This window comes from Aeromicrobium sp. JJY06, from assembly GCF_044069275.1.
In the GTDB taxonomy this organism is placed as follows: Bacteria; Actinomycetota; Actinomycetes; order Propionibacteriales; family Nocardioidaceae; genus Aeromicrobium; species Aeromicrobium tamlense.
This window is the reverse complement of the sequence record NZ_JBIMRD010000002.1, coordinates 1-54,297: the sequence shown is the minus strand read 5'-3', so window position 1 is coordinate 54,297 and position 54,297 is coordinate 1. Positions and strand designations below refer to the sequence as shown.

Here is a 54,297-nt window from a genome sequence, read left to right as displayed (position 1 = left end):
GGACGAGGTGGATGACGCCGGAGACGGCGAACGGGACGGCGACGAGCGCCAGATCGGTGCGACGGGACATGGTGCCTCTCAGAGCAGGATCGAGGCGAACGTCTCGACCTGGCGGAAGCCGACACGCTCGTACGTGCGGCGGGCGGGGGTGTTGTGCTCGTTGACGTAGAGGGTGACCGCGGGCGCCACTGCGCGGCGCACCTGACGGATCACGGACGCGAGGGCCGGGGCGGCCACGCCCGTGCCGCGCAGCTCGGGGTGCACCCACACGCCCTGCAGCTGGCAGCCGGTGTCGGTCGAGGCGCCGACCTCGGTCTTGAACAGCACCGTGTCGTCCTCGATGATCGCGTACGACCAGCCCATCGACACCAGCTGCGTGACGCGGGCGCGGTACCCGCTGGGCGAGCCCACCGACTCGGGATGGACCCCGACCTCCTCGGTGAACATCGCGACGCACGCCGGGTAGAGCGTGTCGACCTGGTCGATCCGGACCGGGCGCACGCGCGGGTCGAGCGGCACGTCGCTGTCGTGCTTGAGGACCATGAACGGCTGCGACGGGCGCGGTGAGCGCGCCGGGCCCCACTCGTCCTTCACGCGGTCCCACAGCGGCAGCACCGTGGCGGCGGTCCCGACGAGCGAGCTCGGCTTGTGGCCGTGGGTCAGCAGTCGCTCGCTGAAGGCCTCGATGGCAGCGGGCGTGGCCTGGGCCGGGACGACATTGGCCCCCACGTGCAGCAGCGAGACCGCCTGGCCGTCCTCGAAGTAGCCCCACAGCTCGGCGCCGAACCAGCGGCGGTCGAGGCGCGTGGAGTCCACGCGGTGGCGGACGAACATGTCGACGAGCGGCTCGCGGTCGAGCACCTCGTGGATGAGCTCGAGGTCGGCGCGACCGAGCGGCCTCACGTAGGAGGACGTCGCGGCAGGCGGGTCGCACACCTCGGTCATGTGACCCAGACTACCCGCGGGACTTCGGCTGCAACTCGGTGTCAGGACACGGAGACCGAGGCCGAACCGCCCTCGACCGGCTCCATCGTCTCGGCGATGCGCATCGCCTCGTCGATGAGGGTCTCGACGATCTGGCTCTCGGGGACCGTCTTGATGACCTCGCCCTTGACGAAGATCTGACCCTTGCCGTTGCCCGACGCCACGCCGAGGTCGGCCTCGCGGGCCTCCCCCGGTCCGTTCACGACGCAGCCCATGACCGCGACGCGCAGCGGGACCTCGAGGCCGTCGAGGCCCGCGGTGACCTGCTCGGCGAGCGTGTAGACGTCGACCTGGGCGCGGCCGCAGGACGGGCACGAGACGATCTCGAGCTTGCGGGGGCGCAGGTTGAGCGACTGCAGGATCTGGATGCCGACCTTGACCTCCTCGACCGGCGGGGCCGAGAGGGAGACCCGGATCGTGTCGCCGATGCCCTTGCTGAGCAACGCGCCGAACGCCGTGGCGCTCTTGATCGTGCCCTGGAAGGCGGGGCCGGCCTCGGTGACGCCCAGGTGCAGCGGCCAGTCGCCGCGCTCGGCGAGCATCTCGTACGCGCGCACCATGACGACGGGGTCGTTGTGCTTGACCGAGATCTTGAAGTCGTGGAAGTCGTGCTCCTCGAACAGCGAGGCCTCCCAGACGGCGGACTCGACGAGCGCCTCGGGCGTGGCCTTGCCGTACTTCTCGAGCAGGCGCTTGTCGAGCGAGCCCGCGTTGACGCCGATGCGCAGCGAGACGCCCGCGTCCTTGGCCGCCTTGGCGATCGCGCCGACCTGGTCGTCGAACTTGCGGATGTTGCCCGGGTTCACGCGCACCGCGGCGCAGCCGGCGTCGATCGCGGCGAAGACGTACTTCGGCTGGAAGTGGATGTCGGCGATGACCGGGATCTGCGACTTGCGCGCGATGGCGGGCAGCGCGTCGGCGTCGTCCTGGCTGGGGCACGCGACGCGCACGATGTCGCAGCCGGCGGCGGTGAGCTCGGCGATCTGCTGGAGCGTGGAGTTCACGTCGGAGGTCAGCGTGGTGGTCATGGACTGCACCGAGATCGGGGCGTCGCCGCCGACGTCGACGGTGCCGACCTTGATCTTGCGCGTGGGCCGGCGAGGTGCGAGCACCGGCGGCGGCGCCTCGGGCATCCCGAGGTCGACCCCGCTCACGAGAGCCTCACCGGATTGACGATGTCCGCGTAGATCAAGACCACACCCATGACTATAAGGACGAGCCCAACCCCATAGGCGACCGGCAGCATCTTCGCGACGTCCACGAAACCGGGATCCGGCTTGCCCCGCAGGCGGGCGAACACGCGCCGCAGCTGCTCCCACAGCGCCCCCGCGATGTGCCCGCCGTCGAGCGGCAGCAGGGGGATGAGGTTGAACAGCCACAGGAAGAGGTTGAGGCTCGCCAGCAGCCCGATGATGCGCTGCGCGCGCTCGCCCCACGTGGGGTCGTTGTACGTGACGAGCTCGCCGGCCACGCGGCTGGCGCCGACGACGCTGACGGGACCCTCGGCATCGCGCTCGGCACCGAGGGCAGCCTTCGCGACGTCGACCATGCGGGCGGGCAGGTGGACCAGGGCGTTCGCAGTGGCGCCGATCATCTCCCCCATCTGGTCGATGACGAAGACGGGTCCCTGGCGCTCGTTGACGAAGGTGGGCGAGACGCCCAGGAAGCCGACGTTCTCGACCCGCTCCGGGTCGTCGACCGACGCGCGCGCCAGCACCGACGTGTTCACGGTGACCTCGCGCTCGGCGCCGTCGCGCTCGAAGCCGATCGTCGCCTCGCGGTCGCCGTTGCGGCGGATCAGCGTGGTGACCTCGGTCCAGTCGTCGAGCGGCTCGCCGTTGAACGTGGTGAGCACGTCGCCCGTCTCTAGGCCGGCCTGCCGCGCGGGGGTGACCGGGTCGGCGTCGGTGCACGCGCGGCCGACCTCGGCGTCGGTGATGGCGCAGTCCGAGACCTGACCGACGGTGGTGGTCGGGGTGGGCACGCCGAACGCCATGAACGAGATCGCGAACAGCACGGTGGCGATCAGCAGGTTCACGGTGGGGCCGCCGGCCATCACGATGACCTTCTGCCACCAGGGCTTGCGGTAGAACAGGCGGTCCTCGTCGGCGGGATCGACGTCCTCGTACTCGGCCGCGCGGGCGTCGGTGGCCATCTGGGTGAACAGGCCGGTGTTGGACGAGCGGACGACGAGGTGGCCGTCGTGGTCGCGCTCCTCGCGCTCGGGCGGAAGCATGCCGACGAGCTTGACGAAGCCGCCGAGCGGGATGGCCTTGAGGCCGTACTCGGTCTCGCCACGCTTGACCGACCACACGGTGCGGCCGAAGCCGACGAAGAACTGCGTGACCTTGACGCCGAACTTCTTCGCGGGCCACATGTGGCCGACCTCGTGCAGTGCGATCGAGACCGCGACGCCGATCAGGAAGACGATGACCCCGAGCGCGTACATCATCGGCGGGCCGTCCCTGCTCGGACGGCGACAACCTGGCGAGCGCGCTCACGGGCGCGCGCGTCGGCCTCGAGGACGCGCTCGACGGAGAGGTCACCCGTGGCCGCTTCCGGGTCGGCGAGGTGGTCGTCCACGATCTCGGCCACCGTGTCGACGATGCCGAGGAAGTCGAGGTCGCCGGCCATGAACGCGTCGACGCAGACCTCGTTCGCGGCGTTGAACACGGCGGGGGCGGTGCGTCCGAAGGCTCCGGCACGACGGGCGACGCGGATCGCGGGGAACGCCTCGTCGTCGAGCGGGAAGAACTCCCAGGCGGTGGGCGACGTCCAGTCGCAGGCGGGCACGGCGCCGGGGACGCGCCGCGGCCACGAGAGCCCGAGCGCGATCGGCAGGCGCATGTCGGGCGGCGAGGCCTGGGCCATCGTGGAGCCGTCGACGAACTCGACCATCGAGTGCACGACCGAGGTCGGGTGCACGACGACGTCGATGCGGTCGTACTCGATCCCGAACAGCAGATGCGCCTCGATGACCTCGAGGCCCTTGTTCACCAGTGTGGCGGAGTTGATCGTGATGACGGGGCCCATGTCCCACGTGGGGTGCGCGGACGCCTGTTCAGGGGTGACGTCGAGCAGCTCGTCGCGCGAGCGACCGCGGAACGGTCCGCCGCTCGCGGTGAGCACGAGTCGGCGCACGTCCTCGGGGTCCTCGCCGCGCAGCGCCTGCGCGAGCGCGGAGTGCTCGGAGTCGACGGGCACGAGCTGGCCCGGCTTGGCGGCGTCGAGCACGAGCTCGCCGCCGATGATGAGCGACTCCTTGTTGGCCAGCGCGAGCGTGGCACCGGTCTCCAGCGCGGCCAGGGTGGGCATCAGGCCGACAGCGCCGGTCATACCGTTCAGAACGGTGTCGGCGGGCACCCGCGCGGCCTCGACGGCCGCATCGGGACCGGCCACGAGCCGCGGCAGCCGGTACTCCCCCGCCGACCAGCCCCGCCGCTGCGCCTCGGCGTACAGCGCGAGCTGCACGTCCTGCGCGGCGGTGGCATTGGCCACGGCGACCAGCTCCACGCCGAACTCCAGCGCCTGGGATGCCAGGGTCGCCGGATCGGCGCCTCCGGCGGCCAGCGCCACCACGTCGAACCGGTCCGGATTGGCTCGCACGACGTCGAGCGCCTGCGTGCCGATCGACCCGGTCGAGCCCAGGACGACCACCCGCGAACTCATGGGGTCCATTGTGGCACCGGCCGGCGAACCCGGGGCCGAGCCCTGCGAGCCGGTCAGGTGAGGGTGCCGCCGTGCAGGAGCGTGGCGAGCACGTCGCCGTACGTGCGCTCCATGCGCTCGCCGTAGTCGCCGGCGTCATGCATCTCGGCGCGAGCGGGATCGACCCGTCCGGCGCGCAGCACGAGCTCGAGCTCGTACTTCTCGTCACCGGTGTGGATCGTGGCCGGGTCACCCTCGATCCGGAAGCCGGCCTCGCGGTCAGGCTCGGCGCCCAGACGCACGATCGCGAGCACGCTCACGACCCAGGTGTGGCGGTCGGGGACGGACAGCGCCACGGGCGCGCCGGCGCGCAGGCCGAGGTCGCGCAGGCCGCCGGCGAGCGAGGCGCTCTCGTGGAGCAGCTGGGCGTAGGACAGCGAGCCGGAGGGCGTGACGAGCGCGAGCTCGTCGGCGCGGCCCTCGACCACGTGGCGGTCGAGGGCGCGGAAGGCGATGCTCTGCACGCGTGCCATCAGTTTCCCCTGAAGATCGGGTCGCGCTTCTCGGTGCGGGCGAGGGCCGCCTCCTTGACGTCCTGGCTGGCCCAGACGTCGCGGAAGCTCTGCTCGATGCGCTCGTCGTCGCGGCTCGAGCCGTTGAGGACGAGCTTGTTGTGCGCCAGCGTGAGCGGCGCGAGCCGGGCGATCTCGTGGGCCCAGGCGATCGCGTCGTCGAGGGTGCCGGCCCGGTCGGCCAGCCCGCACGTGAGGGCCTCGTCGCGGTCGATCGTGTCGGCGGCGAGCATGACCCGGCGGGCCCGGCCGCTGCCGGCGAGGTCGGCCAGGGTGCGGATCGTCCACGCGTCGACGGCCATGCCGTTGCGCGCCGTGGGGACCGCGAACCGGGCACGCTCGTCGACCACGCGCAGGTCGCACGCGATCGCGAGCTGGGTGCCGGCGCCGATCGCGGGGCCGTTGACGGCCGCGATCACCGGCACGGGGACCTGCGCGAGGTGGTGCAGCATCCGGTACAGGGCTTCGATGAACTCGTCGCCGTAGACGCCGTCGAGGTCGGCACCGGCGCAGAACGCCGAGCCCTCCCCCGTCACGACGAGCACGCGGGCTCCCTGCTCGACGGCCTCGGTGGCGGCCTCGTGCAGCTCGCGGCACAGCGCGAGGTTGAGCGCGTTGCGCCGGTCGGGACGGCGGAGGGTGAGGACGACGACGTCGCCGTCGCGCGCGATGGTCAGCAGGTCGGGCATGCGACCCAACCTAGCGAGCGACCATCGCGCGGACGGCTCCGCGTCACTTGACTTCGGTGCGCTGGACCCGCAGGTAGCCCAGCACGCCGGGCACGACGACCCAGAGGCAGAACGTGAACGCGAAGCGCAGGTACTCCAGCGCCCCGACGTCGACCGAGTTGCCCATGACGTCCTCGCCTGCGATGAGAGGCGTGGCCGCGTAGTTGAAGTCCAGCCACGGCAGCAGATCGCGCGCCCAGCCGAACAGGGCCATCAGGATGGGGTACGCCACGAGCGGCAGGATCAGCGCGACGACGTAGAAGCTGGCCACAGCCGCCGGCGTGTTCAACAGCAGCATTGCGAACGCGAAGGCCATCCAGAAGAACGCCAGCTGCAGCACGACCGTCCAGAGCAGTTCCTTGCCCGTGAGGTTCCAGACGACGTCGTGGTCGGTCAGCATGCCGTAGAGGACGTTGCCGAGAGCACCGAAGACGGCCGCCAGGACGAGCGTACCGAGGGCGAGCAGCGTGACGGCGGCGAACTTCGCACCGATGACGCGGCCGCGGTGGGGCTGCAGGCTGAAGGTGGTCAGGTGCGTGCGCTGGCTCCACTCGCTGCTCACGGAGAGGATCGCGAACACCGGCAGCAGGATCGACAGCGGGATGGTCATGATCTGGGAGAAGCCCGACGCCGTGATCGTCACGTCGTCGTTCAGGGCCAGCACGAGCAGCGTGAGCACCATGGCCAGCAGCAGCAGCCCACCGGTGATGATGAACAGCCACAGACCTCCGCGGGTGTCGAACATCTTGCGCAGCTCGACCCTGACTTCGCGGGAGAAGGGGATGGCGGGACGCGACAGGTCGATCGTCGAACCGCTCGTGGTGGTCGTGCTCATGACTGGGCTCCTTCGGTGGCGAGGGCATCGCGCTGGTCGTCGGCGGTGAGCTGCAGGAACATGGCCTCGAGGCCCGCCCCGTCGGCCTCGCGCAGCTCGAGCAGGGCCACGCCCGCCTTCGCGGCGGCCAGGCCGACCTCCTCGGGCGACGCGGTCGAGGTGACGGCGTCGGAGGCGACCGACGCCTCGAGGCCGGCGGCCTCGAGCGCCCCGATCAGGGCGACCTGGTCGCGCGCCCGCACCCGCGTGCCGGCGGCGCGCAGCAGCTCGTCCTTGGTGCCGCTGGCGACGATGCGGCCGTGGCCGATGACGATGAGGTCGTCGGCGATGATCTGGATCTCGTGCAGCAGGTGCGACGAGAGCATGACGGTGCCGCCGCGGTTCGCGTACTCGCGCAGCAGCTGGCGCATCCAGTGGATGCCGGCCGGGTCGAGGCCGTTGGCGGGCTCGTCGAGGATGAGCACCTTCGGGTCGCCGAGCAGCGCGTGCGCGATGCCGAGGCGCTGGCGCATGCCGAGCGAGTAGTTGCGGACGCGGCGCTTGGCCTCCTTGGGCGTGAGACCCACGAGGGCGAGCATCTCGTCGACGCGCGACATCGGCAGGCCCATCGCGCGGGCGCCGATGACGAGCACCTCGCGACCGGTGCGGCCGCCGTGCTGGGCCGAGGCGTCGAGCAGGACGCCGACCTGCGTGCCGGGGTTGGGGATGTCGGCGTAGTTCGCGCCGCCGATGGTGGCGGTGCCGCCCGAGGGGCGGGTCAGGCCGGTGATCATCCGCATCGCCGTGGACTTGCCGGCGCCGTTGGGCCCGAGGAACCCGGTGACGCGTCCGGGCCGGCACACGAACGAGACGTCGTCGACGGCGCGGAAGTCGCCGTACGACTTGGACAGGTTCTGGACTTCGATCATGACTCCACCCTGCCGTGTGCCGAGGTCTCGCAACAGACGCCGACACGCTCGTTCTGGTAGCCGAAAGTAGGGGGCGCGCCATCCCCTCGCCCGAGGTGCCGCGCCGAGGGTCGCGCCTATCCTGAGGCGGTGACGCCCCCGCCCCCTCCCCTGTCCCTCTGGGGGCACGTGTGGCGCACCCTGGTCGCTGTCGCGATCTCCGCGGTGGCGTGGTCGGCGCTGTTCCCCTGGCAGTGGGAGAACGCGCGCTGGTGGTGGTGGCTCGACCTCCTCGTCGGACTCGCGTGCTTCATCCTGGTGTTCTGGCGCCGGCGCTTCCCGGTCACGGTGGCCCTCGTCACGAACGTCGCCAGCGCCTTCGCGTCCACGGCGGGCGGTCCGGCCACGCTGGCGCTGTTCTCGCTGTCCACCCGGCGCCAGTGGCGCGAGATCGTCCCGGTGAGCATCGCCACCCTCGTCTCGGCGTTCGTCTTCGTGGTCGTCGACCCCACCACCGACCGGGGCCTGTGGCTGCTCAACGTCGGCTTCGTCATCACGATCATCGGGTTCACGATCGGCTGGGGCCTCTACGTGGGTTCGCGCCGCGAGCTGATGGCCACGCTGCAGGAGCGCGCCGAGCGCGCCGAGGCCGAGCAGGCCGCCCGGGTGTCGCAGGCGCGCACGGCCGAGCGGGCTCGCATCGCGCGGGAGATGCACGACGTGCTGGCCCACCGGATCTCGATGGTCACGATGCACGCCGGGGCGCTCACCTTCCGTGAGGACCTCGGCGCCGAGGAGATCCGCCGCACCGCCGGCATCATCGAGCAGAGCTCGCGCCTGGCCCTCGTGGAGCTGCGCGAGGTGCTCGGCGTCCTGCGCGACGACGTGGGCGACGGCGCCCCCGAGCCGCCACAGCCCACGGCCGCTGGCATCGACGGCCTCGTCGAGCACTTCCGCGCCTCGGGGATGAACCTCGACTCCAACCTGTCGGTCGACCTCTCGACCGTGCCGGAGTCCATCGGTCGCACCGCCTTTCGTGCGGTCCAGGAGGGCCTGACCAACGCGTCCAAGCACGCCCCGCACGCGCGGGTCGCCCTCGCGATCACCGGCGGTCCGGACGACGGCCTGGTCATCGAGGTGTCGAACCCGCTGCCGGCCGGAGGGCGTGCTCCCGACCTGCCCGCCTCGGGCCTCGGGCTCGTGGGTCTGGCCGAGCGAGCCGAGCTCGCCGGCGGCCGCCTGCACCACGCCGTCGTGGCCGGCCATCACGTCCTGAGAGTGTGGTTGCCGTGGATCGCGTGACTCGAGTGCTGCTCACCGACGACGACCCGCTCGTGCGCGCGGGTCTGGGCCTCATCCTGGGCGGCGCCCCCGGCATCGAGGTCGTGGCCGAGGCGTCCGACGGGCGCGAGGCCGTGGCCACCGTGCGCGAGCGTCCCGTCGACCTCGTGCTGATGGACCTGCGGATGCCCGTGATGGACGGCATCGAGGCCACCCGCGTGATCACCACCGAGCCCTCTCCCCCGAAGGTCGTGGTCCTGACCACCTTCGACGCCGACGACCACATCGTGCGCGCCCTCGCCGCCGGTGCCGCCGGGTTCCTCCTGAAGGACACGCCTCCCCCGCGCATCGTCCAAGCGATCCAGGCAGTCATGGCGGGCGAGCCGATCCTGTCGCCGGCCGTCACCGCCAACCTCATCCGCCAGGTCACGGCGGACGGTGCCGACCAGCGGCGCACCGCCGCGGAGCGCCTCGTCGCCACCCTCACCGAGCGCGAGCTCGACGTCGCCCATGCCGTCGGCCAGGGCCGCTCGAACGCCGAGATCGCGGCCGAGCTCTTCATGAGCCTCGCCACCGTGAAGGCGCACATCTCGCGCATCTTCGCCAAGCTCGACGCCTCGAACCGCGTCCAGGTCGCCATCACGATGCACGACGCCGGCCGCCTCTGAGGCGCTCGAATCGAGACTCCCGCGACTTTTGGAACGGAATGCACCGTTCGAGCGCGGGAAAGCGTGCAAACCGTTCCAGAAGTGGACCAGGAAGGCGGTTACTCGGCGGCGGCGAGCTGGCCGCAGGCGCCGTCGATGTCGGAGCCGCGGGTGTCTCGGACCGTGGTGGGGATGCCCTTGGCCTCGAGGCGGCGGACGAACTCGCGCTCGTCCTCGCGGCGCGAGGCGGTCCACATCGAGCCGGGCGTCGGGTTCAGCGGGATGAGGTTGACGTGCACCCAGCCCCAGTCGCCGTACGAGTTGAGCACATCGCCCAGCAGGTCGGCGCGCCATGCCTGGTCGTTGATGTCGCGCATCATCGCGTACTCGATCGAGACGCGGCGCTTCGTGGTCTTCGCGTAGTTCCACGCGGCCTCGACCGTCTCGGCGACGCTGGAGCGGTTGTTGATCGGCACCAGCTCGTTGCGCAGCTCGTCGTCGGGCGCGTGCAGGCTGAGCGCGAGGGTGACCGGGATGCCCTCCTCGGCGAGCTGGCGCATGCGCGGGACGAGGCCGACGGTGGAGACCGTGATGTTGCGGGCGCTCATGCCGAGGCCGTCGGGCGCGGGCGCCACCATGCGACGGACGGCACCGATGACGGCCTTGTAGTTGGCCATCGGCTCGCCCATGCCCATGAACACGACGTTCGAGAGGCGGCCCGGGCCGCCGGGGATCGCGCCGGACTCCATCTGGTGCGCGGCGTCGACGACCTGGTCGATGATCTCCGCGGTGCTCATGTTGCGCTGCAGGCCGCCCTGGCCGGTGGCGCAGAACGGGCACGCCATGCCACAGCCGGCCTGGCTGGAGACGCAGATGGTGGCGCGGTCGGGGTAGCGCATCAGCACCGACTCGACGAGCGCGTTGTCGAACAGGCGCCACAGCGTCTTGCGAGTGGTGCCCTTGTCGGCCTCGAGCACGCGGACCTGCGACAGCAACTGCGGCAGCAGGGCGCCGACGATCGCGTCGCGCTCCTTCGCCGGGAGGTCGGTCATGTGCTCGGGATCGCGCTCGTGGCGGGCGAAGTAGTGGTGCGCCACCTGCTTGACCCGGAACGGCTTGAGGCCGAGCTCCTCGGCGGCGGCCTTGCGCTCGTCGCCCGAGAGGTCGGCGAGGTGCCGCGGGGGCTTGCCCCGTCCACGCGCCGGTGCCATCACGAGAGGCAACGGCTTGGGATTCACGTCCGCAACGTTCACCTCGTTCGCCATGTCCCCAGTGTCCCAGACGGCGCCCACCGGGAACGAATCCGCGCGAGGACGGCTCAGAGCGCGCGGAAGCGCGGCGACAGCGCGGCGACGAACTCGAGCTTGTCCAGCACGGGTCCGGCAATGACGAACGGGTAGAGCGGGTCCTTGCCCATCGAGCGGTTGATCTGGTTGAGCGCCACCGAGAGCGGGATCCAGACGCCCGTGACGAGGTCGCGGAACGAGCGGAACGCGCCCACGTCCACCGACGTCAGCCCGAACGACTGCGCCGTGTCGATCGTGTCGGCGATGTGCAGCACGTGCGCGAACGTCTCGGCGAAGTCCTCGAACGGGTGCATCGTGGCGTAGGCGCTGATGTAGCGATCGGTCCAGCCGGCCGGCGGGCCGTCGGCGTAGTGCCGGTCGAGGGCCTCCTGGTAGTCCGCGCGCTCGTCGCCGAAGAGATCGCGCGCGGCCTCGATGAGGTCGCCCTGAACCAGCTGGGACTCGTAGTAGTGGCCGGTCTCGTGCCGGAAGTGCCCCAGCAGCGTGCGGTAGGGCTCGTCGAGGTCACGGCGCAACCGCTCGCGGTGCACGCTGTCGCCCTCGGCGAGGTCGATCGTGACGATGCCGTTCTGGTGTCCCGTGGTCACCGGCTCGTTCGCGCTGGACAGCAGGTCGAAGGCGAGCCCGTTCTCGGGATCCTCCGCGCGCGTGACGATCGGAAGCTCCAGCGCGTCGAGCTCGACGATGAGCCGGCGCTTGGCCGACTCGGCCCCGGGGAACGCCCGCATGCCCTCGGGGTCATGGTCGTTCGGGCGGGTCCGCGTGAGCACACAGTTGAAGCACAGCGTGCCCTCGAAGCGTGTCAGCCACGTGCACGCGGCCAGCTCGCGGTTGGCGCAGCGCCACCACACGAGTCCTTCGGCATCGACGTAGCGGCCCTGCTCGTCGACGGGGACGATCGCCCGCTCCTCGCGGGAGAACCCGAGCTCGGCACCGCACGAGACGCACGCGGTGTTCTCGAAGTACAGGGGGTTGCCGCACCGACGACACTCGAACGCACGCACGGAACCACCCAACCCCGACAGCCGCGGGCGCGCCACTTCGAGCCCACAGGGCGTGGGTCACACGAGCGGTGCCACGTCCACCTGGACGTCGAGCGAGGACGAGCGCGCGTCGGTGTAGATGATGCCCTTCACCGGCGGCACGTCCTTGTAGTCGCGACCCCGCGCCACCGTGACGTAGCGGTCGTCGGCCCAGTGGTCGTTGGTGGGATCCAGCGCGAGCCAGCTGCCGTTGGGCAGCCAGACGGCGGCCCAGGCGTGCGAGGCGTCGGCCCCGACGACCCGCTCGCGCCCCGGCGGCGGCGTGGTGGCCAGGTAGCCGCTCACGTAGGCGACGGCGAGCCCGTGCGAGCGCAGGCACGAGAGCGTGAGGTGGGCGAAGTCCTGGCAGACGCCGGCGCGCTGCTCGAAGACGTCGTCGATCCTGCTGGTGACGGTGGTGGCGGTCTTGTCGTAGCGGAAGTCGGCATGGATGCGGTGCATCAGCTCGGTGACGGCCTCGCCCACCGGGCGTCCGGCCGTGAGCGACTCGGCCGCGTACGCGCGGGCCTGCTCGGTCTGGTCGACGAGGGTCGACGGGAGCGCGAAGTCCACCGCGCGCCACGCGTCGGGCACGTCGGGCCGCTCCCCCGGACGCGCCAGCTCCCACGGCGTCGCGAGGGCGTCGGCGTCGTACGTGGGCACCTGCACCTCGACCTCGCTCGTGGCGTCGACGACGAGCGTACGGTGCGGCTCGGTGACCTGGAAGTACGTCACCGCGTTGCCGTAGAAGTCGGTGTCTCGCGATGCGTCGCCCGGGGTCGGCTCGATCCGCACGTCGACGTCGTCCACCCGCTGCCACGACGTGGAGCGCGGGACGACGTGGGCGATGCCGTAGCTGTTCGAGACGTCCTCGTCGTACGTGTAGGTGGTGCGGTGCCAGACCCGGTACCTCATGCGCCACCTCCCGCCGACAGCGCCAACGCCCGCGGCGTGGGCGCGGCCGCGAAGTGCACCTCGGCTACCGCGTCGGACAGACGCATCAGTTGCTGCCCGGTGGCCTGCGCGAACCGCACGAAGTTCGGCCGGCTCTCACCCTCGATCGACATGAGCGCCGCGACATCGAGACGCTCGAGCTCCTCGAGCAGGTCGTCCACGAGCCGCTCAGGACGGCTCGCCCCGCTGGAGCCCGGCAGGGTCGCGAGCGAGGCGTCGATGGCGCGCAGGTTGAAGGCGAGCGACCGGGGATTCGTCTCGTCGAGGAGCAGCAGGTCGAGCACCGAGGCGCCACGGACCACCCCGCGGTGACGCCGTCGGTGCGTGATCGCGCTCTCGGCCGCCTGCAGCACCGCCAGGTGCACGTCGCGATCGACGTCGATCCCGCGCCGCACCGACAGGGTGGGACCGACGAGGTGGCACAGCTGGAGGCTGCGCTCGATGCCGCGCCCGATCTCCATGAGGTGCCAGCCCTCGTCGCGCACCATGTTGCCCGTGACGCCGTGCAGGGCGAGCACGTCGGTGAGCATGCGGCCCGCGCTCTCGCCGATCTGCCAGCCGTGCGGGTTGGCCGCCAGCGCGCCGCGGGCGCGGTCCATCGCGCCGAACACGCGGAAGAGGTCGGGCGAGACCTGGTCGCGGACGCTCTGGGCGATCTCCTTGAGGCGCGCCACGGTCTGGGCCACGGAGCCGGGGCGCCGGGTGTCGAGCAGCAGCGACCGCAGGTCGCCCTCGAAGTCCTGCGCGTCGAACGGCGACGGGCTGAGCGAGCGCAGGACCTGCGCGACGACGGACAGGGTGCGGCCGCCACTGGAGTGCGCGCGCCCCTGGAAGTCCTCGGCGAGCTCGTGCGTGACGATCGCGAGCCGCAGCAGGTCCTCGACGCGCTCGGCGTAGCGGCCCAGCCAGAACAGGTCGTCGAGGACGCGCGGCACCGGCGTGACGGGAGCCCGCACGTGGGCGACCTGCAGCGAGTCGAGCAGTCCCTGGTCGGGCTCGTCCGGCGACTCCTTGAGCACCCAGACGTCCTTGCTGACGCCGACCTCGTCGGACTCGGTGCCCACGGGTGCCGCCGTGGCGAGGCCGCCGATCATCGGGCGGTAGCTGGAGCCGTGCCGCAGCGTGAACGCGCGCAGGGTGAGCGCGTGCGGCTGCAGGCGGCCGCGGTCGAGCGTGGGCGAGACCGACACGGCCGCGCGCTCCTGGCCCACGTAGCGGTACGGCTCGGCGAGGATCGCGGTGACGAGCTGCTCGCGCGTCAGCGCCTCGGGCACGAAGGGCGGATCGATCCGGCGGACCACGAGCTCGTCGAGCCGGTCGAGCACCTGGTCGCGTCCCTCGGGGGTGCCGGCCCAGACCGTGGGCACGTTGGAGAGCCGCAGCGGCTCGTCCAGCAGGCGCTCGCACATCGCGGACATGAACGGCAGCAGGGCCGCGTTCTCCAGCACACCGGAGCCGAGCCCGTTGACGACCGTCACGGTTCCGCGCCGAACCGCCTCCGTGAGGCCCGTGACACCCAGCTGCGACTCGCCGCGCAGCTCGAGCGGGTCGCTCCACTCGGCGTCCACACGACGCAGGATCACGTCGACCTGCTCCAGCCGGCCGAGGACGCGCATCCAGATCGCGCCGTCGCGCGCGACGAGGTCGCTGCCCTCCACGAGCGGGAAGCCGAGCGTGGTGGCGAGGAACGCCTGGTCGTAGGCCGTCTCGGACGTGGGACCGGGCGAGAGCACCACGACCCGCGGGTGCTCTCGCCCGTCGGGCGCCACCTGCGTCAGCGCCACGCGCAGCGCCTGGAAGAAGGGGGCGAGCCGGTGCAGGCCGGCCTCGCGGTAGGCGACGGGCAGCACGCGCGACAGGACACGGCGGTTCTCCATCGCGAAGCCGATCCCGGACGGCGCCTGCGTGCGGTCGGCGATGACCTGCCACTCCCCCGACGGCGTGCGCCCGAGGTCGGTGCCCGTGACGACGAGCTGGCGGCGGTGGTCGGCGCTGGCCCGCGCCACCACGCGCAGGAAGCCGCTGTGACCGAACACGATGCTCGCGGGCAGCGTGCCGCTCGCGAGCAGCTCCTGCGGGCCGTAGAGGTCGCGCGAGATCGCGTTCAGCAGCTCGGCGCGCTGTGCCAGGCCCTTCTCCAGGACCGACCACTCCTCGGGCGCGATGACGAGCGGCACGGGGTCGAGTCGCCACGCCTGCTGGTCGGCGCCCGGGGGCGTGTAGACCACGCCCTCGTCGGCGAGCAGCCGCGCGATCTCGTCGCCCACCCGGTTGAGCTCGGGCAGGGTCAGGTCGACGGCCTCGGCGGCGAGCCGCTTCCACGACGTGCGCAGCGTGCCGTCGGGGCTGGCCACCTCGTCGTAGAGGGCGGCCGTCTGACCCAGCGCCGGCTGGATCACCGAGGCGGCGTAGTCACGCAGGACGGTCATGGGTCAGACCAGCAGGTACATCACCAGGTACGCGACGGGCGCGACGGCGATGAGCGAGTCGAGCCGGTCCATCAGTCCACCGTGGCCGGGCAGCAGGTCGCCCATGTCCTTGATGCCGAGGTCCCGCTTGATGAGCGACTCGCACAGGTCGCCGAGAGTGGCGAAGCAGACTCCGGCGACGCCGAGCAGCAGGCCGGCCCACCACGGGCCCTCGAGCGCGTAGACGACCACGAGGATGCCGCACGCGATGCCCGCGAGCAGCGAGCCGGCGAAGCCCTCCCAGGACTTCTTCGGCGAGATCGTCGGCGCCATCGGGTGCTTGCCGAACAGGACGCCCGCGGCGTAGCCGCCGATGTCGGAGGCGATCGTCACCAGGATGAACGCCACGACGCGCCACGGGCCGTCGTCGGCGGCGAGCATGCGCATGACGAACGTGCCCATGAGGAACAGGTAGGACAGCAGGAAGACGCCCGCCGTCGCGTCGCGGACGAAGCCGTCGCTGCCCGAGCGCAGCCGCCAGGCCATCGTCGCGATCACGGTGAGCGCCATGACCGCCGCGGCGGTGTCCATGTCGTCGTAGAACGCCACCACGAGCATGGCGACGCCGCCCACGAGCACCGGCGGCAGCGGCACCCGGATGCCGGCCGTGCCGAGCGCACGGGCGATCTCGAGCGCCGCCACGACGAGCGCGACAGCGGCGACGACGCCGAACAGATCCTTGACCCAGAACAGGGACAGCAGGACCAGGGCGACCAGGCTGACGCCGACCGTGATGGCCGCGCGCAGGTCGCGGCCGGCCCTCCCGGTCTTCTTGGCGGCGGCCGAGTCGGGAGTCGGGCCCTCAGACGTCAAGGAGCTCTGCCTCTTTGGCCTTCAGCGCGTCGTCGATCTCGTCGACGTGCTTCTTCGTCAGACCGTCGAGACGCTTCTCGGCCCCGGTGTTGTCGTCCTTGCTGATCTCGGAGTCCTTCTCGGCCTTGTCGAGCGCCTGCTTGGCGCTGCGACGCACGCCGCGCACGGCGATGCGGCCGTCCTCGGCCTTGGAGCGCGCGAGCTTGATGTACTCCTTGCGGCGCTCCTCGGTGAGCTCGGGCAGCGTCACGCGCAGCACCTTGCCGTCGTCGGACGGGTTGACGCCGAGGTCGGAGTCGCGGATGGCCTTCTCGATGGCCGACTTCGCGCCGAGGTCGTAGGGGGCGATGATGACGGTGCGCGCCTCGGGCACCTGGAAGCCCGCCAGCTGCTGCAGCGGCGTGGGCGTGCCGTAGTAGTCGGCGGTGATCTGGGCGAACATCGCCGGGTGGGCGCGTCCGGTCCGGATGGCCTCGAACTCGTCGCGAGTGTGCTCGACCGCCTTCTTCATCCGGGTCTCGGCATCGCGCAGTGTCTCGTCGATCACGTCATGCTCCGTTGCATCGTCGGGGGTGTCCATGCCTCAGGCGTGGACGAGTGTTCCGATCATCTCACCACGCAGGGCGCGGGTGACCGCGCCCTCGTCGTTCATGTTGAACACCATCATGGGCAGTTCGTTCTCCATGCACAGCGCGAACGCGGCCGCGTCGACGACCTGGAGATTGCGCTGGAGGGCTTCGTTGAAGGTCAGGCTGTCGAAGCGCTGGGCCTCGGGGTTGCGGCGCGGGTCGGAGTCGTAGACCCCGTCGACGCCGTTCTTGCTCATCAGCACGACGTCGGCCTTGATCTCCAGCGCGCGCTGGGCCGAGACCGTGTCGGTGGAGAAGTACGGCATGCCGGCGCCGGCGCCGAAGATCACGACCCGGCCCTTCTCCATGTGGCGGATGGCGCGGCGCGGGATGTAGGGCTCGGCCACCTGGGCCATCGCGATGGCGGACTGCACGCGCGTCTCGACGCCCTGCTTCTCGATGAAGTCCTGCAGCGCGAGCGCGTTCATGACGGTGCCGAGCATGCCGATGTAGTCGGCGCGGGCACGTTCCATGCCCCGCTGGCTGAGCTCGGCCCCGCGGAAGAAGTTGCCGCCACCGACGACGATCGCGACCTGCACGCCGTCACGGACGGCGGCGGCGACCTGGGCGGCCGCGTCGTTGACGACGTCGGGGTCGATGCCGATCGCACCTCCTCCAAAGACCTCACCGGAGAGCTTGAGGAGTACGCGGCGAGCCATGGGTACGAGATTATCCGATGACCGGCCCCGGAGCGCAGCCGACATGGGCATCGCGCGAGGGCTGTGACGCGCGCCGCAGACGCACGAGGGCCCCGCGGATCGCTCCGCGGGGCCCTCGACGATCGTGGTGCGACTCAGGCGCCGACCTCGATGTGGCTGAAGCCCTTGACGGTGATGCCGGCCTCGTCGGCGACGGCCTTCACGGTCTTCTTGTTGTCGGTGACGCTGGACTGCTCCAGGAGGACGTTCTCCTTGAAGAAGCCGTTGACGCGACCCTCGACGATCTTGGGCAGGGCCTGCTCGGGCTTGCCCTCCTCCTTGGCCGTGGCCTCGGCGATCTCGCGCTCCTTGGCGACGAGGTCGGCGGGGACGTCCTCGCGGGTCAGCCAGCGCGGGCGCATGGCCGCGATCTGCATCGCGACACCGCGGGCGGCGTCGACGTTGTCGCCCTCGTACTCGACGAGCACGCCGACGGCCGGCGGCAGGTCGCTGGCGCGACGGTGCATGTAGGTGGCGACCTGACCCGAGAGGGCGCTGACGCGACCGAGCTCGAGCTTCTCGCCGATGACGGCGGCGAGGGCGCTGATCGTCTCGGCGACGGTCTTGCCGTCGTCGAGGGTGACCTGCGCGAACTCCTCGGCGTTCGCCGGCTTGGCGGCGTCGGCCGCGGTGGCCAGGCGCTCGGCCAGCGCGATGAACTGGTCGTTCTTCGCGACGAAGTCGGTCTCGGAGTTGAGCTCGACCAGGGCCGAGCCGGCGTTGGCGACGAGGCCCGAGGAGGCCTCGCGCTCGGCACCGCGCTTGGCGGCCTTGGCCGCGCCCGAGATCCGCAGGACCTCGACGGCCTTGTCGAAGTCGCCGTCAGCCTCGGTGAGGGCCTTCTTGGCGTCCATCATGCCCGCGCCCGTGGCGTCGCGGAGCTTCTTCACATCGGCAGCAGTGATTGCCATGTTCAACCTCGGTTCTGGTGGTGCCGGCCCGACGGATCGCGTCGGGCCGGCAGATGGTCGGAGTGACTCAGGACTCGGCGGGAGCCTCGGCCGCGTCGGCGGCGGGCGCCTCGGCGGTCTCGGCGGCCGGCGCGTCGGCGGCGGGGGCCTCGGCGGCGGGCGCCTCAGCGGCAGCGGCCTCGGCGGGCTGCTCGGCCTTCGAGGCGAGCAGCTCCTTCTCCCAGTCGGCCATGGGCTCCTCGGCACCGAGCTCCTGGCCCGGGGCCTCCTCGCCCGTCTTGGCGCCACCGCGCGACATGAGGCCGTCGGCGACCGCGTCGGCGATGACGCGGGTCAGCAGGCCCACCGAGCGGATGGCGTCGTCGTTGCCCGGGATCGGGTAGTCGACGTCGTCAGGGTCGCAGTTGGTGTCCAGGATCGCGACGATCGGGATGTTGAGCTTCTTGGCCTCGTCGACCGCGAGGTGCTCCTTCTTGGTGTCGACGATCCACACGGCGTTGGGCACGCGGCCCATGTCGCGGATGCCGCCGAGGGTGCGGTTGAGCTTGGTGTACTCGCGACGCATCTGAAGGAGTTCCTTCTTCGTGCGGTTCGAGCCCGCCACGTCGTCGAAGTCGATCTCCTCGAGCTCCTTCATGCGCTGGAGGCGCGCGGACATCGTGGAGTAGTTGGTGAGCATGCCGCCGAGCCAACGCTGGTTGACGTAGGGCATGCCGACGCGCTTGGCCTGCTCCTCGACGGGCTCCTGCGCCTGGCGCTTCGTGCCGACGAACAGGATCGTGCCGCCGCGGGCGACGGTGCTCTTGACGAACTCGTACGCCGAGTCGATGTACGACAGCGACTGCTGGAGGTCGATGATGTAGATGCCGTTGCGCTCGGTCATGATGAATCGCTTCATCTTGGGGTTCCAGCGACGGGTCTGGTGCCCGAAGTGGACGCCGCTCTCGAGCAGCTGACGCATGGTGACGACGGCCATGGCCGTACTTCCTTTCAAACCAAGTTGTCGCATCGCCGGTCGGCGACGCCCTGGTGTCCGACGCGGGCCACCCATCGACGGATGGGACCTGGATCGCGCCCCGTTCGGTTGCTCACGTCACGGGAGAGGACACGCGAATTTCCGTCCGGTGGACGGATCGAACCAAGTCTAGTCCACGGCACCTCTCCCGAGGAAATCGGTGCCACGGTGGGCCGAAGCGGCGATCTCCACAGGGTCGTGCGGCCCGGGTTGCGCGGTCCACAGGGTCCACGCCGGCGGTTCCGCCCAGGCTCCCGGATCGGTTGGCTCGGGGCATGCGCCGTGCCCTCCTCCTCGTCCCGCTCCTGCTCACCCTCATGCTCGCGTCGCCCGCCGTGGCCGCCCCGTGGACGTGGCCGCTGGGCGACCACACGATCGAGCGGCCCTTCGACCCACCGTCGTCCGAGTACGGGGCCGGGCACCGCGGTGTCGACATCCCCGGACGCGTCGGTCAGACGGTCCGGGCCGTCGCCGTGGGTCGGGTGGCGTTCGCGGGACGCGTCGCCGGGATCTGGACGATCACGATCGAGCACGGCGGGGAGCGCTCCACCTACCAGCCCGTCGCGCCGTCCGTGCGCGTCGGCGACGCGGTCACCGCGGGCCAGCCCATCGGGCGGCTCCTCGGCGACCACCCGTCGTGCCGTCGCACGTGCCTGAACCTGGGGCGGCTGCGCGGCGACGAGTACCTCGACCCGGCCGACCTCCTCGCCACCGCCGGCGCCTACCGTCTCATCGACCCCGACGGCGAGGTCCCCGAGCCGCCGGACGTCGGCACCGGCGACCTGCCGATCGACGGTCCCGTGACGTCCGCGTTCGGGATGCGGGTGCACCCCGTCACGGGCGTGCGGAAGCTGCACGACGGGGTGGACGTCGGGGCGCCGTGCGGGACCCCCGTCCCCGCGGTGGCGGCGGGCGAGGTCGGCCACGCCGGGTTCCGCGGCGGGTACGGCCTGCAGGTGCAGGTCGAGCACGCCGGGGGCGTCGCGACCTCCTACTCCCACCTCGGGTCGGTCACGGTGCGCCCGGGCCAGCGCGTCGGCGCCGGCACCGTCGTGGGGCGCGTCGGCTCGACCGGGTACTCGACGGGCTGCCACCTGCACTTCATGAGACTCGTCGACGGGCGGCCCGTCGACCCGCTCGCCGCCCGGTGAGTCAAGCTCGCGGGTGCGCCTGGGCGTACGCGGCGCGCAGCCGGTCGGCGCTGACGTGCGTGTAGATCTGCGTCGTCCCGAGGGACGCGTGCCCGAGCAGCTCCTGCACGGAGCGCAGGTCCGCCCCACCCTCGAGGAGGTGCGTGGCGGCCGTGTGCCGCAGCCCGTGCGGACCGACGTCCGGCGCGTCGGGAACGGCGGCCACGCGGTCGTGCACGATGCGGCGCACCACACGCGCGTCGACGCGGCCGCCGCGAGCCCCGAGGAAGAGGGCGGGTCCGCTGCCGGGCACCGCGAGCGCGGGCCGTCCTCGTTCCAGCCACGCGGCGACGGCGTCCTGCGCGGGAACGCCGTACGGCACCATCCGCTCCTTCGAGCCCTTGCCCATGACGCGCAGGACGCGTCGTGACGCGTCCAGGTCGTCGACGTCCGCGCCGACCAGCTCGCCCACGCGGATGCCCGTCGCCCACAGCAGCTCGATCACCGCGAGATCCCGCAGACCCACCGGGCTGTCGTCGTCGATCGACTCGACGATCGCGTCCACCACGCCGCGCATGTCGGCCTGGCTGAGCGCGGGCGGCAGCGACCGGTGCGCCTTGGGCGCCGCGAGCAGGGCCCCGGCGTCCGTCGCGGCACGGCCGGTGCGCTCCATCCACGCGGTGAACACCCGCGCCGCGGTCGAGCGTCGGGCCATCGTCGTGCGCGCCTTGCCACGCGTCTGCAGGTTCGCGAGCCAGCTGCGCAGGGTCCGGATCGTCATGCCTGACGGGTCGTCCACCCGCATCAGCGTCGCGTGCTCGGCGAGGCTCGCGAGGTCGGTCAGGTAGGCCCGCACCGTGTGGTCGGACAGGTCGCGCTCCTGCACGAGGTGACGCTCGTAGTCGGCCAGCGTGCGCGCCCAGGCCTCGGAGAAGTCACTCACTCCCCCACTCTCGCACCGGCGTCGCGCGATCGTCGGGAGGCGCGGTCAGGCGGGGTGGAGGTGGACCTCGGTGGCCTTGATGCTCAGCCAGACCTCGCGGCCCGGCTCGAGCTCGAGCTCGGCCACGGCCGCGGTGGTGACATCGGCGAGCCATCCCGAGATCTCGACGCGGCACGTCGTGCCCCGGACCTCGACGCCGAGGACCGTGCCGGTCAGCACGTTCCGCGGGCTGCCGCTCGGATGCTCGCGGTGTACGGCCACCGCCGACGGAGAGAAGGTGGCCGTGGCGCCCGCGCCGGCGAGAAGGCCACCCGTGGGCGTGCCGGTGAGCTCGCGGCCGTCCGCCGTCCTCATCCGGTCGGCCGCGAGGGCGACCCCGTCCACGAGGTTCACCCCGGCCAGGGCCGCGCCGAACGCGCTGCGCGGATGGGCCAGCACGTCGCGGACCGGCCCCTCGTGCACCACACGGCCGCGCTCCACGATGACCGCTCGATCCGCGAGCGCCAGCGCGTCCAGCGGATCGTGGGTCACCAGCACGGCCGTGCTCCCTTCCAGGACGTGGCGCAGCAGACGACGGATCTCGGGGACCGCCTCCACGTCGAGGGCCGCGAGGGGCTCGTCCAGCAGCACGACGTCCGGGCGCACGGCCAGGGCGCGGGCGATGGCGACGCGCTGGGCCTGGCCCCCGGACAGCTCGCGAGGGCGTCGGTCGCCCAGCTCCCGCGCGCCGACCAGCCCGAGCCAGTGCTCGACGTCCTCGGGGTCGCCGCGCAGCCCGAAGGCGACGTTCTGCCGGACCGTCAGGTGGGGGAACAGCCGTGGCTGCTGACCGAGCAGCGCCACGGAGCGCAGGTGCGGACGCACCCACGTGCCGTCCCCCGCGAGCACGCGGTCGCCCACGACGACCTCCGCCTCCGCCGGCCTCAGCAGACCCGCGATGGTGGCGAGCAGGGTGGACTTGCCCGCGCCGTTCGGCCCCATGACGGCGAGGGTCTCCCCCGACGCCACCGCGACCTCCAGGTCGACGTCGCGCACCGGATCTCGCAGGCGCGCGCCGAGGCTCACCACGGAGACCGCCCCGGCCGGTGGACGACGGCGATCACGACCACCGCGACGGCGACGAGCAGGAACGCGAGCGCGGTCGCGGCGTCGGGATCGACCTCGCGCTGCAGGTAGATCTCGGTCGGCAGCGCGCGCGTGACGCCCTGCAGGCTGCCGGCGAACGTGACCGTGGCGCCGAACTCGCCGAGGGCCCGCGCGAACGAGAGCACGGCGCCGGCGACGAGACCGGGCGCCACGAGCGGCATGGTCACCCGGCGCAGCACCCGTCCGGGCGAGGCACCGAGCGTCGCGGCCACGTCGGCGAATCCGGGATCCGCCGCCCGGAGCGCGCCCTCGAGCGTGATCACGAGGAAGGGCAGCGACACGAACGTCTGGGCCAGCACGACCGCCAGCGTGCTGAAGGCGATCTCGATCCCGAGCGCCTCGAGGTGCTCCCCGAGCCACCCGCGCCGCCCGAAGGTCGCCAGCAGGGCGATGCCCCCGACGACCGGCGGGAGGACGAGCGGCACCAGGACCACGGCGCGCACGGCGGCCGCCCAGCGTCCCGTGCTGCGCGCGAGCAGCAGCGCGAGCGGCACCCCGAGCAGCACGCACAGCACCGTGCTGGCGGCCGCGGTTCGCAGGCTGAGCGCCAGCGCCGCGCGCGAGGACTCCGTCGTCACGAGGGACAGGAAGTCGGCCCACTCGACCCGCAGCACGAGGCCGACGAGCGGCAGCCCGAGCAGCGCCACGGCGATCGCGGCCGGGATCGCGGTCCAGCGCGGGACGTCGGTGCGTGTCGTCACGGTGCCCCGAAGCCCGCCTCGGACAGGATGCGCCGACCCTCCGGGCCGGAGGCGAAGGCGACGAACTCGGCCGCCAGGTCGTCGCCCGGATCGAGCGCCGCGGCCGGGTAGCGGTTGACGACCTCGTCGGCTCCGGGCACGTCGACGCCACGCACGGAGGAGCCCGCGGCGACCACGTCCGTGCGGTAGACGATCCCGGCATCGGCCTCGCCGCTGGTGACCTTGCCCAGCACGTCGGTGACCGACTGCTCCTCGCTGACGGCCGAGATCCTCAGGCCGTTCTTCGCGAGCAGCACCCGGGTGGCCGCGCCACACGGCACCTGGGGCGCGCAGACGACGACCTTGGTGCCTGGATCGGTGAGATCGTCCGCGGACGCGACGCTCCCGTCGGGGCTCGCGGCGATCTGGAGCGTGTTGGTCGCGACGATCTCGGGCGCCAGCGCGTCCTCGGAGGCCCCCGTGACCCGTGCCATCGTGCGCTCGTCGGCCGCCGCGAAGACGTCGGACGGCGCACCCTCGAGGATCTGCGCGGCGAGGTCGGACGAGCCGCCGAAGGACAGCCGGACCTCGACGCCGTCGTGCTCGCCCTCGAACCGGTCGGCGATCTCGGTGAAGGTCTGGTTGAGGGAGGCGGCCGCGAACACGGTGAGCGTGCGCTCCTGAACGGCGTCCGTGCTCGACGTGCACGCGGACCCCGTCGCCGCGATCGCGACCAGCACGGCCCCGAGCCGCCTCATCGACCCTCACCCGGCGTCTCGAGGGCGACGTTCGTCGCCTTCACGACGGCCACTGCCACGACTCCCGGCTCGAGACCGAGCTCGCGGACGGACTCCGTGCTGATGAGCGAGACGACCCGGTGCGGGCCGCATTGCAGCTCGACCTGGGACATCACCCGGTCGCTCACCACCTCCGTCACGATGCCGACGAAGCGGTTGCGGGCGGAGCGGGAGACCGACGTCGGATCGGCGACCGATCGGCCCTCGCTCCTGACGTACTCGGCCAGCCCACGGCCGTCCACGACGGTCCGGCCGGCGTCGTCCTTCGCCGCGGCCAGACGGCCCGCGGCGATCAGACGTCGTACGGTGTCGGTGCTGACTCCCAAGAAGTCAGCGGCATCAGAGACGCGCACCTGAGACATGACTGCCACGATAGCGGCTCAGATGCGTCATCGGACCGGAGGAACCATGGGCAGATCCGTCGACGAGCACGTCCGGGAGGTGGCGACCCTCGTCCGCGCGGCCGCTCAGCGTCGAGCCACGGACCCGCCCGAGACGGTCGCGGTCTCTGCCGCCCTCGCCGGGCGGCTCGCCACCCCGGTGCGATCACGGCTCGACGTGCCGGGCTTCGACAACAGCCAGATGGACGGATTCGCCGTCCACGCCGAGGACCTCGCCCGTGCCGGCGTCACCCCGGTCACCCTGCCCACGGTCGCCCACGTCGTGGCCGGCGACGCCGTTCCGCCCCGCCTCGATCCCGGCACCGCGGCGCCGATCATGACGGGCGCTCCCCTCCCGCCCGGCGCCGACGCGGTCGTGCCCGTCGAGCGCACCCGCCCCGGCGACTTCGGTCCGGTCGAGGGCGGTGGCCTGGTCGAGTTCGGCGAGGCGGTCGAGCCCGGCACCTTCCTGCGGCGAGCCGGGTCGGACGTCGAGGCCGGCGCGACCGTGCTCGACGCCGGCGCGCCACTGACGCCCGCCGCGATCGGGGCGCTCGTCGTGTCAGGTGTCGCGGAGGTCGAGGTCGCGCCGTTGCTGCGCCTCGCCGTGGTCGCCACCGGGGCCGAGCTCGTCACGGGCGCCGTCCCCGACTCGAACTCCTCCGTCCTGGCCGCCCACGCCGTGAGCCTCGGCCTCCCGGTCACGACGCACGTCGTCCCCGACGACCCCGCGCTGCTGCGTGAGCTGCTCGACCGCCTCGCGGTGGAGCACGACGTCATCGTCACGACCGGTGGCGTCAGCGCCGGAACGCGCGAGGTCGTGCGGCAGGTGGTGGAGGGCACGCCCGGCTCGTGGTTCGGCCACGTCGCCGTCCAGCCCGGCGGACCACAGGGCCTCGGCACGGTCCGCAGTGGCGACCGCGACGTGCCGATCATCTGCCTGCCGGGGAACCCGGTCAGCGTCCTGGTGTCGTTCGAGCTGTTCCTGCGCCCGGCGCTGGCCCAGGCGGCGGGCCGGGTCGCCTGGCGCCCGTCGGGCACGTCCGCCCTCGCCGAGCCGCTGACGTCGCCGCCCGGCCGACTGCAGGTACGCCGGGGACGGCTCGGCGACGACGGTCGCGTGAGCCTCGTCGGCGAGGCGGGGTCGCACCTCGCGGTCTCCTACGCGCGGGCCGACGTGCTGGTGCTGGTCCCCGAGCACACCACCGAGCTCGACGCCGGCGATACCGTGGAGTGGTGGAGGATCGCATGAGCACGAGCGGGTCCGGGGACGAGCTGTCGCACTACCGCGAGGACGGCAGCGCGCACATGGTCGACGTGTCGGGCAAGGCCACGACGCGGCGCGAGGCCACGGCCTCGGGCGTGCTGCGCACCCGGCCCGACGTCGTCGAGCGGATCATGAGCGGTGACCTGCCGAAGGGCGAGGCCCTCGCCACCGCGCGGATCGCCGGCATCCTGGCCGCGAAGCAGACCCCGCACCTCGTGCCGATGTGCCACCCCCTCCCCCTGGCGGCGATCACGCTCGACTTCCGCGCCCTCGAGTCGGGCGTGCGGGTCGAGGCGACCGTCGCCACGACGGCACCCACCGGCGTCGAGATGGAGGCGCTCACGGCCGTCAGCGTGGCGGCGCTGACGCTGTTCGACATGGTGAAGGCCGTCGACCACACCGCCGTGATCGACCAGGTGCGCGTCGAGGCCAAGACTGGCGGCACCCACGACTGGACCCGCGATGAGTGACACCCGGCCCCGCCTGCTCGGCGTGGTCGTCTCGTCCACGCGTGCCGCCGACGGCCGGCGCGAGGACCTCACCGGCCCCCGGATCGCCGAGTGGGGCCGGGCCCACGGCTTCGAGGTCTCGGGTCCGCACGTCGTCCCCGACGGTCCCGAGGTCGGTGACGTCCTGCGCCGCCTCGTGGACCAGGGCTGCGCCCTCGTGCTCACCACGGGCGGCACCGGGTTCACCGACGACGACCACACGCCCGAGGTGACCGCCGCGCTCGTCGACCGGCCCGCGCCGGGCATCGCCGAGGCGATCCGCGCCCGCGGGCTGCGCACGACCCCGCACGCGGCGCTGTCGCGCGGCACGGCCGGGATCAGCGGGCACACCCTCCTGGTGAACCTCGCCGGATCGACCGGGGCGGTGCGCGAAGGGCTCGAGGTGCTGTCCGAGATCGTCGACCATGCCCTCGAGCAGCTCGGGCACGGGCGACCCCACGACCCGCCCCTGCACACCTGAGGTCGAGCGCGTCAGGCGCTGCGTCGGAGCAGCAGCACGCCGTCGCGCAGCACGACCTCCTCGCCGCTGGGGGCGAACGCCGTGCGCTCCCGGACGTCGGCGACGACCGTGGTCCACTCGTCGGCCGGCAGGTCGAGCACCTTCAGGTCGTCCTCGGGCGTCGGGAAGTGCATCCGCGCGTGGTGGTCATGGTCGCCGTCGTGAGCCCACGGCGGCGCCTCGGCGTGCGCGACCACGAGCAGGTGGCCGCCGACCGCGACCCGGTCGGCCCCGGCCCGCAGGATCCGGCCGCGGTCGAGCGCCACGGCCGACTGCAGGAACGAGGCCGTGACGAGATCGAACTCTCGGGTGCAGGACCAGGTTTCGAGGTCGGCAGCCACCCAGGTGACCCGCTCGCTCAGGCCGGCCCGTTCGGCCGCCCTCTCGGCTCGCGAGAGCGCCGTGGGCGAGATGTCGATGCCGGTGACCTCCCAGCCCCGCTCGGCGAGCCAGAGGGCGTCGCCGCCCTCCCCCGCGCCGAGGTCGAGCGCCGTGCCCGCGGGCAGATCGGCGACCACGTGGGCCAGGGCCGCGTTGACGTGACCGGACCAGACGCCCTCGCTCGACCCGTACTTCTCCTCCCAGTGGGCGAAGACCTCGTCGGCTCGGGCGGGATCCATCGCGTGGGAGTCGTTCACGCCGTTCAACCTACCCCTCCCTCACGGTTCGTCACCCTCGTCTCGCGTCGCCATCCGCGCTCGTCCCGTGCCACCACGTCGTGGCGCTCGAGCTCGCGCAGGGCCCGCAGGACCGCGACGGTGCCGAGGCGCAGCGCCCGAGCCAGCTGCTCGACGGGCTGGGGCTCGGCACCGAGCCGGAGCCACACCCTCCGCGCCCCCGGACCGATCGCGGGCAGATCGGCGTCGACGATCCCGAAGGTGTCCGCGAGGACGTCGTGCCCCGACGTCACGAGCAGCGCCTTGCCGTCGCGCACCGCGAGATGGGTGCCGCACGAGGCCTGCGACGTGATCGGCCCGGGGACGACCATCGTCGTCCGGCCGAGGAGGTCGGCCCAGTGCAGGGTGTTGAGCGAGCCGCTGCGTCGTGCGGCCTCGACGACCACCACGCCCACGCTGAGCGCCGCGATGATCCGGTTCCGCACGAGGAAGCGGTGGCGCTGCGGCTCGGCGCCGGGTGGGAACTCGCTGACGACGAGCCCCTCCTCGGCGATGCGGCGCAGGAGGGCCGCGTGCGTGCGCGGGTACTCGACGTCCACGCCGCACGCCATCACGGCCACCGTCGGCCCGCCGCCGAGCAGCGCCCCGCGGTGGGCGCAGGCGTCGATGCCGAACGCGGCTCCGCTCACGACGGCGTGCCCCTGGTCGGCGCAGTCGGCCGCGATGTCGCTGGCGACCTCCGCGCCGTAGGTGGTGGAGCCGCGAGCCCCCACCACCGCCACCGGAGCCGCGGCGATCGAGGTCAGGTCTCCCCCGCCGCGCACCCACAGCCCCAGTGGCGCACCGGTGACCTGCCCGATGCCGTCGACCTGGTCGAGGTCGTCGAGCGCGACCGGCCACGCGGGCGAGCCCGGGACCACCCAGCGGGCGCCGACCTCGTCGGCGCGCCGCAGCACCCCGTCCACGCGACTGGCGGCGTCCGCAGCGCCGGCGTGCCAGCGATCGGGGATCTCCGGGGCGCCACGGACGACCGCATGCCACAGCTCGACCGGGTCGCAGCGCTCCCGCCAGGCGACGAGCCGCGGGTCACCCGATTCCGCCACGAGCGACAGCATCAGTCGGGTGCGGGACTGGCTCCTCGTCATGCCGCCTCCAGCAGTCCGAGGAGCTCGCCGCCGATGGCACTCCCGCGCCGCAGGTCGAGCGCCGCCTGGACGTCCTCGATCGTCGGCTGAGAGTGCTCGCACAGGTCGGCGATGCTCCAGGCGAGCCGCAGGACCCGATCGGCCGACCGGGGCGTCACCTTGTGCCCCCGCACCTGCTGCTCGAGCAGGCGTGTCGCGTCGGTCGCGGCGGGCCAGGCCTTGCGCAGCTCGACGCCGGGGACCGCCGCGTTGACGCGCCATGGCGTGCCGGCGAGTCGCGTCCGCTGCCGGAGGCGGGCCTCGGCGACCCGGCCGGCGAGCTCGGCGGTCGTGGGGCGGGTCACCAGGCCCGAGACGAGGTCGCGCCGCGTGGGCTCGACGAGCGTGCGGTGGATGTCGATGCGGTCCCGGATCGGCCCGGACAGGCGGTCGGCGTACCGGCGTCGCGTCGCGGCCGGGCACTCGCACCGCTGCATGACCGAGCCGGCATGGCCGCACGGGCACGGGTTGGTGGCGAGCACGAGCTGGAATCGTGCCGGGAAGACCGCCGTCTGCGCCGCACGCGACACCACCACCTGACCGCTCTCGAGCGGCTGCCGCAGCGCCTCGAGGACGTTGCTGGCGAACTCGGGCGCCTCGTCCAGGAAGAGGACCCCGTGGTGGGCCAGCGACATGGCGCCCGGCCGGACGACCCGGCTGCCGCCACCGACCACGGCCGCCGCGCTCGCCGTGTGGTGCGGCTCGAGGAATGGCGGTCGCACCAGCATGGGCAGGTCCGACGGCAGGACGCCTGCGAGCGAGTGGAGCGCGCTGACCTCGAGGGAGTCGTTCGGGTCGAGGTCGGGCAGCAGCGCCGGGAGCCGCTGCGCGAGCATCGTCTTGCCGACCCCGGGCGGCCCGGTGAGCAGCAGGTGATGACCACCGCTGGCGGCGATCACCGTGGCCAGGCAGGCGTCGTCCTGCCCGACGACATCGGTGAGGTCGAGCTCGCCGGTCGGCGCGACGCCGCTCCAGCCGTCGCCGGCCTCGCTCAGGGGTGGGACGGGCGGGTCCTCGGGCTCCTCGTCGCCGCGCAGCATCGCCACGACCTGTCGCAGGGAGCGCACGCCGACGACCGTGATCGAGGGGACGAGTCGTGCCTCGTTGACGTTCGACTCCGGGACGACCACCTTCTCGAAACCGGCGTCGGCGGCCGCGAGCGTGGCCGGAAGGACACCACGGACGGGCCGCAGCCGCCCGTCGAGTGCGAGCTCGCCGAGGAAGACCGTTCCGGCGAGCGTCTCGGGCGGGACGACGGCCTTCGCGGCGAACACCCCGAGCCCCATCGCGAGGTCGTAGTGCGGTCCACTCTTGGGCAGGCTGGACGGAGCGAGGTTGATCGTCACCCTGGTGTCGGGCCATGAGGTGCCGGAGTTCACCACGGCGGAGCGCACGCGGTTGCGCGCCTCGCTCACGGTGGCGTCGGCCAGGCCCACGACGACCGTGGCCGACAGGCCGGACGCGATGTCGACCTCCACCTCGACGGGACGGCCGGCGAGTCCGTCGAGGGCGATCGAGTGGACGGCCGCCATCACGCCACCCCAGCGATCCGCTCGACGCGTGGTCCGCCGCTGCGCGGGACCCACACCGTGACCACGTCGATGCGGACGCCGTCGGGGCTGACCTCGTGCACGTCGAGCCAGCGCGAGAGGGACCGCCGCAGCATCGTGATCTTGCGGTCGGAGACCGACTCGAGCGGCGTGCCGTGACTGGCCGTGGTGCGCGTCTTGACCTCGCACACCACGAGCGTGTCGCCGTCGCGCGCCACGATGTCGATCTCGCCGTGCTGGCAGGTCCAGTTCCGGGCGAGGATCACCATGCCCAGGCGGCGCAGGTGGTCGGCGGCGACGCGCTCGCCGTAGGCGCCGAGCGCCTGGTTCCGTGCGTAGGTCATGCGCCGAGCCTTCCGGTCCGGCACGCCTCGGAGAAGGCCCCGCGCGGGGCCTGTGGACGAGCCCGGCGGGGTCCGTCAGGCCTGTGGACGGGCGTCGGCCGCGTCGGCCGCCGCCTCCTCCAGGTAGCGCTCGGAGAGCAGCCGGTACGAGCGCGTGCCGAACGCGGCGAGCGCGAGCGCCACCATGGTCAGCCCCGCGAAGAAGAAGATCAGAGCGATCCCGCGCGCGTCACCCGTGCCGACGAGCCACTCCCACTGGCGGGCGCCCTCCTCGGACTCCAGCAGCGGGATGATCCAGAACTCGGCGAGCGGCGCGACCAGGAAGGCCGTGACGGGAGCCGCAGCCGACTCGAAGGCCTGCGCGAAGCCGAACACCCGGCCCTGACTCGTGAAGGGCACCACGCGCTGGATCACGGTCTGCTCGGCCGCCTCGACCGCCGGCACGATCAGCAGGAACAGCCAGATGCCGGCGATGCACAGCCAGGGCCACTCGCGCAGCGTGAACGTGGCGTTGAGCACGCCCATCGCGACCAGCACCCACAGCATCGTGCGCAACGGGTTCGAGCCGAGTCCCCAGCGCGCGATCACGAGCCCGCCCGCGATGAAGCCCGTCGAGGCGAAGCCGAAGACCAGGCCCCACTCCTCCACCGAGAACAGGGTCAGACCGTACGGGTCCATGAGCGCCATGAAGACGCCCGAGACGAGGTTGTTGAACGTCGTGAGGACGATCAGCGCGAACAGGCCCGGGACCAGCGCGATCGCCGCGAGCGCGCCCCGGACGTCGACCTTCGGCGTCGGCTCGCCGGAGGTCGACGGGTGCGCCTCGGCGATCCGCACGAAGGCCAGGTGCACGACCGTGGCCACCGTGAGGACGTTCGCGATCACCAGCGTCCAGCCCATGCCGAGCTGGCCGATCGCCAGACCGCTGAAGACGCTCGTGACGATGAAGGCGATCCCCTGCACCGTGCCGACCAGGCCGTTCGCGCGATCGCGCCGGTCGGCGGGGATCAGCAGGGTCACCAGGGTGGAGAGCGCGATGTTGCGCATGCTCTCCACGACTGAGCCGAAGAGCACGATGCCGGAGAACAGCCAGAACCACGGGCCGGTCATGTCGACGATCGCCTCGGGACCGACCCAGGCGTAGAGCACGCCCGCCGCGAGGAAGGCCGCCATCGTGACCAGGCTCGAGCCCACCAGGACGTCGCGCTTGCGGTGGCGGTCGACGAGCGTGCCGAAGAGCATCGCGAACAGGGCGAGCATCAACATGTAGGCGCCGCCGACGACACCGGTGGCGAGCACCGAGCGCGTCTCGAGGTAGACCCAGAACGTCAGCGCGAACCACAGGAAGCTCGTCGTCACGTTGGCGACCAGCGTGTTCGTCAGGACGTGGGCGAAGGTCCGCGCCCCGTCGGGAGGCGCGGTGGGATCGGTCGTCATGGGTCGCTCAGGCCGGAGGCAGCTTGACGTCGGAGTCCTGCAGCTCCTCGACGTTGACGTCCTTGAAGGTCAGCACCTTCACGTGCTTGGCGAAGCGCGCGGGGCGGTAGATGTCCCACACCCAGGCGTCGGCCATCGTGACCTCGAAGTAGGCGTCGCCGGACTCGGAGCGGACCTTCACGTCGACGGCGTTGCACAGGTACAGCCGGCGATCGGTCTCGACGACGTACTTGAAGATGCCGACGACGTCGCGGTACTCGCGGTAGAGCGAGAGCTCCATCTCGTTCTCGTACCGCTCGAGATCCTCAGCGCTCATCAGACCACCGCCTCCGTCATCGCCACCGCCACGTCGGGAGCCGGACCGCAGCCCGGCAGGGACCACGAGCGACGGTGGTGCAGCGTGGGACCGTGCTGCGCCAGCGCAGCGATGTGCTCGGGCGCGGAGTAGCCCTTGTTGAGCTCCCAGCCGTACTCGGGGTGCTCGGTGGCCAGCTGCACCATGATCGCGTCGCGCGCGGTCTTGGCCAGGATGCTGGCGGCCGCGACCGCGGCGCACCGCATGTCGGCCTTGATCATCGTGGTGACCGGCGGGACCTCGTCGGCGAGGCCGGGCGGGCCGAACAGCGCAGCCTGCTCCGGGATGCTGAGGTAGTCGTGGTTGCCGTCGAGCAGGACCGCGTCGGGCCGCACGGCCAGCTGGGCGAGGGCCCGGTGACCGGCCAGCCGCATCGCGGCGATGATCCCGTACTCGTCGATCTCGGTGGGGGTCGCGTGACCGACGCCGTGAACGGGCGCCCATCGGCGGATCTTCGGCACCAGCGCCTCGCGGGCTGCCGGGGTGAGCAGCTTGCTGTCGCGCACGCCCTGGGGCGCGGTGCGGGTCTGCTCGGTGACCACGACCATGCCGATCGTGACGGGTCCGGAGAGGGCGCCGCGGCCGACCTCGTCGCTGCAGGCCAGCGCCGTGCGGCCCTCGCGCAGCAGGCGGCGCTCGTGGCGCAGCGACGGCGCGGGGCTCACGGGACCTCGTCGAAGGCGTCGGTCCCGGGGATCGTCCCGAAGCGGTTCAGCGGCCACACCCTCAACCATGCCTTGCCGACCACGTCCTCGTCAGCGATGAAGCCACCTCCGGGCTCGCCGAGGTGCGCGCGCGAGTCGGCCGAGTTGCCCCGGTTGTCGCCCTGCACCCACAGGTAGCCCTTCGGCACCTTCACGTCGAAGGTCTGGTCGGCGTTGACGTCCTGGTCGGCCAGGTAGGGCTCGTCGATCGGCTCGCCGTTGACCGTGGTGCGTCCCTCGGCGTCGCAGCAGACCACCCGGTCGCCGCCCACGCCGATGACGCGCTTGATGAGGTGACCGCCGGACGGGAACAGGCCGACGACCTCGAGGCCGCGCTGCACGACGTTGGCGGACTCGTCGACGTCGCCCCCGAGCCAGTTGCCCGGGTCGCGGAAGACGACGATGTCGCCCCGCTCGGGTCCGCCGCTCCAGTACGACCACTTCTGCACGAGCAGCTTGTCGTTCTTCACCATCGTCGGGACCATCGAGTCCGACGGGATGTAGAAGGCCTGGAAGAAGAAGGTCTTGACGATCAGAGCCAGGACGAGGGCGGTGGCGACGAGGAGGATCGACTCCTGCCACAGCGGCAGCTGGCGTTTCTCCTCAGGCACTCGATGAGCCTACCGGCTGGTCCCGGGCGAACCGCGCATCGGTCGGTCGCGTCACGGGGCCGGAACGTCGTCGAACGCGTCGGTCGGCGCGACCCGCCCGATGCGGTCGAGCGGCCAGATCCGCGCGCCGACCCGGCCCACCACGAGATCGGTGTCCACGAAGCCTCCGCCGGCCTCGTCGAGGCGGGCCCGCGAGTCCTTCGACGCGGCCCGGTTGTCGCCCTGGACCCACAGCCTCTCCCGCGGCACCGTGACCTGGAACGGCTGCGCGACGTTGGCCGCCGGGTCGGCCAGGTAGGGCTCGTCGACCGGCTCGCCGTTGACCATCAGGCGCCCGGCCTCGTCACAGCAGCGGACCTCGTCACCGGCGACGCCCACCACGCGCTTCACGAGGTGCCCGCCCTGCGGGAACAGCCCCACGGCCTGCAGCCCGCGCTGCCACGGGGCAGGCGGCTCGAGGGGCCCGAGCCAGTCGCCCGGGTCGCGGAACACCACCACGTCACCACGCTGCGGCTCGCCCACGCGGTAGGACCACTTCTGCACGGCGATGCGGTCGTCCTTCGCCAGCGTGGGGACCATCGACGACGACGGGATGACGAAGACCTGGAACGCGAAGGTTCGCACCAGCAGCGCCAGCGCCAGGGTGCCGGCGACCAGCACGATCGCGTCGAGCCACCGGGGCAGCCGGCGCCGTCGCGTCCTGGGCTGCTCGGTCACCCGCAGATCGTAGCCCGGAACGGCGACGACCCCGCTCCCTCACGGGAACGGGGTCGTCGAGCGGCGGGAGAGATCAGATCTCGCGCTTCTCCTTGATCTTGGCGGCCTTGCCGCGCAGGTTGCGCAGGTAGTACAGCTTGGCGCGACGGACGTCACCACGGGTGGCGACCTCGATCTTCTCGATCACGGGCGAGTGAACCGGGAACGTGCGCTCGACGCCGACGCCGAAGCTGACCTTGCGGACGGTGAAGGTCCGGCCGATGCCCGAGCCCTGCACCTTGATGCAGACGCCCTGGAACAGCTGCACACGCGAGCGGTTGCCCTCGACGATGTTGACGTGGACCTTCAGGGTGTCGCCCGCGCGGAAGTCGGGGACGTCGTCGCGCTTGCTCTGCGCTGCGATCTGGTCGATGACGTTCGTCATGATCTCTCCTCGCCGGTGCCACAAGTCACCTGCGGATGTCGTGTTGCCGAAAAGTTGGGTGTGGTGCGCCGTGGGGACTCCCTCATGGCAGAGCCGTCCGGCACCAGCAGTCCATGATGCCACAGCGCCCCGCCCCCGAGGAAATCGGGGACGGGGCGCCGCGGTGCAGCAGAGGGTGCTCAGTCGAACTTGTACGCGGCGCCGCCGTGCAGGACGTTGTCCAGGCCGGCGACCTCCTCGTCCTCGGTGACGCGGAAGCCGATCGTGGCGTCGATCGCCTTGCCGAGGCCGAAGGCCACCGCGAAGGAGAAGACCGCGACGAACACCGACGGGATGATCTGCGCGATCAGCTGGTCGAAGTCGCCGCCCGTGAACAGGCCCGTGTCGGTGGCGAAGAAGCCCAGGTACAGGCAGCCGATGAAGCCGGCGACCAGGTGCAGGCCCACCACGTCGAGCGAGTCGTCGTAGCCGAGCTTGTACTTGAGGTCGATCGCGAAGCAGCAGACCGCGCCGGCCAGCAGGCCGAGGACGATCGCCCAGAACGGCGTCAGGTTGGCCGCGGCCGGGGTGATGGCGACCAGGCCGGCGACGATGCCCGAGGCGGCGCCGACGGCGGTCGGCTTCCCGTCCTTGAAGTGCTCGACGACGATGTAGCCCAGGACGCCCGCCGCGGGAGCGGCGATCGTGTTGAGGAAGATGATCGCAGCGGTGTTGACGTCGACCGCGGCACCGGTGTTGAAGCCGAACCAGCCGAACCACAGGATCGCGGCGCCGATGAGCACGAGCGGGACGTTGTGCGGCTCGGCGGACTCCTTGGCAAAGCCGACGGTGCGCTTGCCGAGCACGAGCGCCAGGGCGAAGGCCGCGGCACCGGCGCTGATGTGGACGACCGTGCCTCCGGCCCAGTCGATCGGGACCGCGTCACCGATCTCGAGGGTGCCGATCCAACCCGTCAGGCCCTCGTCGTCGAAGCCCCACACCCAGCCCTGGGAGGGGAAGTAGACGATCGTGGCCCACAGGCCCGCGAACAGCATCCAGGGGAAGAAGCGCGCACGGTCGGCGACGGCGCCGGAGATCAGGGCGGTCGTGATGACGGCGAACGTCGAACCGAACGCGACGCCGGCCAGGCCGGACGCACCGTCACCGGTCGCCAGGTCCTGCAGGGCGAAGTCCGAGAACGGGTTGGCCAGCCAGCCGTCGATGAGGTCGGCCGAGCCGGCCGAGCCCATGTTGTAGCCGTAGAGGATCCACAGCACGAAGACCAGGCCCATCGCGCCGAAGCTCAGCATCATCATCGAGATGACGCTCTGGGCCTTGACGAGTCCGCCGTAGAAGAACGCCAGTCCGGGCGTCATGAAGAGAACAAGGGCCGCGCAGATCAGCAGCCAGATGGTCCCGGGTTCCATATCAACCTCTTTGCAGTAGGTAACACGTGAGCAGCGGCCGGAGCTCCCTTGCCGCGGCGCTGCACCGATCCTGCTGCGGCCCGATTACGCGGGGCCTCCAGCGTCGTTACGAGCGTGTTACTCGCCGAGATCGCGTGTTAAATCGGGACGACGCTGCTCGGTGCGCAGGCGGGACTGGTCCCTGCGCCAGGCGGCGATGCGTCCGTGGTCCCCCGACAGCAGGATCGGCGGGACGTCCAGACCGCGCCACGTGGCGGGCTTGGTGTAGACGGGGTACTCGAGGAGGCCGTCGGCGTGCGACTCCTCCGTGAGCGACTCGGGGTTGCCCATGAAGCCGGGCAGCAGGCGCACGACGGCCTCGATGATGGCGAGCGCGGCGACCTCTCCCCCATTGACGACGAAGTCGCCCAGGGAGATCTCGCGGACGTCCCAGCGGGTGGCGGCGTGGTCGAGGACACGTTGGTCGATGCCCTCGTAGCGCCCGCACGCGAACACCAGCTGCTCGGCCGTGGAGAGGCGGACCGCCTCGGCGTGGGTGAAGGGCGCGCCCGACGGCGTGGGCACGACGACGACGGCCCGATCGGTGGCGACGGCGTCGAGCGCCTCGCCCCACGGCTCGGGCTTCATCACCATGCCGGCGCCACCGCCGTACGGCGTGTCGTCCACCGTGCGGTGACGGTCGTGGGCCCAGTCGCGCAGGTCGTGCGCGTGGAAGTCGACCAGTCCGGCGCGGCGGGCCTTGCCCGGCAGGGACAGGTCGAGCGGCGCGAAGTAGTCGGGGAAGATCGAGAGGGCGTCGATGCGCACTAGCGCACCTCGTCGGCTTCCTCGGGGTTCAGCAGGCCCGGACGGTCGACGACCGTGACCGTGCCGGCGTCGAGGTCGACCTCGGGCACGAGGGCCTCGACGAAGGGCACCTGGACGCGGCGGCCGTCGACCTCGACCAGCAGGGTGTCGTGCGCCGGCAGGTGGAGCACGTCGAGCACGCGCCCGCGCGATGCTCCGTCGACCTGCACCGCCAGTCCGATCAGCTGGTGGTCGTAGAACGCGTCGTCGTCCTCGGGGACCTCGTCGGGGTCGATCTCGACCTCGAGCAGGGCGCCGTGCAGCTGCTCGGCCGCTGTGCGGTCGGGGACCTCGGCGAACGTCACGAGCAGCTTGCCCGAGTGGGGACGGCTGACGGTGATCGTCAGCTCCCGGTCACGACACAGGACCGACGAGCCCACGGCGAAACGCCGTTCGGGCTCGTCGGTCCTGGTCTCGACGGCGAGGTCGCCACGGATGCCGTGGGCACGGCCGATCCGGCCGACGACGACGCGCATGCTGGAGCTCAGCGGCGCCGGTCGACGTCCACGAAGTCGATCCGCGCGCCGTCGGCACCGGCGATGGCCGATGCGACGGTGCGGATCGCCGTGGCCGTGCGACCCTGGCGACCGATGACCTTGCCGAGGTCGCTCGGGTTCACGCGCACCTCGAACAGCTCGCCGCGGCGGGTCTGCTTCGCGCGGACCGTCACCTCGTCAGGGTTGTCGACGATGCCGGCGACGAGGTGCTCGACGACCTCCTGCATGGGAGCGGACACGATCAGGCCTCGTCGGCCTTCGCGTCGTCGGCCGGGGTCTCCTCGGCCTTCGGCTCCTCGGCCGGGGTCTCCTCGGCCTTCGGCTCGTCCTCGGACTTCGCCTCGGCCTTCTTGGCCTTGGTGGTGGCCGACTTCTTGGGCTCGGCGTGCAGGTCCTTCAGGGCGGCGTCGAACAGCGCGGCCTTGTCGGCCTTCGGCTCGGGCTGCTTGAGCGTGGACTCGCCACCGATGTCGCCGGTGAGCTTGAGGATCGCCGCGACGGCCTCGGTCGGCTGCGCGCCGACGCCGAGCCAGTACTGGGCGCGATCGGAGTCGACGTTGATGGTCGACGGATCGGTCTTCGGGTTGTACGTGCCGATCTCCTCGATCACGCGACCGTCACGCTTGGTGCGGCTGTCGGCGACGACGATGCGGTAGAACGGCGTGCGGATCTTGCCCATCCGCTTGAGGCGAATCTTGACTGCCACGAGTGTGGTGTCTCCTTGTGAAATCGAACTGTGGTGACGGCGACCCGGCGTGTGGGGCAGGCCCGGTCTTCATCGAGGGCCGGGCTCGGCGGGAGAGAGGGCCGCACCGATTCCGGACGCAAGCGCCCATTCTGCCAGAACGAGCAGCCGCGTTCCAATCCGCCTCGCTCCCCTGGACTCAGCGGCGCGCGAGCCCCACGATGTGGTCGATGACCTCGTCCAGCGTGAGGTCCGTGCCGTCCACGACGACGGCGTCGTCGGCCTGCGCCAGCGGGGACGCGGCGCGGTTGGAGTCGATAGCGTCGCGACGGGCCAGCGCCTCACGCATCGCCTCCGCGTCCTCCACACCGAGCTCGAGCGCACGGCGCTTCGCGCGGGCGACCGGGTCGGCGACGAGGTAGATCTTCAGGGTCGCGTCGGGCGCCACCACGGTGCCGATGTCGCGTCCCTCCACCACGATGCCGCCGGTGGCCCCGGCGATCGCCTGGCGCTGCAGCGACACGAGCTGCTCGCGGACCTGCGGGACGGTGGCGACCGGGCTCACGGCGGCAGTGACGGCGTCGCCGCGGATCGGCTCGGAGACATCGATGCCGTCGGCGGCGATCGTGGGTGCCTCGGGATCGGTGCCCGAGGTCAGCACGACCTCCCGGGCGGCCGCGGCGACCGCCGCGGGGTCGTGCACGTCGACGCCCCGCTCGAGCAGCGCCCACGTCATCGCGCGGTACATCGCGCCGGTGTCGAGGTAGGCGTAGCCCAGCCGTGAGGCCACCCCACGGGAGGTACTCGACTTGCCGGACCCGGAGGGTCCGTCGATGGCGATGACGTCGGTCATTGGTCTCCTCAGCGGAAGGCGGCCCAGCCGCGTTCGATCAGGGCGGTGTGCAGGTCCTCGGCGGCGCCGGCCTGCACCACGACCTCGACGACGCCGACGAGGCGGCCGAGCTCGTGGTCGATGCGCATGTCCTCGATGTTGATGCCCGCGTCGCCGATGTCGGCGAAGAGTCGCGAGAGCTCGCCCGGGGTGTCGTCGATCGAGACGAAGACGCCGGCGAGCGCGATCGGGTGGGCGCCGTGCTTGCCCGGCACCCGGGCGACCCCGGCCCGCCCGCGGTCGAGGTGCTCCCCCACCGAGCCGTCGGCGGTGCGAACGGCGGCGCGCAGGTCGTCGAGGCGGACGGCGAGGTCGTCGAGGATCGCGCCGACCTGGCCCGCGTTGCTGCCGATGATGTCGACCCAGAGGCCCCGGTCGCTGCCGGCGATGCGGATGACGTCGCGCAGTCCCTGACCGGCGAGCAGGAGGTCATCGCCCTCGGCCTCGGTGAGCAGGCCCGCGGTCAGGGCGGAGACGAGGTGGGGCACGTGCGAGACGAGGGCGACCGCGCGGTCGTGGGAGGCCGCGTCCATCCGCCGCACGACCGAGCCGAGCGCCGTGGCGACCCGTTCGACGACCGCGACGGCCTCGGGGTCGGTGCCCTCGGTGGGGACGACGGCCCAGGCACGACCCTCGAACAGCAGGCCGGAGCCGGCCATCGGGCCCGAGCGCTCCTTGCCAGCCATGGGGTGGCCGCCGACGAATCGCGGGTCGGTGACGCCCGCGCAGACGTGGGTCTTGACGCTGGCGACGTCGGTGACCACGGCCGACGGGAACTCCTCGAGCGCCGCCAGAGCGGTCTCGACGACCGCGGCGGGAGGCACGGCGACCACGACGAGGGCCGGATCCTGCACCGGATCGGGCGTGCCGGCGCCCAGCGAGGCGGCCAGCTCGACGTTCGCGGGTCGCGCGTCGCGCAGGTGCACCCGGACGCCGAGATCGCTCAGACCGAGCGCGACCGAGGTGCCGATCAGGCCGCAGCCGATGACCAGAACCGGTCCGGGCACGACGGGTTCGGGCAGATCGGCACTCATGCCTCCACGCTATCGAAGAGCGCTCCGAGCTCGTCGCGCGACAGGTCGCGCATCGCGCCCACGCGCAGGTCGCCCAGCCGCAGCGGCCCGAACGCCGTGCGCGTGAGCTCCACGACGGGGTGGCCGACGGCGTCGAGCAGGCGCCGGACGATGCGGTTCTTGCCGCTGTGCAGGTCGAGCTCGACGAGGCTGCGGCCGCGGCTGCGGTCGCGCACCACGAAGCGGTCGACGGCCGTGACGCCGTCCTCCAGCTCCACACCCGCGAGCAGCCGTCGACCGATCGAGGCCGCGACGTTGCCGTCGACGAGGGCGACGTAGGTCTTGGTGACCTCGAACGAAGGATGCGCCAGCTGGTGCGCCAGGTCGCCGTCGTTGGTCAGGATCAGCAGGCCCGAGGTGTCGGTGTCGAGCCGGCCCACGTGGAACAGCCGGTCGGTGCGATCGGCCAGCAGACCGGACAGGTCGGGTCGGCCCTGCTCGTCGGCCATCGAGCTGACGATGCCCCGCGGCTTGTTGAGGATCACGTAGGCGTGCTCGGACGGCGGCGGGATGCGCACGCCGTCGACGCGCACGACATCGGTGGTGGGGTCGACGCGGGCGCCGAGCTGCGTGACGACCTCGCCGTTGACCTCGACGCGGCCCGTGGCCATCAGCTCCTCGCTGCGCCGACGGCTGGCGACGCCGGCCTGGGCCAGCACCTTCTGCAGACGGATCGGCTCAGCCACCGACGCCTCCCGGGGTCTCGGAGGTCTCCACGGAGGGAGCGTCCTCGGCGGGCACGGCCTCGCGCTCGGCGGTCTGCTGCGCCACGCGCTCCAGCTCGCCGTCGAGGTCCTCCAGGTCGGGCAGCATCGGCGCGAGCTCGGGCAGCTCGTCCAGCCCGCTCAGCCCCATCCGCTCGAGGAAGTAGTTCGTCGTCCCGTAGAGGATCGCGCCGGACTCGGCGTCGTTGCCCAGCTCGACGATCAGACCGCGCGTCACCAGCGTGCGGACCACGCCGTCGACGTTGACGCCACGGATCGCCGAGATCCGCGAGCGGCTGATCGGCTGGCGGTACGCGACGACCGCGAGGGTCTCCAGCGCCGCCTGGCTCAGCTTGGCCTGCTGGCCCTCCAGCACGAACGCCGAGACGACGTCGGCGAACTCCTCACGGCTGTAGAAGCGCCAGCCGCCGGCCAGCTCGCGCAGCTCGAAGCCGCGCCCCTGCTCGGCGTACTCGGCGGCGAGCCCGCGCAGCGCCTGCTCGACATCGGCGGGCGGGTGGCCGACGGCCTGCGCGAGCACGAGGTGGTCGAGCGGCTCGTCGGCGATCATCAGCACGGCCTCGAGGGCGGGGCGCAGCTCGACCGGCGGGCGCCCGTCGGTCACGCTCTCCTCCGTCACACCCTGCTCGGGCACCTCGGCGGGCACGTGGTCGTCAGTCTCGGTCATCGTCACTTCCGGTCGTCGGGGCCGGCGGGACCTCGGGGTCCCCGGCGTCGCCCTCCTCGGGCAGGGTCGGCTCGTCGAACTCGTCGCCCACGTCGATGTCGCCGTCGTCGGTGCCGGTCCAGCGCACGGTCAGCTCGCCCAGCGGCACGGCCTGCTCGAACGACAGCATCCCCTCACGGAACAGCTCCAGCAGCGAGAGGAAGCGCGCGACCTTGGTCTGGCCGTCCGGCGCGTCCGCGACGATCGCGCGGAACGTCAGCGAGCGCTCGCGCCGGAGCCGGTCGACGACGAGGTGGGCCTGCTCGCGCACGCTGACCGCCGGGGCGTGCAGGTGCGCCAGTGACACGAGCGGCGGCGCCTTCGGCGCGAGGGCGGCGGCGGCCAGCTCGGCGAGGTCCTGCGGGGTCGCGCGGATCTCCACCTCGGGCAGCAGCGTCGCGAAGCGTGGCTCGAGCGTGACGGCGCGTGGGTGACGCAGCAGCTGGTTCTCGAAGCGCTCCTGGAGGATCGCCGCCACGGCCTTGAACGCGCGGTACTGCATGAGACGGGCGAACAACAGGTCGCGGGCCTCCAGCAGGGCGAGGTCCTCCTCGTCCTCGACCTCGGCCTGCGGCAGCAGTCGCGCGGTCTTCAGGTCGAGCAGGGTGGCCGCGATCAGCAGGAAGTGCGTGGTCTGCTCGAGGTCGTCCTCGAGCTCGCGCGTGTACGCGATGAAGTCCGACGTGACCACCGAGAGCGCGACCTCGGTGATGTCGAGCTGGTGCTTGGAGATCAGCTGCAGCAGCAGGTCGAACGGCCCCTCGAAGTTGCCGAGCGAGACCGAGAAGCCCGTCTCGGACGCCTGCGCGGGTGCCGGATCCGTCACGGACACCGCGGCGCTCATTCCTCGCCGAGCCGGCGGGCGAGCTCGCTGTCGGCCCCACGGGTCTCGAGGTCGGCGAGCGCACCGGCGATCGCGGCGCGCACGAGGCGACCGCGGTCGACCTTGCGACCCAGCACCGAGCGCAGCTCGAGGCGCGCCTGCTCGATGGCGAGCAGCTCGTCGCTGGTGAGGTAGACGGTCATCTTCTCGTCGTGCTTGACCCGGCCGCTGCCGGACGGCGGCACGGCAGGCGTCTCCTCGGATCGGGGCCCACTGGGTGCGGTCGGCCGGAAGAGCTCGTCCGCACCGGGCAGGTTCACGCGTCGGGACACCGCTGCAGCACTTCCCTCGCCAGCTGGCGGTAGGCCTCGGCACCCGGCGACGTGGACGCGTACTCGGTGATCGGCTCGCCGGCGACCGTGGAGTCGGAGAACTTCACGGTGCGGCGGATGACGGTGTGGAACACGGCGTCGCCCCAGCCGTCGACCAGCGTCTGCAGGACCTCGCGACCGTGCAGGGTGCGGCTGTCGAACATCGTGCCCAGCAGACCGATGACGCGCAGGTCGAAGTTGGTGCGGTCACGCACCTTCTCGATGGTCTCGTTGAGCAGCGCCACGCCGCGCAGCGCGAAGTACTCGCACTCCAGCGGCACGATGACGCCGTCGGAGGCCGTGAGGGCGTTGACGGTGAGCAGGCCCAGCGAGGGCTGGCAGTCGATGAGGATGACGTCGTAGTCGTGGCGCACGTCGCGCAGGGTGCGCGCGAGCACCTGCTCGCGGCCCACCTCGGTGACGAGACGCATCTCGGCCGCCGACAGGTCGATGTTGGCCGGGACGAGGTCGAGGTTGTCGACCGACGTGCCGAGGATGATCTCCTTCATCGAGAGCTCGCGGTCCATCAGCACGTGGTAGATGCTCTGCTCGATCTCGTGGGCGTTGTAGCCCAGTCCGACGGTCATCGAGCCCTGCGGATCGAAGTCGACCAGCAGCACGCGACGGCCGGTCTCGGCCAGCGCGGCGCCGAGGTTGATCGTGGTCGTGGTCTTGCCGACGCCGCCCTTCTGGTTGCACATCGAGATGACGACGGCGGGGCCCTGCGTGGTGCGCGGTCCGGGCTCGGGGAGGTCGGGCATCGGGCGACCGGTGGGTCCGAGATCCGTGCTGGGCATGTCGGCCACTGTACCGCTCACCGCAGTGCCCGGGGATGGGACGCCGCGTACGTCTCGCGCAACTTGTCGATCGTCACGAGGGTGTAGATCTGGGTGGTCGTCACCGACGCGTGGCCCAGCAGTTCCTGCACCACGCGAACGTCCGCACCGCCGTCGAGCAGGTGCGTGGCGAACGAGTGACGCAGGGTGTGCGGCGACACGTCGGCGTCGATCCCGGCGCGTCGCGCGGTCTTCGTCAGCACCGTCCACGCGCTCTGCCGCGACAGCCTGCCGCCGCGCGCGTTGAGGAACACGGCGGGCCCGCTGCCGGCGGTCGCGGTGAGGTGCGGACGCGCCTTCGTGAGGTACGTCTCGAGGGCGTCGCGCGCGAAGGACCCGAGCGGCACGATGCGCTGCTTGGAGCCCTTGCCGGTGAGCAGCACGGACGACTGCTCGAGGTCCACGTCGTCCACGTCGAGACCGACGGCCTCGGAGATGCGCGCGCCGGTGCCGTAGAGGATCTCCAGCAGCGCACGGTCGCGCATCGACAGGGCGGTGCCGGGCTCCCCCGCCGCCGTCAGCAGCGCCTCGACGTCCTCCAGCGGCAGCGCCTTCGGCAGCCGGGACGCGGGCCTGGGCGGCCGCACGGCGGCCGTCACGTCGTTGGCGACGATCTGCTCGCGCAGGCAGAAGCGGTGGAAGCCGCGGACCGCGACGACCGTGCGCGCGACGCTCGACGTGCCGAGCGCGGGATGGTCCTCGTCGCCCTCGCGCAGTGCGGCGGCGAACGCCGTGACGTGGTCCTCGGCGATGTCCGCGGGCTCCGTGACGCCGGCGCCCGTCAGGAACTCGGTGTAGCGACGCAGGTCGCGGCGATACGAGGCCAGCGTGTTCTCGGCGAGGCCGCGCTCCACCGCGAGGTGGGACAGGTACTCGGCCACGACCCGCTCGACCGCACCGCCGTCGGTCACGCCCGTGCCACCGCCAGGATCGCCACGACGGTCTTGGCGTCGAAGATGCGACCGTCGAGGCAGGCTGCCACGGCCTCGTCGAGGTCGACCCACCAGTGCGCCATGTCGGCCTCCTCGGCCTCGCGCTCGGTGCGCTCGGCCTCGGCGACCGGCACCAGCTCCGAGGCGTGGAACAGGGTGATCGTCTCGGTGGAGTAGCCCACCGTGGGGGCGATCCGCATCAGCTCGCGCCACGTGCCGGCGACCAGGTCGGTCTCCTCCGCCAGTTCGCGGGCCGCGGTCTGCTGCGGCTCCTCCCCCTCGACGTCCATCAGCCCCGCGGGGATCTCGAGCATGCGCCGGCCCATCGGGTGACGGTACTGCTCGACGAGCAGGATGCGACCGTCCTCGTCGACCGCGGCCACGCCCACGGCACGCCGCGGCCGCACCACGACGCGCGGATGCGTCGAGCCGTCCGGCGCCTCGATGGTGTCGACCGTCAGCGTCAGGTACGGGTTCTGGAACCCGACCTCGGACCCCACCTGCGGCCACGTGCCGTCTCCGGCCTCGACCGGTGCGGCGATCCGCCCCGGCAGCCGCGGGTGCGAGGTCACGATTCCTCGACGGGCAGCCGCATCTCCAGCTTGCGCTTGAGCGAGGCCGCGATGAGGCCCGAGAACAGCGGGTGCGAGCGCGTGGGACGCGAGCGCAGCTCGGGGTGCGCCTGGGTGGCCACGTAGAACGGGTGCACCTCGCGGGGCAGCTCGACGAACTCGACCAGGGTCGAGTCCGGCGACGTGCCCGAGAACACCAGGCCGGCCTTCTCCAGGTCGTCGCGGTAGGCGTTGTTGACCTCGTAGCGGTGGCGGTGACGCTCGTCGACCTTGTCCGAGCCGTAGAGCTCGCGGACGATGCTGCCGGCCTTGAGGCTGGCCGGGTACAGGCCCAGGCGCATCGTGCCGCCCAGGTCGCCCGCACCCTCGACGAACTCGTGCTGCTCGGCCATCGTGGCGATGACCGGGTGCTCGGTGGCGGGGTCGAACTCCGACGAGCTCGCGTCCTCGATGCCCAGTTCGGTGCGGGCGTACTCGATCACCATGCACTGCAGGCCCAGGCACAGGCCCAGAACGGGGATCTGCTGCTTGCGCGCGTAGGACAGCGCGCCGAGCTTGCCCTCGATGCCGCGGATGCCGAATCCGCCGGGCACGCAGATGCCGTCGACGTCGCCGAGCTGCTCGGCGGCCCCGGCCTCGGTGGCGCAGTCGTCCGACGGCACCCAGCGCAGGCGCACCTTGGCGTCGTTCGCGAAGCCGCCGGCGCGCAGGGCCTCGGCGACCGAGAGGTAGGCGTCGGGCAGGTCGATGTACTTGCCGACCAGCGCGATCGTGACCTCCTCCTCGGAGTGGTGCACACGGCGCAGCAGCGCGTCCCACTCGTTCCAGTCGACGTCGCGGAACGGCAGGTCGAGACGGCGCACGACGTAGGCGTCGAGGCCCTCGGAGTGCAGAACCTTCGGGATGTCGTAGATGGACGGCGAGTCGACCGCCGTGACGACGGCGTCCTCGTCCACGTCGCACATGAGCGAGATCTTGCGCTTCACGCCCGCGGGCACGGGACGGTCGGACCGGCAGACGATCGCGTCGGGCTGGATGCCGATCGAGCGCAGCGCGGCGACCGAGTGCTGCGTGGGCTTGGTCTTGAGCTCGCCCGAGGGACCGATGAACGGGATCAGCGAGACGTGCAGGAAGAAGACGTTGGAGCGGCCCACCTCCTGGCGGACCTGGCGCGCGGACTCCAGGAACGGCTGGCTCTCGATGTCACCCACCGTGCCGCCGATCTCGTGGATCACCACGTCGACGTCGGGGCCGCCCATCGACAGCATCCGGTCCTTGATCTCGTTCGTGATGTGCGGGATGACCTGCACGGTGTCGCCGAGGTAGTCGCCGCGGCGCTCGCGGGCGATGACGTCGGAGTAGACCTGACCGGTCGTGACGTTGGCTCGGCCGACGAGGTCCTCGTCGAGGAAGCGCTCGTAGTGGCCGATGTCGAGGTCGGTCTCGGCGCCGTCGTCCGTCACGAAGACCTCACCGTGCTGGAACGGGTTCATCGTGCCCGGGTCGACGTTGAGGTACGGATCGAGCTTCTGCATCGTGACGCGCAGGCCGCGTGACTTGAGCAGACGCCCCAGGCTGGAGGCGGTCAGGCCTTTGCCGAGGGAGGACACGACTCCACCGGTGACGAATACGTGCTTGGTGACGGCGTTAGTTGCCAACATGACTCCCGTGGGTCCGGTTCGGATGCGGAACCGGGCGGTGCCTGCGGCAACGTCCGGGGGTGGAGGAACCGCCTCGGGGGCTGGGTTCGACTCTGGGTTCCACGGAACTCCAGCCTACCATCGCCGACCGAGGCCCGGGACCATCCGCGCCGAACGCCACGGTCCCGAGACCCTGATCCTGCCTCAGTTCGGAACGGGCCCGTCGGCCGCCCGTGACGTGCCCCACGCACCCGACTGGCCGGCGGCCTCGCGCACGAGTCCGAGCACCGAGGCGACGCGGCCGGTGCCCGTGTCGGTGACGTCGATCGTCGAGACGTTGGCAGCGGCGTCGCTGCCGCGGACGGCGTTCACGACGCCGTTCTCGCCCGAGGAGACCGGCCCGACGACCGCCACGCCCTGGCTGCCGGCGTCGAGGCCGGCGACCATGCTGGACACGACCGTGCCCTCTCCCCCGGACGACGATCCGGCGGGTCCGGACACCACGAGCGCCAGCTGGGCCGAGACCTCGGGGTCCTGCTCGACGGCGAGCAGGTCGCCCTCGGTGAACGCCGAGCGGATCGTGCGGGCGGTCTCGTCCAGGGAGCCGTCGCCCTTCGTCAGGTAGCCGCGTGCGATCGCCGCGCCGACCTTGCCGTAGTCGGTCGCCTCGGAGGCGGCGTCCGGGTCGGACTGGGCCGCGACGCCCTCGGCGAACTGGCGGTTGGCCGGCGACAGCAGCTTGCTGGTGAGCTCGACCTGGCCCGTCACGCGGGCGCCCGCGGTGGTGAGGTTCTCGATGAGCGAGTCGATCTCGTTGTCGCGCGCGCCGGGCGTGGTGAGCAGCAGCACCGTGCGGTTCTTGAGCTTGTCGCGCAGCTGGCCCGGAGCCGTCATCGACGCGTAGCCCGCGTCGAAGCCGGCCAGCGCAGGGCTGATCTCGGCGGTGTCGGACGAGGTCGTCGTCGTGGCGGCGTCGCTCTCGTCGAGCAGCCCCGCCCCGACCGCGATGCCGGCGGCGAGCGCGAGCAGCACGGCCGCGAGGGAGATGACGTGGTAGCGCAGGTTGATCACGAGACGAGTCCTTCGGTCCAGGAGGAGACACAATCGGTCACGGGCGAGAGCCACTCATGACCGAGAGGGGTGGTGGCCACGGCCGCCACGACGGCGATGACGCCGGCCAGCAGGAGCAGCAGCGGGACGAACCAGCTCAGCCGCTGGCGCGCGAACCACGCCACGGACTGGGCGTCGACGACGCGCGAGCCGGCGCGGAGCCGGGCGATGAACGTGCCGGCCGCGTCGGCGGTGTCGCCGTCGACGATGTCGACGAGGCGCGAGGGCCCGCCGACCTGCACGATGACTGCGGCCTCGTTCTGGTCGGCGAGCAGCAGGGCGAGGTTCTCGGGCGTCCCCGCCGCGGTGAAGACCACCGGCTGACGGCCGTGGGCCTCGAACTGCTCGGGACGGTCGAGCCGGCCCGAGGCCGACACGATGACGACCTCGCCCGAGCGCTCGATCATGCGGCCGGAGAGCTCGTCACCGCGCCCGACCAGCAGGTGCGGCCGCAGGCCCGCATCGATGAGCAGCCCGGCGCCGTCGCCGACGCCGATCAGCACGGGGTCGTGGTCGCGGACGAACGAGCGGATCGACTTGAGGTCCTTCGCCGCGTCGGGACCGTCGGTGACGACGACCACGGGGCGACCCTTGATCGGGGTGGAGACCTCGGGGATGCCGGCACCCTCGAGGAGCATCGCGCGGTCGCGGCGCAGCGTGTCGGCCGCGTTGGTGACGATCGAGTCGAGCTGGCTGGACAGCCCCGAGGACGCCTCGTCCAGCTGGTCGCGGACCCGCGACTCGGTCATCTCGACGCCGGTGGCCACGGTGGTCTCACCGAGGTGGACGGCGCCTTCGTCCACACGCACGACGTCGCCGCTGCGGAGCGTCTGCCAGACGACCTCCCCCACGCGGTCGACGAGCGGGATGCCCGCGGCGGCCAGCACCTGCGGGCCGAGGTTCGGGTAGCGACCCGACGAGGACGAGGACACGTTGAGGACGGCGGCGACGCCGCGCTCGACCAGCGACTGGGCCGTGTCGGCGCCGAGGTCGGCCACGTCGATGACGACGACGTCTCCCGAGCGCACCGAGGACAGGTCGGCGGCATTGCGGCACAGCCGCGCCGGGCCGACCACGCCGGGACCGTCGGGAAGGGCGCGCTTGCTGCGCTTCAAGATGGGCATGATGCCCTCCATGCAACCCGCGTTCCATGAGAGTTCACACCCGACACGCCGATCCGGGCCTCGAAAGTGACGTGACCCTCAGGCAGTGCGGGCGAGCTCGAGCAGCTCCCGGGCGTGCTCCTGCGCCGCGGCCGAGTCGTCCAGCCCGGCAAGCATCCGCGCCAGCTCGTCCACCCGGGAGTCGTGCTCCAGGCGCAGCACGCTGCTGCTGGTGACCGTGCCGTCGTCGGACTTGCTCACCACGAAGTGGGAGTCGGCGAAGGCGGCCACCTGCGGCAGGTGGGTCACCGCGATGACCTGGGCGTGCTGCGCGAGGCGGGCGAGGCGGCGGCCGACCTCGACGGCCGTGCGGCCGCCGATGCCGGCGTCCACCTCGTCGAACACGAGCGTGGGCACCGGGTCGCGACCCGCGAGCACGACCTCGATCGCGAGCATGAGGCGCGACAGCTCGCCGCCGCTCGCGGCGCGGGCGAGGGGGCGCGGCTCGGCGCCGCTGTTGGCCGCGAACCAGATCTCGACGTCGTCCGCACCGTGCGGTCCGGGTTCGCCTGGCAGGACGCGGACCTCGAGTCGCGCCGATGGCAGGGCGAGGTCGGCGAGCTCGCGGCCGACCTCCTCCGCCAGCTGCTCGGCAGCGCGGGTGCGGGCCTGCGTGAGCCGGCCGGCGAGCTCCACCACCCGATCGCGCGCGGCGTCGGCCTCGGTCTCGAGTCGTTCGATCGCGGTGTCGTCGAGGTCGAGCTCGAGCACCTCGGCGCGGGCCCGGTCCGCCCAGGCGATGACGTCGTCGAGGCCCGGACCGTACCGACGCTGCAGCGCGGTGAGCGACGCGCGTCGCTCCTGCACGGTGGCCAGGCCGGCGGGGTCGAGGTCCACGTCGGCGGCGTAGGCAGCCAGCTCGGACGCGATGTCGGTGAGGTCGATCGCGGCGCGGCGCAGCCGCTCGGCAAGCGCCTCGAGCCGAGGGTCGTTCCCGGCGACGGGGTCGACGACGGACTTCGCGGCGGCGAGCGCGGCAGCGGCGGAGTGCTCGTCCTCGGACAGGGCGACGGACGCACCGGCAGCGGCCGCCGCGAGCGCCTCGGCGTGCGCGAGCCGGTTCTCGCGCTGCACGAGCTCCTCGTCCTCGCCGGGCTGCGGGTCGACCGCGTCGATCTCGTCGAGGCCGTGGCGCAGCAGGTCGAGGCGCTGCAGGCGCTCCCCCGCGTGCGTTCGCAGGTCGTGCAGGCGCGCCTTCAGCTCGCGGAGGCGCTCGTAGTCGGGCTGGTACTGCGCGAGCAAGTCGGACACCTCGGACCCGGCGTACCGGTCGAGGGCGCCGCGCTGCTCCTGTGGCCGCACGAGTCGCTGCTGGTCGGACTGACCGTGCACCGCGACGAGCGAGTCCGCGAGCCGCGACAGGAGTCCGGCCGGCACGGTCGACCCGCCCGCGAGGGCGCGGCTGCGGCCCTGGCTCGTGAGCACGCGGGCCAGCACGAGGTCGTCGTCGACCTGGCCCCCGGCCTCCTCGACGAGCGCGGCGACCTCGGGCGTCGCGACGACGGAGGCCTCGATGCGGGCGCGGTCGGCTCCACGACGGACGAGAGCGGAGTCGGCACGCTCGCCACGCAGCAGTCCGAGCGCCGTCACGACCATCGTCTTGCCGGCGCCGGTCTCACCCGTGATCACGGTGAAGCCGGGGCCCAGGTCGAGCTCGGCCTCCTCGATGACGCCCAGGGACGCCAGCCGCAGCGACTGCCACATCAGCGCTCTCCCGCGGCTCGTCGGGAGGCCTCGGAGGACCCGCGCCACCCCGAGACCGGGAGCTCGAACTTGCGCACGAGGCGGTCGGCGAACGAGGCCGGGTGCACGCGCGCGAGCCGCACCGTCTCGACGCCGCGGCGGACCTCGACGCGCGCGCCGATCGGCAGGTCGGACGCGCGACGGCCGTCGCACCAGAGCACGCCGGTGGCGGACTGTCCCACGACCTCCACCGCGAGGGTGGACTCCGGCGACACGACCATGGGCCGCGCGAAGAGGGCGTGCGCGCTGATCGGGACCATGAGCAGCGCCGACACCTCGGGCCACACCACGGGACCGCCAGCGCTGAAGTTGTAGGCGGTCGAGCCGGTCGGCGTCGCGCAGACGACACCGTCGCAGCCCATCCGTGAGACGGGACGCCCGTCGATCTCGACGACGACCTCGAGCATGCGCTCGCGGGACGCCTTCTCGACCGAGGCCTCGTTGAGAGCCCAGTTGGTGGCGACGACCTCTCCGTCCTGCAGGACCAGGACGTCGACGGTGAGGCGCTCCTCCACGGTGAGGTCGCCGGCGATGACACGCTGGGCGACCTCGGCGAGGTCCTCCTCGTCCGCCTCGGCGAGGAACCCGACGTGACCCAGGTTGACGCCCAGCAGCGGGGTGCCGGTGCCGCGGCACAGCTCGGCCGCGCGCAGGATCGTGCCGTCACCGCCGAACACCACGGTCAGCTCGCAGTCCTGGGCGGCACCGGACGCGGCGGGAACGACCGCCAGGTCGACCGCGCCGGCCGCCTCCAGGGCCTCGGCCTCGCCCTCGAGGGCGCGGACCTGGAGACCGGCCTCCTGGAGGGAGGCGGCGAAGTCGGCCGCGATCTTCGGGGCCCCGTTCCGCTGGGTGTGGACCGCGAGCAGCACGCTCCTCATGATCCGCTTCCTTCCTTCGGGTGCCGGGCCGCGAGAGGCCCGGCCGCGACGGCTGCGCGCGCCATCTCCTCGTCCGGCGCCGGGGCGTCGGTCCTCAGCCAACAAAAGTACTCGACATTCCCGGCGGGGCCCGGCAACGGACTCGGTGCGAGCGCGCGGGTCCCCCAGCCGTTGGCCCAGGCCGTGGTCGTCACGCCGTGGACGGCGCTCGCATGCAGCTCGGGGTCGCGGACGACGCCGTTCTTGCCGAGGTTCTCGCGCCCGACCTCGAACTGCGGCTTGACCATGAGGACCATGTCCCCCTCGGCCCGGCAGACCGAGGCCAGCGCCGGGATCACGAGCGTGAGCGAGATGAAGGACAGGTCGGAGACGACGAGGTCCACCGGCCCGCCGATGAGCTCGGCATCGATCGAGCGGATGTTCGTGCGGTCGAAGACGTGAACCCGCGGGTCGGACTGCAGCGACCACACCAGCTGGCCGTAGCCGACGTCGACGGCGACGACCTCGGCGACGTCGCGCCTCAGCAGGACGTCGGTGAATCCCCCGGTCGACGCACCGGCGTCGAGAGCGCGGCGGCCGGCGACGCTCAGACCCTGGGGCTCGAAGACCTCCAGCGCGCCGAGCAGCTTGTGGGCACCGCGCGATGCCCAGCCCGGGTCGTCACCCTCACGCACGACGATCGCCTGGTCGGTGGTCACCTGCGTGGCCGGTTTGCTGGCGGCGTTCCCGCCCACCAGCACGCGGCCCTGCTCGATGAGCGACGCCGCCTGGTCGCGCGATCGCGCCAGTCCTCGCCGGACGAGCTCGGCGTCGAGCCGCACCCGGCGGCTCACCGGCTCACCCGCGGGTCCCCGACGAGCCGGCCAGCTGGTCGCGCAGGACGCGGTGCACGGCTTCGAACACCGGCGGGTGCTGGGCCACCTCGAGGTCGCCGAGCGTGTCCAGCATCGCGACGGCCTCGTCGATCGCGGGGCCGACGCCCTCCACGGATCCGTCGCCGGTGGGTTCGGTCGTCATGCGTCGATCCTCTCATCGACGGTCACGTCGAGCCCCGATTCGTCGCGGCACGCCCAGCCGAGTCCGACGATCGCGCGGAGCGTCTCCGTCTCGGCCCCTTCCCGGGCCACGCGGATCGCGCCGTCGCGGATCTCGGCGACGGCCTCGCCGCAACGGGCGGTCCCACGCTCGACGGCGACGGCCGGGTGCGGCTCGTGGAGCGACGCGAGGCCGGCCCCGACGAGGTCAGGGCGCTCCTGCGGGTCGGCGTTCACGACGTCGACCAGCGTGTTGACTCCGGTGAGGACGAACAGCGAGGCGATGCCCGCCTGCCTGGCGCCGCGGATGTCGGTGTCGAGGCGGTCGCCCACCATCAGCGGGGACGAGGGCGCGATGCGCTCCATCGTCTCCTCGAACAGCGGCGCGTACGGCTTGCCGGCCACGACGGGCTCACGACCCGTGGCGAGTCGGACGGCGTGGACGAGGGCGCCGTTGCCCGGCGCGATGCCCTCGGCGGTCGGGATCGTCAGGTCGGTGTTGCTGGCGTACCAGGGCGCTCCGGCCTGCACGGCGTAGGCCGCCTCGGCGAGATCGCGCCAGCTGAGGTCGGGCATGTAGCCCTGGACCACCGCGGCCAGTCCCGGGGCGTGGCGATCGTCGGCGGGTTCCAGGCCGCGGGCACGCAGCGCGCTGCGCAACCCCTCTCCCCCGATCACCAGCACCGGGGAGCCCGGCGGGACGTCGTGCGCGATGACGCCGGCGATCGCCTGGGCCGAGGTGACGATGTCCTCGACCGCAGGATGCAGGCCCAGCTCGCGCAGGTGCTCGGCGACCGCCTCGGGTGGCCGGTTCGCGTTGTTGGTCAGGTAGGCCAGGCGCACGTCACGCGCCTGGTTCAGCGCCTCCACGGCGCCGGGGACGGCATGCCCGCCGCGGTAGACGACACCGTCGAGGTCCAGCAGTACCGCGTCGTGGGAGGCGACGAGCGGGCGGTCGGTCGCGGCCAGCGTCATGCCGTCGAGGCTACCGGGGGCTCGGGCAACCGGGTCAGCGACCCGAGGTCGACGTACACCCGGCTCGATACGCCTCCGGACCGGCTGGAGAACAGGCGTCGGAGCTCGCCCTCGACCTCGATCCGGTCCCCAGGCTTCAGCTTCAGCGCCTTGGTGCGCAGCCGCGACGTCCACGCCGAGCAGTCGAAGGTGTCGACGAGATGACGCGAGCGACGCTTGGCCGCCGCGCTGCGCTCGACGATGAGGCGGAACGAGACGAGCTCGTCCCCGCTGGGCAGGGTCCGCGGCTCGGCGGCGTCAGCCACCCGCCCGCGAAGCAGGACCTGGTTGTCGGTGTCGTTCATGACGCCCAGCCTCGCGTGGCGACGGGGAACGACGACAGGGCCCACGCACTGCCTGTGGACGGCGTGCGTGGGCCCTGCGACGTCTGTGGACGGGTTAGTTTTCGAGTTGTTTGAGGCGGTCGTGGACGTCGGTGGTGTGGTGGCTGTCGGTGCCGGCGGTGCGGTGGAACCAGGTGATGGCGTCTTGGGTGTTGCCGGTGGCGAGGAGGGTGTCGGCGTAGGCGTATCGCAGGCGGGTGACCCAGTCGGAGCGGTTGGTGGTGTGGAGGGGTTCGGTTTCGAGGATGTGGAGGGCGGCGTCGAGGTGTCCGAGGTCGCGGCGGGCGCCGGCGATGACGATGGACAGTTCG

General features: G+C 72.1%; 62 protein-coding genes and 1 pseudogene (1 of these 63 only partly in view). 6 read left to right on the top strand and 57 right to left on the bottom strand.

Translation table 11 applies throughout. The annotated features are described in order from the left end of the window. The 9 genes in view from ACGWYL_RS11760 to ACGWYL_RS11720 are tightly spaced (at most 53 nt apart) and all read right to left on the bottom strand, a layout consistent with a single transcriptional unit that may run on beyond the window. A protein-coding gene (locus ACGWYL_RS11760; RefSeq protein ID WP_179425118.1) for a hypothetical protein crosses the window boundary here: on the bottom strand, positions 1–70 show its start. Its footprint begins 302 nt before the window's first position; the window shows 70 of its 372 coding nt (coding positions 1–70); the start codon lies at positions 68–70; its stop codon lies beyond the left edge, outside the window. An 8-nt stretch (positions 71–78) separates the two neighbouring features. Then, on the bottom strand, positions 79–945 hold the full coding sequence (locus tag ACGWYL_RS11755) for a DUF4081 domain-containing GNAT family N-acetyltransferase (RefSeq protein WP_179425120.1): 867 nt from the start codon (positions 943–945) through the stop codon (positions 79–81). Between the two features lie 41 nt (positions 946–986). Continuing rightward, a complete protein-coding gene (gene ispG / locus ACGWYL_RS11750) occupies positions 987–2,117 on the bottom strand; it encodes a flavodoxin-dependent (E)-4-hydroxy-3-methylbut-2-enyl-diphosphate synthase (protein ID WP_395487670.1) in 1,131 nt (376 codons plus the stop codon). A 17-nt stretch (positions 2,118–2,134) separates the two neighbouring features. Continuing rightward, entirely contained in the window at positions 2,135–3,436 is a 1,302-nt protein-coding gene (locus tag ACGWYL_RS11745; RefSeq protein ID WP_269306462.1) for an RIP metalloprotease, read from the bottom strand. Beyond that, a complete protein-coding gene (dxr, locus tag ACGWYL_RS11740; protein WP_395487270.1) occupies positions 3,433–4,653 on the bottom strand; it encodes a 1-deoxy-D-xylulose-5-phosphate reductoisomerase in 1,221 nt (406 codons plus the stop codon). Before dxr ends, ACGWYL_RS11745 begins: the two co-directional genes overlap by 4 nt. 53 nt (positions 4,654–4,706) lie before the next feature. Next, the gene (locus tag ACGWYL_RS11735) at positions 4,707–5,165 is read right to left on the bottom strand and encodes an AMP-binding protein (protein ID WP_179425124.1); all 459 of its coding nucleotides are present in this window, start codon (positions 5,163–5,165) and stop codon (positions 4,707–4,709) included. After that, entirely contained in the window at positions 5,165–5,893 is a 729-nt protein-coding gene (locus ACGWYL_RS11730) for an enoyl-CoA hydratase (RefSeq protein WP_395487269.1), read from the bottom strand. The genes ACGWYL_RS11735 and ACGWYL_RS11730 overlap by 1 nt, the downstream gene beginning before the upstream one ends. Positions 5,894–5,936: 43 nt before the next feature. Beyond that, positions 5,937–6,767, bottom strand: coding sequence for a hypothetical protein (locus ACGWYL_RS11725; protein ID WP_179425126.1), 831 nt, complete (start codon positions 6,765–6,767; stop codon positions 5,937–5,939). After that, positions 6,764–7,675, bottom strand: coding sequence for an ABC transporter ATP-binding protein (locus ACGWYL_RS11720; protein ID WP_269306455.1), 912 nt, complete (start codon positions 7,673–7,675; stop codon positions 6,764–6,766). Before ACGWYL_RS11720 ends, ACGWYL_RS11725 begins: the two co-directional genes overlap by 4 nt. Positions 7,676–7,804: 129 nt before the next feature. On the opposite strand from ACGWYL_RS11720, the gene ACGWYL_RS11715 reads away from it, so the two are divergent. Both ACGWYL_RS11715 and ACGWYL_RS11710 read left to right on the top strand, forming a co-directional pair. Beyond that, positions 7,805–8,956: a histidine kinase gene (locus ACGWYL_RS11715; protein WP_395487268.1), complete on the top strand. Its 1,152-nt coding sequence runs from the start codon at positions 7,805–7,807 to the stop codon at positions 8,954–8,956. Further along, entirely contained in the window at positions 8,953–9,603 is a 651-nt protein-coding gene (locus ACGWYL_RS11710) for a response regulator (RefSeq protein WP_395487267.1), read from the top strand. Before ACGWYL_RS11715 ends, ACGWYL_RS11710 begins: the two co-directional genes overlap by 4 nt. A gap of 98 nt (positions 9,604–9,701) precedes the next feature. Here ACGWYL_RS11710 and rlmN read toward each other — a convergent pair whose 3' ends face one another. The 9 genes from rlmN to rpsB form a co-directional block, all read right to left on the bottom strand. Beyond that, a complete protein-coding gene (rlmN, locus tag ACGWYL_RS11705) occupies positions 9,702–10,793 on the bottom strand; it encodes a 23S rRNA (adenine(2503)-C(2))-methyltransferase RlmN (RefSeq protein ID WP_218846638.1) in 1,092 nt (363 codons plus the stop codon). Between the two features lie 107 nt (positions 10,794–10,900). Then, a complete protein-coding gene (locus tag ACGWYL_RS11700; RefSeq protein ID WP_179425141.1) occupies positions 10,901–11,893 on the bottom strand; it encodes a putative zinc-binding metallopeptidase in 993 nt (330 codons plus the stop codon). 57 nt (positions 11,894–11,950) lie between these two features. Then, positions 11,951–12,826, bottom strand: a complete 876-nt coding sequence (locus ACGWYL_RS11695) for a transglutaminase N-terminal domain-containing protein (RefSeq protein WP_395487266.1) — start codon at positions 12,824–12,826, stop codon at positions 11,951–11,953. Beyond that, positions 12,823–15,294 (bottom strand): circularly permuted type 2 ATP-grasp protein, encoded by a 2,472-nt coding sequence (locus ACGWYL_RS11690; RefSeq protein ID WP_395487265.1) that lies wholly within the window; start codon positions 15,292–15,294, stop codon positions 12,823–12,825. The genes ACGWYL_RS11695 and ACGWYL_RS11690 overlap by 4 nt, the downstream gene beginning before the upstream one ends. A 3-nt stretch (positions 15,295–15,297) precedes the next feature. After that, positions 15,298–16,146 carry a phosphatidate cytidylyltransferase gene (locus ACGWYL_RS11685; RefSeq protein WP_179425147.1) on the bottom strand — a complete coding sequence of 283 codons (849 nt, stop codon included), beginning with the start codon at positions 16,144–16,146 and terminating at the stop codon, positions 15,298–15,300. Next, entirely contained in the window at positions 16,136–16,726 is a 591-nt protein-coding gene (gene frr / locus ACGWYL_RS11680) for a ribosome recycling factor (RefSeq protein WP_395487264.1), read from the bottom strand. Before frr ends, ACGWYL_RS11685 begins: the two co-directional genes overlap by 11 nt. 3 nt (positions 16,727–16,729) lie before the next feature. Next, positions 16,730–17,434, bottom strand: coding sequence for a UMP kinase (pyrH, locus tag ACGWYL_RS11675; protein ID WP_269306435.1), 705 nt, complete (start codon positions 17,432–17,434; stop codon positions 16,730–16,732). Between the two features lie 134 nt (positions 17,435–17,568). Further along, positions 17,569–18,384 (bottom strand): translation elongation factor Ts, encoded by an 816-nt coding sequence (tsf, locus tag ACGWYL_RS11670; protein ID WP_179425151.1) that lies wholly within the window; start codon positions 18,382–18,384, stop codon positions 17,569–17,571. Between the two features lie 67 nt (positions 18,385–18,451). Continuing rightward, entirely contained in the window at positions 18,452–19,360 is a 909-nt protein-coding gene (gene rpsB, locus ACGWYL_RS11665; protein ID WP_179425153.1) for a 30S ribosomal protein S2, read from the bottom strand. A gap of 314 nt (positions 19,361–19,674) precedes the next feature. Here rpsB and ACGWYL_RS11660 point away from each other — a divergent pair, with 314 nt between their 5' ends. Beyond that, entirely contained in the window at positions 19,675–20,550 is an 876-nt protein-coding gene (locus ACGWYL_RS11660; RefSeq protein ID WP_395487263.1) for a peptidoglycan DD-metalloendopeptidase family protein, read from the top strand. Position 20,551: 1 nt separating this feature from the next. Here ACGWYL_RS11660 and ACGWYL_RS11655 read toward each other — a convergent pair whose 3' ends face one another. From ACGWYL_RS11655 to ACGWYL_RS11635, 5 genes are read right to left on the bottom strand one after another with little or no spacing between them, the layout of a single operon-like run. Next, positions 20,552–21,472 (bottom strand): tyrosine recombinase XerC, encoded by a 921-nt coding sequence (locus tag ACGWYL_RS11655; protein ID WP_395487262.1) that lies wholly within the window; start codon positions 21,470–21,472, stop codon positions 20,552–20,554. Positions 21,473–21,517: 45 nt separating this feature from the next. Next, on the bottom strand, positions 21,518–22,540 hold the full coding sequence (locus tag ACGWYL_RS11650) for a sulfate/molybdate ABC transporter ATP-binding protein (protein ID WP_395487261.1): 1,023 nt from the start codon (positions 22,538–22,540) through the stop codon (positions 21,518–21,520). Further along, positions 22,534–23,319, bottom strand: coding sequence for an ABC transporter permease (locus ACGWYL_RS11645; protein ID WP_395487260.1), 786 nt, complete (start codon positions 23,317–23,319; stop codon positions 22,534–22,536). The genes ACGWYL_RS11650 and ACGWYL_RS11645 overlap by 7 nt, the downstream gene beginning before the upstream one ends. Next, on the bottom strand, positions 23,316–24,056 hold the full coding sequence (gene modA / locus ACGWYL_RS11640) for a molybdate ABC transporter substrate-binding protein (protein ID WP_395487259.1): 741 nt from the start codon (positions 24,054–24,056) through the stop codon (positions 23,316–23,318). Before modA ends, ACGWYL_RS11645 begins: the two co-directional genes overlap by 4 nt. Next, positions 24,053–24,457 (bottom strand): molybdopterin-binding protein, encoded by a 405-nt coding sequence (locus ACGWYL_RS11635; protein ID WP_179425171.1) that lies wholly within the window; start codon positions 24,455–24,457, stop codon positions 24,053–24,055. Before ACGWYL_RS11635 ends, modA begins: the two co-directional genes overlap by 4 nt. A 46-nt stretch (positions 24,458–24,503) precedes the next feature. Between ACGWYL_RS11635 and glp the strand changes: the two genes are divergently transcribed. Genes glp through ACGWYL_RS11620 form a run of 3 tightly spaced genes read left to right on the top strand, consistent with a single transcriptional unit; the run spans position 24,504 to position 26,711 of the window. Beyond that, positions 24,504–25,727 carry a gephyrin-like molybdotransferase Glp gene (gene glp, locus ACGWYL_RS11630; protein ID WP_395487258.1) on the top strand — a complete coding sequence of 408 codons (1,224 nt, stop codon included), beginning with the start codon at positions 24,504–24,506 and terminating at the stop codon, positions 25,725–25,727. After that, positions 25,724–26,212 (top strand): cyclic pyranopterin monophosphate synthase MoaC, encoded by a 489-nt coding sequence (gene moaC, locus ACGWYL_RS11625; protein ID WP_269306419.1) that lies wholly within the window; start codon positions 25,724–25,726, stop codon positions 26,210–26,212. Before glp ends, moaC begins: the two co-directional genes overlap by 4 nt. Next, positions 26,205–26,711: a molybdenum cofactor biosynthesis protein B gene (locus tag ACGWYL_RS11620; protein WP_179425177.1), complete on the top strand. Its 507-nt coding sequence runs from the start codon at positions 26,205–26,207 to the stop codon at positions 26,709–26,711. The genes moaC and ACGWYL_RS11620 overlap by 8 nt, the downstream gene beginning before the upstream one ends. Before the next feature lie 11 nt (positions 26,712–26,722). Here ACGWYL_RS11620 and ACGWYL_RS11615 read toward each other — a convergent pair whose 3' ends face one another. The 34 genes and pseudogenes from ACGWYL_RS11615 to ACGWYL_RS11450 all read right to left on the bottom strand — a co-directional run. After that, positions 26,723–27,388, bottom strand: a complete 666-nt coding sequence (locus tag ACGWYL_RS11615) for an SAM-dependent methyltransferase (RefSeq protein ID WP_395487257.1) — start codon at positions 27,386–27,388, stop codon at positions 26,723–26,725. 5 nt (positions 27,389–27,393) lie between these two features. Beyond that, positions 27,394–28,512, bottom strand: coding sequence for a DNA-processing protein DprA (dprA, locus tag ACGWYL_RS11610; RefSeq protein WP_395487256.1), 1,119 nt, complete (start codon positions 28,510–28,512; stop codon positions 27,394–27,396). Next, the gene (locus tag ACGWYL_RS11605) at positions 28,509–30,083 is read right to left on the bottom strand and encodes a YifB family Mg chelatase-like AAA ATPase (protein WP_179425187.1); all 1,575 of its coding nucleotides are present in this window, start codon (positions 30,081–30,083) and stop codon (positions 28,509–28,511) included. Before ACGWYL_RS11605 ends, dprA begins: the two co-directional genes overlap by 4 nt. Then, positions 30,083–30,445: a YraN family protein gene (locus tag ACGWYL_RS11600; protein WP_179425189.1), complete on the bottom strand. Its 363-nt coding sequence runs from the start codon at positions 30,443–30,445 to the stop codon at positions 30,083–30,085. The genes ACGWYL_RS11605 and ACGWYL_RS11600 overlap by 1 nt, the downstream gene beginning before the upstream one ends. A 75-nt stretch (positions 30,446–30,520) precedes the next feature. Continuing rightward, positions 30,521–31,882, bottom strand: a complete 1,362-nt coding sequence (locus ACGWYL_RS11595) for an MFS transporter (protein WP_395487255.1) — start codon at positions 31,880–31,882, stop codon at positions 30,521–30,523. A 7-nt stretch (positions 31,883–31,889) separates the two neighbouring features. Continuing rightward, positions 31,890–32,198 carry a DUF2469 domain-containing protein gene (locus ACGWYL_RS11590; protein ID WP_179425193.1) on the bottom strand — a complete coding sequence of 103 codons (309 nt, stop codon included), beginning with the start codon at positions 32,196–32,198 and terminating at the stop codon, positions 31,890–31,892. Next, positions 32,198–32,902, bottom strand: a complete 705-nt coding sequence (locus ACGWYL_RS11585; protein ID WP_395487254.1) for a ribonuclease HII — start codon at positions 32,900–32,902, stop codon at positions 32,198–32,200. Before ACGWYL_RS11585 ends, ACGWYL_RS11590 begins: the two co-directional genes overlap by 1 nt. Then, positions 32,899–33,552, bottom strand: a complete 654-nt coding sequence (gene lepB / locus ACGWYL_RS11580) for a signal peptidase I (RefSeq protein ID WP_179425197.1) — start codon at positions 33,550–33,552, stop codon at positions 32,899–32,901. The genes ACGWYL_RS11585 and lepB (ACGWYL_RS11580) overlap by 4 nt, the downstream gene beginning before the upstream one ends. A gap of 51 nt (positions 33,553–33,603) precedes the next feature. Further along, a complete protein-coding gene (gene lepB / locus ACGWYL_RS11575; RefSeq protein ID WP_395487253.1) occupies positions 33,604–34,269 on the bottom strand; it encodes a signal peptidase I in 666 nt (221 codons plus the stop codon). Positions 34,270–34,342: 73 nt separating this feature from the next. Further along, positions 34,343–34,693 (bottom strand): 50S ribosomal protein L19, encoded by a 351-nt coding sequence (gene rplS / locus ACGWYL_RS11570; protein WP_179425201.1) that lies wholly within the window; start codon positions 34,691–34,693, stop codon positions 34,343–34,345. Positions 34,694–34,872: 179 nt separating this feature from the next. Further along, the gene (locus tag ACGWYL_RS11565) at positions 34,873–36,099 is read right to left on the bottom strand and encodes an ammonium transporter (RefSeq protein WP_179425203.1); all 1,227 of its coding nucleotides are present in this window, start codon (positions 36,097–36,099) and stop codon (positions 34,873–34,875) included. Positions 36,100–36,216: 117 nt separating this feature from the next. Next, on the bottom strand, positions 36,217–36,906 hold the full coding sequence (trmD, locus tag ACGWYL_RS11560; RefSeq protein ID WP_179425205.1) for a tRNA (guanosine(37)-N1)-methyltransferase TrmD: 690 nt from the start codon (positions 36,904–36,906) through the stop codon (positions 36,217–36,219). After that, on the bottom strand, positions 36,906–37,421 hold the full coding sequence (gene rimM, locus ACGWYL_RS11555; RefSeq protein WP_395487252.1) for a ribosome maturation factor RimM: 516 nt from the start codon (positions 37,419–37,421) through the stop codon (positions 36,906–36,908). Before rimM ends, trmD begins: the two co-directional genes overlap by 1 nt. Positions 37,422–37,429: 8 nt before the next feature. After that, a complete protein-coding gene (locus ACGWYL_RS11550; RefSeq protein WP_179428187.1) occupies positions 37,430–37,669 on the bottom strand; it encodes an RNA-binding protein in 240 nt (79 codons plus the stop codon). Between the two features lie 14 nt (positions 37,670–37,683). Continuing rightward, on the bottom strand, positions 37,684–38,148 hold the full coding sequence (gene rpsP / locus ACGWYL_RS11545; protein WP_179425210.1) for a 30S ribosomal protein S16: 465 nt from the start codon (positions 38,146–38,148) through the stop codon (positions 37,684–37,686). Positions 38,149–38,326: 178 nt separating this feature from the next. Continuing rightward, entirely contained in the window at positions 38,327–38,980 is a 654-nt protein-coding gene (gene cmk, locus ACGWYL_RS11540; RefSeq protein ID WP_179425212.1) for a (d)CMP kinase, read from the bottom strand. Positions 38,981–38,988: 8 nt separating this feature from the next. Then, a complete protein-coding gene (locus ACGWYL_RS11535) occupies positions 38,989–40,053 on the bottom strand; it encodes a prephenate dehydrogenase (RefSeq protein WP_179425214.1) in 1,065 nt (354 codons plus the stop codon). Then, entirely contained in the window at positions 40,050–40,778 is a 729-nt protein-coding gene (locus ACGWYL_RS11530; RefSeq protein WP_179425216.1) for a pseudouridine synthase, read from the bottom strand. The genes ACGWYL_RS11535 and ACGWYL_RS11530 overlap by 4 nt, the downstream gene beginning before the upstream one ends. Continuing rightward, complete coding sequence (gene scpB / locus ACGWYL_RS11525; RefSeq protein WP_269306396.1) at positions 40,771–41,484, bottom strand: SMC-Scp complex subunit ScpB; 714 nt, start codon at positions 41,482–41,484, stop codon at positions 40,771–40,773. The genes ACGWYL_RS11530 and scpB overlap by 8 nt, the downstream gene beginning before the upstream one ends. After that, the gene (locus ACGWYL_RS11520) at positions 41,471–42,355 is read right to left on the bottom strand and encodes a segregation and condensation protein A (protein ID WP_395487251.1); all 885 of its coding nucleotides are present in this window, start codon (positions 42,353–42,355) and stop codon (positions 41,471–41,473) included. The genes scpB and ACGWYL_RS11520 overlap by 14 nt, the downstream gene beginning before the upstream one ends. Before the next feature lie 8 nt (positions 42,356–42,363). Continuing rightward, on the bottom strand, positions 42,364–42,678 hold the full coding sequence (locus ACGWYL_RS11515) for a hypothetical protein (RefSeq protein WP_179425222.1): 315 nt from the start codon (positions 42,676–42,678) through the stop codon (positions 42,364–42,366). Then, entirely contained in the window at positions 42,663–43,514 is an 852-nt protein-coding gene (locus ACGWYL_RS11510; protein WP_179425224.1) for a ParA family protein, read from the bottom strand. Before ACGWYL_RS11510 ends, ACGWYL_RS11515 begins: the two co-directional genes overlap by 16 nt. Before the next feature lie 17 nt (positions 43,515–43,531). Then, positions 43,532–44,464 (bottom strand): site-specific tyrosine recombinase XerD, encoded by a 933-nt coding sequence (xerD, locus tag ACGWYL_RS11505; protein WP_269306391.1) that lies wholly within the window; start codon positions 44,462–44,464, stop codon positions 43,532–43,534. Continuing rightward, positions 44,461–45,057 (bottom strand): NUDIX domain-containing protein, encoded by a 597-nt coding sequence (locus tag ACGWYL_RS11500; protein ID WP_179425226.1) that lies wholly within the window; start codon positions 45,055–45,057, stop codon positions 44,461–44,463. The genes xerD and ACGWYL_RS11500 overlap by 4 nt, the downstream gene beginning before the upstream one ends. Continuing rightward, positions 45,054–46,718 (bottom strand): CTP synthase, encoded by a 1,665-nt coding sequence (locus ACGWYL_RS11495; protein ID WP_179425229.1) that lies wholly within the window; start codon positions 46,716–46,718, stop codon positions 45,054–45,056. Before ACGWYL_RS11495 ends, ACGWYL_RS11500 begins: the two co-directional genes overlap by 4 nt. A gap of 183 nt (positions 46,719–46,901) precedes the next feature. Then, on the bottom strand, positions 46,902–47,768 hold the full coding sequence (locus ACGWYL_RS11490; protein ID WP_179425231.1) for a copper transporter: 867 nt from the start codon (positions 47,766–47,768) through the stop codon (positions 46,902–46,904). Next, the gene (gene steA, locus ACGWYL_RS11485) at positions 47,765–48,931 is read right to left on the bottom strand and encodes a putative cytokinetic ring protein SteA (RefSeq protein WP_395487250.1); all 1,167 of its coding nucleotides are present in this window, start codon (positions 48,929–48,931) and stop codon (positions 47,765–47,767) included. Before steA ends, ACGWYL_RS11490 begins: the two co-directional genes overlap by 4 nt. A 78-nt stretch (positions 48,932–49,009) precedes the next feature. Next, complete coding sequence (recN, locus tag ACGWYL_RS11480; RefSeq protein ID WP_269306385.1) at positions 49,010–50,674, bottom strand: DNA repair protein RecN; 1,665 nt, start codon at positions 50,672–50,674, stop codon at positions 49,010–49,012. Next, entirely contained in the window at positions 50,674–51,594 is a 921-nt protein-coding gene (locus ACGWYL_RS11475) for an NAD kinase (RefSeq protein ID WP_179425237.1), read from the bottom strand. The genes recN and ACGWYL_RS11475 overlap by 1 nt, the downstream gene beginning before the upstream one ends. Next, positions 51,591–52,427, bottom strand: a complete 837-nt coding sequence (locus ACGWYL_RS11470; RefSeq protein WP_269306382.1) for a TlyA family RNA methyltransferase — start codon at positions 52,425–52,427, stop codon at positions 51,591–51,593. The genes ACGWYL_RS11475 and ACGWYL_RS11470 overlap by 4 nt, the downstream gene beginning before the upstream one ends. A 4-nt stretch (positions 52,428–52,431) precedes the next feature. Next, the gene (locus ACGWYL_RS11465; protein ID WP_179425242.1) at positions 52,432–52,611 is read right to left on the bottom strand and encodes a hypothetical protein; all 180 of its coding nucleotides are present in this window, start codon (positions 52,609–52,611) and stop codon (positions 52,432–52,434) included. Next, the gene (locus ACGWYL_RS11460; RefSeq protein ID WP_395487249.1) at positions 52,608–53,603 is read right to left on the bottom strand and encodes an HAD-IIA family hydrolase; all 996 of its coding nucleotides are present in this window, start codon (positions 53,601–53,603) and stop codon (positions 52,608–52,610) included. Before ACGWYL_RS11460 ends, ACGWYL_RS11465 begins: the two co-directional genes overlap by 4 nt. Continuing rightward, on the bottom strand, positions 53,600–53,947 hold the full coding sequence (locus ACGWYL_RS11455; RefSeq protein WP_395487248.1) for a single-stranded DNA-binding protein: 348 nt from the start codon (positions 53,945–53,947) through the stop codon (positions 53,600–53,602). Before ACGWYL_RS11455 ends, ACGWYL_RS11460 begins: the two co-directional genes overlap by 4 nt. Positions 53,948–54,041: 94 nt before the next feature. Further along, a pseudogene (locus ACGWYL_RS11450) lies at positions 54,042–54,297 on the bottom strand (tetratricopeptide repeat protein); the annotation flags it as partial.

Excerpts from the sequence above, each read along its gene's own strand:
- ACGWYL_RS11755 (WP_179425120.1), bottom strand. The coding sequence starts at position 945 with ATGACCGAGGTGTGCGACCCGCCTGCCGCGACGTCCTCCTACGTGAGG.
- ispG (WP_395487670.1), bottom strand. The coding sequence starts at position 2,117 with ATGCCCGAGGCGCCGCCGCCGGTGCTCGCACCTCGCCGGCCCACGCGC.
- ACGWYL_RS11745 (WP_269306462.1), bottom strand. The coding sequence starts at position 3,436 with ATGATGTACGCGCTCGGGGTCATCGTCTTCCTGATCGGCGTCGCGGTC.
- dxr (WP_395487270.1), bottom strand. The coding sequence starts at position 4,653 with ATGAGTTCGCGGGTGGTCGTCCTGGGCTCGACCGGGTCGATCGGCACG.
- ACGWYL_RS11735 (WP_179425124.1), bottom strand. The coding sequence starts at position 5,165 with ATGGCACGCGTGCAGAGCATCGCCTTCCGCGCCCTCGACCGCCACGTG.
- ACGWYL_RS11730 (WP_395487269.1), bottom strand. The coding sequence starts at position 5,893 with ATGCCCGACCTGCTGACCATCGCGCGCGACGGCGACGTCGTCGTCCTC.
- ACGWYL_RS11725 (WP_179425126.1), bottom strand. The coding sequence starts at position 6,767 with ATGAGCACGACCACCACGAGCGGTTCGACGATCGACCTGTCGCGTCCC.
- ACGWYL_RS11720 (WP_269306455.1), bottom strand. The coding sequence starts at position 7,675 with ATGATCGAAGTCCAGAACCTGTCCAAGTCGTACGGCGACTTCCGCGCC.
- rlmN (WP_218846638.1), bottom strand. The coding sequence starts at position 10,793 with ATGGCACCGGCGCGTGGACGGGGCAAGCCCCCGCGGCACCTCGCCGAC.
- ACGWYL_RS11695 (WP_395487266.1), bottom strand. The coding sequence starts at position 12,826 with ATGAGGTACCGGGTCTGGCACCGCACCACCTACACGTACGACGAGGAC.
- ACGWYL_RS11690 (WP_395487265.1), bottom strand. The coding sequence starts at position 15,294 with ATGACCGTCCTGCGTGACTACGCCGCCTCGGTGATCCAGCCGGCGCTG.
- frr (WP_395487264.1), bottom strand. The coding sequence starts at position 16,726 with ATGGACACCCCCGACGATGCAACGGAGCATGACGTGATCGACGAGACA.
- pyrH (WP_269306435.1), bottom strand. The coding sequence starts at position 17,434 with ATGGCTCGCCGCGTACTCCTCAAGCTCTCCGGTGAGGTCTTTGGAGGA.
- tsf (WP_179425151.1), bottom strand. The coding sequence starts at position 18,384 with ATGGCAATCACTGCTGCCGATGTGAAGAAGCTCCGCGACGCCACGGGC.
- rpsB (WP_179425153.1), bottom strand. The coding sequence starts at position 19,360 with ATGGCCGTCGTCACCATGCGTCAGCTGCTCGAGAGCGGCGTCCACTTC.
- ACGWYL_RS11660 (WP_395487263.1), top strand. The coding sequence starts at position 19,675 with ATGCGCCGTGCCCTCCTCCTCGTCCCGCTCCTGCTCACCCTCATGCTC.
- modA (WP_395487259.1), bottom strand. The coding sequence starts at position 24,056 with ATGAGGCGGCTCGGGGCCGTGCTGGTCGCGATCGCGGCGACGGGGTCC.
- ACGWYL_RS11635 (WP_179425171.1), bottom strand. The coding sequence starts at position 24,457 with ATGTCTCAGGTGCGCGTCTCTGATGCCGCTGACTTCTTGGGAGTCAGC.
- glp (WP_395487258.1), top strand. The coding sequence starts at position 24,504 with ATGGGCAGATCCGTCGACGAGCACGTCCGGGAGGTGGCGACCCTCGTC.
- moaC (WP_269306419.1), top strand. The coding sequence starts at position 25,724 with ATGAGCACGAGCGGGTCCGGGGACGAGCTGTCGCACTACCGCGAGGAC.
- ACGWYL_RS11620 (WP_179425177.1), top strand. The coding sequence starts at position 26,205 with ATGAGTGACACCCGGCCCCGCCTGCTCGGCGTGGTCGTCTCGTCCACG.
- dprA (WP_395487256.1), bottom strand. The coding sequence starts at position 28,512 with ATGACGAGGAGCCAGTCCCGCACCCGACTGATGCTGTCGCTCGTGGCG.
- ACGWYL_RS11605 (WP_179425187.1), bottom strand. The coding sequence starts at position 30,083 with ATGGCGGCCGTCCACTCGATCGCCCTCGACGGACTCGCCGGCCGTCCC.
- ACGWYL_RS11600 (WP_179425189.1), bottom strand. The coding sequence starts at position 30,445 with ATGACCTACGCACGGAACCAGGCGCTCGGCGCCTACGGCGAGCGCGTC.
- ACGWYL_RS11595 (WP_395487255.1), bottom strand. The coding sequence starts at position 31,882 with ATGACGACCGATCCCACCGCGCCTCCCGACGGGGCGCGGACCTTCGCC.
- ACGWYL_RS11590 (WP_179425193.1), bottom strand. The coding sequence starts at position 32,198 with ATGAGCGCTGAGGATCTCGAGCGGTACGAGAACGAGATGGAGCTCTCG.
- rplS (WP_179425201.1), bottom strand. The coding sequence starts at position 34,693 with ATGACGAACGTCATCGACCAGATCGCAGCGCAGAGCAAGCGCGACGAC.
- ACGWYL_RS11565 (WP_179425203.1), bottom strand. The coding sequence starts at position 36,099 with ATGGAACCCGGGACCATCTGGCTGCTGATCTGCGCGGCCCTTGTTCTC.
- rimM (WP_395487252.1), bottom strand. The coding sequence starts at position 37,421 with ATGCGCGTCGTCGTCGGCCGGATCGGCCGTGCCCACGGCATCCGTGGC.
- ACGWYL_RS11550 (WP_179428187.1), bottom strand. The coding sequence starts at position 37,669 with ATGCAGGAGGTCGTCGAGCACCTCGTCGCCGGCATCGTCGACAACCCT.
- cmk (WP_179425212.1), bottom strand. The coding sequence starts at position 38,980 with ATGACCGACGTCATCGCCATCGACGGACCCTCCGGGTCCGGCAAGTCG.
- ACGWYL_RS11535 (WP_179425214.1), bottom strand. The coding sequence starts at position 40,053 with ATGAGTGCCGATCTGCCCGAACCCGTCGTGCCCGGACCGGTTCTGGTC.
- scpB (WP_269306396.1), bottom strand. The coding sequence starts at position 41,484 with ATGACCGAGACTGACGACCACGTGCCCGCCGAGGTGCCCGAGCAGGGT.
- ACGWYL_RS11510 (WP_179425224.1), bottom strand. The coding sequence starts at position 43,514 with ATGCCCAGCACGGATCTCGGACCCACCGGTCGCCCGATGCCCGACCTC.
- ACGWYL_RS11495 (WP_179425229.1), bottom strand. The coding sequence starts at position 46,718 with ATGTTGGCAACTAACGCCGTCACCAAGCACGTATTCGTCACCGGTGGA.
- steA (WP_395487250.1), bottom strand. The coding sequence starts at position 48,931 with ATGCCCATCTTGAAGCGCAGCAAGCGCGCCCTTCCCGACGGTCCCGGC.
- recN (WP_269306385.1), bottom strand. The coding sequence starts at position 50,674 with ATGTGGCAGTCGCTGCGGCTGGCGTCCCTGGGCGTCATCGAGGAGGCC.
- ACGWYL_RS11475 (WP_179425237.1), bottom strand. The coding sequence starts at position 51,594 with ATGAGGAGCGTGCTGCTCGCGGTCCACACCCAGCGGAACGGGGCCCCG.
- ACGWYL_RS11465 (WP_179425242.1), bottom strand. The coding sequence starts at position 52,611 with ATGACGACCGAACCCACCGGCGACGGATCCGTGGAGGGCGTCGGCCCC.
- ACGWYL_RS11460 (WP_395487249.1), bottom strand. The coding sequence starts at position 53,603 with ATGACGCTGGCCGCGACCGACCGCCCGCTCGTCGCCTCCCACGACGCG.
- ACGWYL_RS11455 (WP_395487248.1), bottom strand. The coding sequence starts at position 53,947 with ATGAACGACACCGACAACCAGGTCCTGCTTCGCGGGCGGGTGGCTGAC.